A 57,671-nucleotide genomic window follows, 5' to 3' on the forward strand; every position below is an offset into this window, starting at 1 on the left:
ACACCTGATGTGTCATAGACATAAAACGGTGGGTTTTGCTCCCATTCGTTCTCAGAAATGCCTTGCACAGGGGTTGGATCAAGCGTTATTTCGCGCATCGGTACTTGAATATCGGGTCTTGAGCCTTCGATATAAATTTTACGGGAGGCGGGCAAAATACGGTGTAAGTCGCGGGCATCTTCTTCAAAGCGCGCGTCTGTTTGATGGCGATGGGCAGGTGTTTTTAGGGCATCTGCTTTTTTATCCACTTTGCTGTCAGTCGCGTTGAGCGAAGTATTAGCTGGGATATGGGTTTGAGCAGCTTTTGTGTTCGAGGTAATGTCTGAAATAGTCATATGCTGTCCTAGCGTGTTGGTTTTTGAATAAAATCAACACCGCCAGTAGCTGCGGGGTAAGCATTAGTTATCCATACGATTTCAATTTAAATAAAATAATTACTCTACTAAACTTAGAGCTAGTAAATTATTTTAGAAATTGGTGGACGCAGCTTCGTATCATTCGTCATTATATAGCGCTTAGCAAGCGACAAAAAATAGTGACGGTAATAAAAAGGCATTTCTGCACGCCCTTTGCACATATATAACCATTGCTTAAGACTTCCCTGCGTCGGTACTAACCGCATCAGGTTCGGCGGGTGATCTCTCAGCGAATGTATAAAGGCGATTACTTTAATAAAGTAAGTTTAGTAAAGCGAGCCTTTAATACACCGCACCCCGAGTCTGTCAGTGTTGTGAATCAACTTTATACTAGCAAACTTCTATGGCGAATTATAGTCATTTACCAAGTTTAATAGTATCAGGTTCAAAAGTGTAAATCTTAAGCCTCTGGTGTCCAACCTTGCGCACGCTCATAGTCTTCATTATCCAAAAACTTATCACGCTGTTCGGTTAAGAATTTTTTGGCTGCAGGATCCATCATGCTTAAATGGTTCTCATTAATAAGCATCGTCTGATGCTCAAGCCATTCTTTCCACGCTTTGTCAGATACCGTTTCTTGTAGCTCTTGACCTTTTTTATTAGGAAAAGGTGGATGCGGCATTTTTGGCAATTCTTGCTGATATTTACGGCAAAAAACTGTATTGGCTTGTGGGTTAAAACTCTCAGTCATGAGGCGCTCCTTATTAAGTAAGCTATTAATTTATTAAGTCAAATATCGATATCAACCTATGATAACGGTCTTGGTCGATTTAGCAAAGGCTATCAAGTATATAGAAGGTAACCGTAAATCTGCTTAATAGCAATTTTGCCAACAATATGACAAATAAAAAACACCCGCCCTAAGTAGTGAATGTTAGGAGCGAGTGTTAAATATACAATATTAAGGCGGTTTTTTTAAATCAGGCGTTTAAGCAAACACTTTTAAGCGTGCACGACCATTAACGACAGCTTGCTTAACTTGATTGGGTGCAGTGCCACCTAAATGATCACGAGCTGCTAATGAACCTTCTAATGTTAAAAAGTCAAACACATCATCACCGATAGCCTCACTAAACTGCTGTAGTTGGGCAAGTGACAAATCACTCAAATCAACACCCTCTTTAATACCTAGAGCAACGGCATTACCGACCACTTCATGCGCATCACGGAATGCCACACCTTGGCGTACGAGATAATCTGCTAAATCGGTCGCAGTCGCATAACCTTTCATGGTGGCAGCACGCATGTTTTCTTTGTTTGGCGTAATATTTGGCAACATATCAGCGAACGCCAAAAGCGAACCAGTTAAGGTATCAACACAATCGAATAGAGGTTCTTTGTCTTCTTGGTTGTCTTTATTATAGGCAAGCGGCTGACTTTTCATAAGGCTCAATAAGGTCATCAACTGACCAAATACGCGTGCTGCCTTACCGCGTACCAGCTCTGGCACATCAGGGTTTTTCTTTTGCGGCATAATAGATGAACCGGTACAAAAACGATCTGGTATCTGTACGAAGTTAAACTGCGCTGACATCCACAGAATAATCTCTTCGCTCATGCGTGACATATGCATCATTAAAATAGAAGCAGCTGAAGTAAACTCGATAGCAAAATCACGGTCAGAAACTGCATCTAGCGAATTCTGGCAAATACCTTCGAAACCAAGCAACTCAGCAGTGATAGTGCGATCGATTGGGAAGGTCGTACCAGCAAGGGCGGCGCTACCAAGTGGCATCTGATTGATACGGCGACGTGCATCAACTAGACGTTCAGTATCACGATATAACATCTCAAACCATGCCATTACATGATGGCCAAAGCTGACAGGCTGTGCGGTTTGCAAATGGGTAAAGCCTGGCATAATGGTATCGGTATGTTGTTCAGCCAAGTCAAGTAGGCCGCTTTGCAGACGTACCAATAAGGCAATGATATTGTCAGTTTCTTCACGCAACCACAAACGAATATCAGTTGCGACCTGATCATTACGGCTACGTCCAGTATGCAGCTTTTTACCCACTGCACCGACGATATCGGTTAAGCGCGACTCAACGTTCATGTGCACGTCTTCAAGCGCAATCGACCATTTAAACTCGCCTGCTTCAATCTCGACAAGCACCTGCTTTAGACCGTCGATAATTGTTGCAACCTCGTCAGCCGTCAGAATGTCACATTCTTTGAGCATAGTAGCGTGAGCGATTGAGCCTTCGATATCATGTCGCGCAAAGCGTTGGTCAAAGCCAACCGAAGCGGTAAAGGCTGCAACGAAGCTATCGGTCGCCTCACTAAAGCGTCCACCCCACATTTGTTGCCCCTGTGCATTGTGGGCAGGGCTGTCAGCTTGATTAGGGGTAGCGGCATTTGTCTGTGTGGCCGCTGCATTTGTGCTAAAATCAAGTGAATTTGAATTTTTATCTTGCTTGGGATTACTAGGATTTGAAGAGTTGGCGTTCATATTGGTCTAAGACAAGTCAGGAAAATAAGAGCTCAAGTATAGCAAAGGATGAGGTTGCCTTGCTAGCTGAGCGCTTAGAGTTTTTTATGCCTAGGCTTACAGAAATGATGAAACCATGGCAATGGATGCTCTACATCTTCTTTTGGGCGTTGTTTGTTACGTCGATTGATCGTCATGATCTGGCTACTTGGCCTCAATTCTTCGTTAAATTCTTGAGCCGGATTGTTCAATATGTTTTGAGCATTATCCCGTCTTTATATCTAATAGATTATCTGCGGCCTATCTTTAAACGCGCCAACCCTATTAATGTCAGCATGAAAGTCTTACTTTTATTTACCATTACCTCTGCTGTGTCTGTAACGCTAGTCATGCTGGTTATGATTAATACTGGCTGGCTGGTTTATGAGCGTAAAGCCTTTGTATTAAACGTACTATTTAATATTGTGATTACCGTCGGTTTTACTTTAGTGTTTATGTTGTACTTTATTAGACGTTATCGTGAGCTGATCGCACTCAAGCAGTCATTTGAGCACAAACTTACTGCCCAAAATGACTTAATAAAAGCACGTATTGCCCCGCATTTTTTCTTCAATACAGTCAATAGTTTAGTATCACTTATTGAATCTAAGCCTCCGCAGGCCGCAGAGCTTTTACAACATGTATCAGCACTCTTTCGAGCCACTTTTAATGGCGCGCGCGAAATTAGCTTTGAAGAAGAAGTTGCCCTTTGTGAGCATTACTTAGCGATTGAATCGAGTCGTTTGGGCGATAAGCTGGTTGTAAATTGGAATCTTCCTGACGATGACGTCATGTATGATATGGTAATTACCGCGTTAACTTTACAAAGCGTTCTTGAAAAAATGCTGCTTAATGTCGTTGAGATGACAACTGAAACTATTTTTATCGATATTACTGTAACATGGCAACAGCATCGCGTTACTATCACTGTTACGGTCCAACTGCCCAGTAAAACCTTAATGGTTGTTCATGACTTACGTCGCCATGTGAACTTTTATATCCAAGCTGAGCGTCTCAGAGCCTATTTTGATCAAAGTGCTAATATACAAAGTGATGTCACCAACGAGCGAATTGTGACCGTGATTAACTACCCTCTACATGATGTAGGATTTTAGTCTTTTCTTAATAAACAACTTAAATCGACTATTTTTCTACCTTTCATTCGAATATCGCTACCGTTAGTTCAAACATGGCATATTTATTGCTGCTTATCTTGTATAACCATATTATAGAGACTTAATCATTCATTTGCACTTAGGTTGATTGATTGGTAGCTACAGGGTTTGAATCAAAAACTATATGAATATCATCATCAAGCTGTCTGTTTTAATAACATATAGATGACAAACGCTCTCCAAAACTCATGCAGGTTTTGTAGCCTGGTTGGAGTAAGATAAATACGAATTATCGGTGTCTAACTAATTAATCATAGAGTTATTAAATAATTATTTTTATGTATGCTGGGCTACTACGAATTTATACAAAATAATATCAAGAGTAGTTAAAAATATATTTATTATGCTGTAAAAGAGGAATCTACATGCGAATCGTAGTTTGTGATGATGAGCCACTTGCTCGTGAGCGCTTGGTCAGAATCGTGCAAGAATCAGGGTACGAGGTGGTCGCCCAAGCAACGACTGGTGCTGAGGCCATCACTGCAGTAAAAATACAGCAGCCTGATATAATATTGCTCGATATACGAATGCCAGAAATGGATGGGGTACGCTGTGCACAAGCACTTAATGAGCTTGAGCATCCGCCAGCTATCATTTTTGTTACAGCCTACGACCATTATGCCATTGCAGCGTTTAAAGCCAATGCGATAGGCTATTTACTTAAGCCTGCAAATAAAGATGAATTGTTAGAAGCGTTGAGTCAAGCAAAGAACCTGAATGCCGCACAATTGAATGAGATTCGTAAACTTGAAGACCCGACTGCTCGTCCTGTGCGTGAACATATTGCAGCGCGTACACATCGTGGCGTCGAGCTGATTAAACTCAAAGATATCTACTACTTTACTGCTGACCAAAAGTACGTCAAAGTCCGTCATAAAGAAGGCACAGTACTCATAGATGAGACTTTAAAAGAGCTTGAGCAAGAATTTGAGAGCCGACTATTTCGGGTCCATCGTAATGCCATCATCAATCTAAGCTTTTTGGATTACTTAGAAACCATAGATTCTGGGCAATATCAAGTACGCTTTAAAGGTCTTGATGAGACTTTAGCGGTTAGTCGTCGACATCTACCAGCGCTACGAGAAAAGATTCAAAGTATGTAACCATGGTTCCTTATTGCCATTGGTTCTTATTATAGAAATGACTCAGAGATAGGTGTCTTCAACGACATATTCTAGAAGCTAACGCCTTTATAAATAGCTAGTAACAACCAAAATATCTCGACCATATCTTCGTACCCTTATTTATGCTTAAATAGGGGTATTTTTTTGCGTCAGATAAAGATTTTTGCACCTATTAAAAGCTTGTAAATAATAAATTTTCTGACGCATCAAACATAGTATTAACAATATAGCACTTAATAATCTTGAGGCCTATCATGAGTACCACGCAGCCATCTGCTTTGCATACCTTAAATATCGCCACACGTCAAAGCCCGCTTGCCTTATGGCAAGCAGAGCATATCCGTGATCGATTGCTGGAACTGTATCCAGAGATGACTATCAATTTACTAAAAATCATCACCAAAGGTGACAAGATTTTAGACACCCCACTAGCAAAAATAGGCGGTAAAGGCTTATTTGTTAAAGAGCTTGAGCAAGCACTATATGATGGGCAGGCAGATATTGCTGTGCATTCACTAAAAGATGTCCCTATGCAGTTGCCTGAAGGTTTAACACTTGGCGTTTATTGCAAACGTGCAGCGCCAACGGATGCATTTGTTTCTAATACTTATAATAGTATTGATGAATTACCACAAGGCGCGGTCGTTGGTACCGCAAGTTTACGCCGTCAATGTCAAATCAAAGCCTATCGTCCAGATTTACAAATCAAGACCTTGCGCGGTAACGTGGGTACACGTTTAGGCAAACTTGATGCAGGCGACTACGATGCCATTATTTTGGCAACCAGTGGCCTACAGCGCATCGAGCTTGATGAGCGTATTCGTGGTGAGTTAGCGATCGATACCTGCCTACCAGCTGTTGGTCAAGGGGCATTAGCAATTGAATGCCGTGAAGATGATGCAAATGTATTGGCACTGCTTGCCCCACTTAACGATGATAAGGCGCGCATTCGCTTAATCGCTGAGCGCGCTTTAAATCGTCATTTAGAAGGTGGTTGCCAAGTTCCGATTGCCGCTTATGCGGTATTGCATGCTGATAACGCTAAAGAAATCACTACCGATTATGATAACGATGATAGCGGTCATAACTTATGGCTACGTGGCCGAGTCGGACAAGCAGATGGTAGTGAATTGCTAAAGGCTGAAAAGCGTATTGCATTGACTGGAACGCAAGCAGAGAAAGAAGCACAGGCCAATCAATTAGGTATCGATGTCGCCAAGATGCTACTTGCCGATGGTGCTGGCGCTATTTTGGCTGCGATTTATCATCCGTAATTATACTTAGTCATAAGTATTTATATAAACAATAAGTAGTATGTTACGCCGCTAATACAGATAACACGAAGTTAAATAGGTGTTCACTATCTGTAGTAGCGGTATCTAATTACACAATCTTTTGAGCAGTGGTAGGTCTATGTCTTGCGCATTGTCGTCTCAGTCAATTGATAATTTATCATTACCGCCAGCAGTCGTAATCAATACTCGTCCGTTAGAGCGTGCAACACCCTTAACAGAGCATTTGCAGGCTGCAGGTCTGACCGTAATCGAGATGCCAATGCTAACGCTACAATCGCGCGCGGTAAATGATACAGATATCGAGTTGATGAGTGATTGGTTAGCAGGTAGTTATGAAGCGCTCGTTATCGTCAGCCCTACTGCGGCAGCAGCAGGATTGGCAGTATGGCAAGCTCTTGAACAAACCAATAAACCATCTGATAATGGTGCGTTGTCAGAGTCAGATATGCTTAATGTTAACAAAGCACCAAGTCATTTGATTGCAGTAGGGGAAGCGACAGCTTCTGTTTTGCAAGATCCCAAACTGCCATTTAACTATCCAATATTACAACCGACTATTGCCAATAACGAAGGTATGCTAGCCATGCCGGAGATTGAGCATCTACAAGCGGGCGATAAACTCCTGATTTGGCGTGGACTGGGTGGGCGACGATTATTGGTCGATACGTTAAAGGCGCGCGGGGTACATATTGATAGTATTGCTTGGTATGAGCGTACTTTACCTACCGATGCCAGTACAAATTATAAGCAATGGCTTAAGCAGTTTATTAGGCAAAATAAAGTACAATCGCAGCAGGTTACTCAACTACAAGCTGCTAAGCCTATCGTTATTATTAGTAGTGGTACAGCATTTGAACACTGGTCAAGCGTAGTCAAGCAAGTGCAGTCAGATGCAGATTTTGCTCTAGAACGTACAGTGTTGCCAACATTAGCAGATTTTAATTATGTGGTATTGGGTGAGCGCTTAGCTGATATGGTAGCAGCTGAGCAACTAAGCTATTGGCGAGTAGAAGACTTATCTCCTGCGACTATTTTGGCAGCGATTGTGCAGAATGTTCTTTAAGCAGAATTGTCTGTAAATAGAGAGTAAAACGACAAACCTACCTTATTTGCTCATTTTTAAGTGTCATTAAAACTACCAATAACGGTGCTGTCTTATGTCAACCGAATTTAAAACTTCTACAGCTGATACATTATCTGTAAATCAGCAGCGTCGGCAGGCGAATATCTTGTTATTACGTTTGCAATGGTTGTTTATCTTATTATTAGTCATTGCCTTAGTTTGGCTATATGTTGCTCAGCAACGTTTTCAAAACCAAATCAATGAACGTCTGCAAAGTAATGAGCATGTAGTCAGCCGTCTAAATGAGATGGACGACCGTTTATTTTCAATCAGTCAACAGAGCCTACCAGAGCCAAATACAGCCGTCAGTAATCAAGCTCAAAATCAGCTCAATTTATTGCGTATTCAAATGCAGGTAGCAGACAGACTACTCGCTGATAATAATTATAAGGCATCAATTGAATTGCTACGTGGTTTACTATGGCAACTGTCACAAGATAATAATGAGATATCGCCAGCGTTGACGATTGTCATTAAACAAAGCTTGACCAAAGATATTGAGCGTTTACAAGCGCAAAGCTCACAGCCTAGTCCATGGCAATTACAAAACTTGGCCATTCAAAACATTCAAGATTTTTTGCACAGTTATGATCGCAAAATTAGTCGTAATGATGTTAATTATTCTGATAGTAACCGTAATGATAATACAAAGACAACTTCTGATACTACTACTGGTTCAGCGCGTACGGCTACTAACAAAGTACATAATAATAGTGCTCCATTAAACCGTCAGCAGTTAACTATTCATGAAGTCATCATGACTCTGAATCTAGCTATTCAAGCCAGCAATATGCGTGAGCAAGATCAGCTGATTGTATGTTTAAGCCAAGCGCGTGAGCAGTTACAGACGTTGGTTAAAAACACTTCCAGTACTCAGAAAAATAATGCTAGTAAAACAGCACAGTCCTCTGCTACAGACACCGACCAAATTAATAAAGGTCAACAAAGTCCAACGGCTACGGAAGCGCCAGAGAACATCACAGAGGTAATTGTTTGGCTTGATAAACTGATTGCTGATGCGCCCAAGCCTAAGCCTTTATTGACTACTCAGATTTTGGATAAGCCTAAGCGTTAAGTTATATTAGATTGATAGATGTTTGGGCATTTTAGATTCTGATATATTAAAAATACAGATTAAGGTGGTTTATGAACAACGCTAGTCATGAAATAAGATTAACAGCTGACATACCAGACGATAGCTATCCTGCTGAATTGGCAAATTATCCAGTAATACATACTCAGCCCATACATTGGGGTGAGATGGATGCCTTTAATCATTTAAATAATGTGGTGTTTTATCGTTATGCTGAGTCAGCGCGCATCGCTTATTTGCAGACCTTAGGTATGTTTGATGGCAGTATGGTCACTGTGCTGGCCCAGTCTAGCTGTCAATATTTACGTCCAGTCGTATACCCTGATACTCTATTACTGGGCGTGCGCTGTCAACGCTTGGGCGCGACCAGTATCGTCATAGAATATAGTTATTATAGCTGTGCGCAGCAAGCCGTAGTCGCTACTGCTGAGGCAGTGATAGTACGACTAGAGAGTGATGGCAAAACTAAGTTGCCATGGACAATCGAGGAGCGTGCGCGTTTGTTAGTGCTTGAACAAAAAGTAGCTCACACCCCTAAGTTATAATATGCGTCATTGAGCTGAAGCTAAACGATAAAAGAGTTAAATAATAAAAAGGCACGCTAATCAGATTAGCGTGCCTTTTTTGAATAATCTTTTTGAGCGATTTTTTAATTGTTTATCACAATGGTTTTAGCAAATTAACTTAAGCTAGTTAGTCGTTTAATCTTGCTTTGGTGCATGAATAAAATCGATGACATTTAGCTCAAAGCCTGATAGCGCATAGAACTTCATTGGCGATGATAAAAGGCGCATATCGCGTACACCGAGGTGGCGTAAAATCTGCGCGCCAACGCCAATACTGCGATAAGGCTGCTGGGCGATAGTTGAGAGCGACTGGTTTTCAGAGGCTTTATCTAACGCATCTCCCAAGTCGATTGGTTGATGGCTACCAATCCAAACCAAGACACCACGTTCTGAAGCACTGATTTCTTCTAGAGCTGATTGTACGCTCCAACCACTGCGCCCTGTGGTATCGTTTTTAGCCGCAAATAAATCACGTAATGGATGGAAGCCATGAACACGTACCGTACTAACGCCTTCGCTAACATCGCCTTTTACCAAGGCTATATGAGTCTCATCAGCACCAAACTCACGGAAACGATGCAGAGTGAAAGTACCATATTCAGTCTCAAACGGATGCGATTCAATCTCTTCTACCGTTTGCTCATTAGCGATGCGATAGTTGATAAGGTCAGCAATGGTGCCGATTTTGATATCGTGTTCTTTGGCGAATATCTCAAGGTCATCACGGCGTGCCATCGTACCATCGGCATTGATAATCTCTACAATAACGGCTGCAGGCTCAAGTCCTGCTAGGCGTGCTAAATCACAGCCAGCTTCGGTATGTCCAGCACGGTGTAATACGCCACCATTTTGTGCCATGATTGGGAAGATATGGCCAGGTTGGACGATGTCTTCAGGCTTTGCTGCTGATGAGACTGCTGCTTGGATAGTACGTGCACGATCTGCCGCAGAAATACCAGTAGTAACGCCTTCAGCAGCTTCGATAGAAACGGTAAAGTTGGTGCTGAATTTTGCTTCGTTACGATCTGACATCAGTGGCAATGCAAGCTGTTGGCAACGCGCTTGTGACAAGGTTAAGCATACCAAACCGCGGGCATGGGTAATCATAAAGTTAATGTCTTCAGGACGGACATGCGTGGCCGCCATGATGATATCACCTTCGTTTTCGCGATCTTCATCATCCATCAAAATGACCATTTTACCGGCGCGAATGTCTTCAATAATTTCAGGAATCGTATTTAAACTCATAAGAAGTCTCAATGATTTATTATTTATAGATATGTAGGGGTATAAAATTTTATCTGCCTATTGTAGCAGATAGGCGAAAAAGCTGTGACTATCGTTACTTACTCGTTGGTGCTTGGCTCTTAAGCCAGTCCATAAACTGCTTACTATGTTGTTCGCGCTGATTATCTGCAAACTCATAAAAACGTGTGCCCACCAAATTATCAGGCAAGTAAGTCTGCGGATAATAATGATTAGGGTAGTTGTGCGGATAAGCATAGCCTTTGCCATAACCTTGTTCACGCATTAATTTGGTCACCCCATTACGTAGATGGAGCGGCACAGGTGAGGCGTCTTTTTCTGCCAGCGCCATCGCTGCATTAATAGCATTGTAAGTGCTATTACTTTTAGCACTGGTCGCCAGATAGACCACGACTTGGCCTAGGATGATTCGCGCTTCCGGCATACCGATTGATTGCACACTGCGTAAAGCAGCATCAGCAAGTAATAAGGCATTAGGATTGGCATTGCCGATATCTTCACTGGCCAAAATGACTAAGCGCCGAGCAATAAAGTCAGCAGGCTCACCGCCAACTAGCATTCGCGCCATCCAGTATAAAGCGGCATCGGGATCAGAGCCGCGTACGGACTTTATCATCGCTGAGATAATATCATAATGCTGCTCGCCATCTTTATCGTAACGCACTAATGCAGTTTGAGCGACTCGGCCAACCAGCTCATCATTAATAATAATGGGCGACTGCTTTGAATCAGCGGTTTGTACTGCAAGCTCTAACAGGTTTAATGCTTTACGTGCATCGCCATGCGCTAACTGGCTAATAAAATCCTGTGCTTGCAAATCAATAGATAGCGATTTTAATACCGTGTCTGCCGTAATAGCACGCGTTAGTACGGTCGCGATTTGCTCTGCGATGAGTGGTTCTAAGCGATATACTTGGCAGCGTGAGAGTAGGGCATTATTGACACTAAATGAAGGGTTTTCTGTAGTGGCCCCAATCAAGGTAATATCACCGGATTCGACAGCGCCCAATAATGCATCTTGTTGTGCTTTATTAAAGCGATGAATCTCATCGATAAAAACCACTGGTGACTCAAAGCTTAATGAGTCCTTGCTATCTAACACCTCACGTAACTGCTTTACGCCAGTATTAAGTGCTGAGAGTGCATGAAAAGGTCGCCCAACTGCATCAGCTAATAGCATGGCAATAGTAGTTTTACCAATACCTGCCTCCCCATGCAAGATAATCGAAGGCAGATGATTCTGTTCGACCAAGCGCCGTAGAGGTGCACCTTCCGCTAATAAGTGCGCTTGACCGATGATATCGTCAAGGGAGTCGGGGCGCATGCGCTGGGCAAGTGGCGTATCAGCATGAAAGTTAGGGGCCATAAGACTCTCTATGTTTTTGTATTGAACCTCATATAAATCGGCTACGGTAGCAACTGTGCTTACTGTACGATATGAGTTATCTATGCACAGCTCTTTTTTACATCACAAAATAGTAACCATGATAGTAATATCGAAATTATATGAAATCAGACAAATAATAATCTAAGTTAATTTTTTAGTAGTAATTATCAGTAATTTTTTAATAAATACTATTAAAAAGTCACTGATAATTAAAGCAAAGGTTAGGGCATTTTTGGCTCAAAAAAGCCGTACAAGTGTACAACTTCTGTCCTTTGCACTTTTATTTCATGGTCATAGGCTTTATTTATAGCCTATTAATCCATCTATTAGCTGACAGTGCTAAACATTAACCATGGAGATATTCATCGCCTATGACACATTCCGTAAAGCAGTTATTGAGTCAAAGCCTGCGTTTATCAAGTCGTTTTGCCAAGCAGTCACGTAAGCTTAGTGAAGGCGAGATCATGTTAGCGCGTTCAGTCTTTGGTGATGGTATCGAGCTTGAGGCAGTGCGGTTAAAAACGGCCTGGTGGGTACTCAAAAATTACGCAGTAAGCCCTAATGGGAATATATATTTTCATCCGGAGGACTGGATAGTAGACTTTAGCAATGCCACTCTTAGTAAGCAAAGCTGGCTAATTCATGAGCTTACTCACGTTTGGCAATTGCAGCAAGGTTTAAAAGTGATTCGCGGCGCCCTTGTTGATCGTCGCTATGATTATGACTTAGAGCTGGGTAAGCCGTTTTTTAAATACGGTATTGAGCAGCAAGCACGCATGGTGCAGGATTATTTCGTCCGCTATCAGCTTGGTCAAGACTGTCAAGATCTAGAAGCCTGTATTCCTTTTTTGACGGTAGGCTCTAACGCGGAGACTAAGCATACTAATAAACCATTCACAGTTTAACCTTCAACTAAGGTCTCATAACCGCTATTATAAAATATAAGTAAATTAATATTAACCATAAGAATTAACAACAAATTCTATCTGCTATATTAGCTTTTAACAAAGGAATTGTGCCGTGATTTTTACTTTTTGGAACTCAAAGCTTGATGCTGTTCGATCAAAAAACACCATTCATAAGGTTACTACTGTTCATTTATGGCGAACACCTAATTTAATAGTAGCGATACTTGCAGGAACATTGATGCTGGCAGGTTGTCAGCAGCAGTCAGAAACTACGGAATCTGACAATGACAGTCAAATAAGCACACAAATTGATGCTGAAAATGCTAAGCCTGCACCATTGAGTGATTCAGCTAAGGCGCGTATCGAGCAGTTTCAGCCTTTGTACGTCGCCCAGATGCAAGGTCTACAACGACGTTTGCAAGCAGAGTATGAGGCACTACAAGCAGCTGATGCTTCTGATAACGAAAATGCCTTGTTGCTTGATAGTGCATCTGAGCCAGTCGATGATACGACTAATACTAATAGCCCTGATTCTACAGTTAGCGCCACTGCTGACCCTATAACCAATGATGCAGATATTGAAGCTACTAACGAGGTAGCTACGAATGATGCCGAAGTTGAGATAAATACTAGTACTGAAGTGGGGGAGCGTGATCTAGAGGTACTAAAGCGTATTAGCCTTGAGCCGCGCAGACCTAAAGTATTAACTGAAGAAGAAATTATCGAACGTTATCAACAAGCGATGCAAGCGCTTTATGAGCCAGCGACTACCGCGCTTAGTGCTCAAGATACAGACACTTTACTAAATGTCGCTACTCTAGTGCCGCAGTTATTTGAACATGCAGAGATTGCTGAGAGAGTAAGTGTAAAGAGCCCCGCACTAGCACGCTTAATCATCCAGCATCAAGTATGGCAGCAGATAGAAGCTCAACAAGCGCTCGATATGCAGCAAATGAAATTAAAGCAACAGCAAGAATTTGAAGTTCTAATGACGAAGTTTAATGACACTATCAAAGACTATGATGAGCAAATCGCTAAATACGAGCAGACTTTACAAGAGTTTCAGTAACCGCTTCTGTAATCCTCTTGAATGGCTTCTTTTTTCAATACGTACTTTTCTGATAATTGCTTATAAGCGCTCAAACTATTCATTTAAACGACAATAAAAAATCCCGCACAATGGCGGGATTTTTTATTGTTTTAATATCTAATCAAACTTACTTACGGTCTTCAACTTTAACGAAATCGCGATGCGTTTCACCAGTATATAGCTGACGTGGACGACCGATTTTGAACGGTGCGCTATGCATCTCTAACCAATGGCTGATCCAACCAGAGGTACGAGCTAGCGAGAAAATAACGGTAAACATTGACGTTGGGATACCAATGGCTTTTAAGATAATGCCAGAGTAAAAGTCAACGTTTGGATATAGGTTACGCTCAACGAAGAACGGGTCTTCTAGAGCAATCTTTTCAAGTGCCATTGCAAGCTCAAGCTTAGGATCATTGATACCTAGGGCACCTAATACTTCGTCACAAGTCTCTTTCATGACTTGGGCACGTGGATCAAAGTTTTTATAGACACGGTGGCCAAAGCCCATAAGCTTCACTTCACGGCTCTTCACTTTTTCCATAAATGCAGGTACGTTTTCAACTGAACCGATTTCATCAAGCATCTCAAGGACAGCTTCGTTCGCGCCGCCATGTGATGGGCCCCATAGCGCAGCAATACCAGCAGCGATACAAGCGTAAGGGTTGGCGCCAGTAGAACCAGCCAAACGTACCGTAGACGTTGAAGCGTTCTGCTCATGATCAGCATGTAAGGTAAAGATCTTGTCCATTGCTTTGGCAATCACAGGGTTTACTTTATAGTCAACGTCAGCAGGGGTTGCAAACATCATATATAAGAAGTTTTCTGCATAGTTAAAGTCGTTACGTGGATACATGAACGGTTCGCCTTGTGAGTATTTATAACTCATCGCAGCAAGCGTTGGCATTTTAGCAATCAAACGGATAGCAGTGATTTCACGATGATTCTCATCACTGATATCTAATTTATCATGGTAAAACGCTGATAAAGCACCAACGACACCAACCATAATTGCCATTGGATGCGCATCACGGCGGAAGCCTTCAAAGAACTTACGCAGTTGATCATGAACACCTGAATGCTTACGGATTTTTTCAAAAAAGTCTGCTTTTTGCTCAGCAGTAGGTAGATCACCATGAACAAGAGCATAAGCAACTTCTAAATACTCAGCATTGTTCGCTAACTGATCGATAGGATAGCCGCGATGTAATAACTCGCCTTTACCACCATCGATAAAAGTAATCTTTGACTCGACAGGAGCAGTAACTTTAAAACCGGGATCATAAGACCAATAACCAGATTCTTGTAAAGCGGCAACGTCGATAACCGGGCGCCCTAAAGTGCCTTTAATAATTGGAAGTTGGTATTCCTTACCATCTACTGTTAGGGTGGCGTTGTTATCAGCCATAATTTCATCTCCATTGGTTTTAGCTTGTTAGAGTAAAAGTACTAACGACACATAACTTCGTGTCGTCACATGAACAAATACGGATTCAACTAATTTCAGATTCTGGCTATGTTACCAGTAATTCGGCACAATTAGAAAAGACTTTTGACAGCCATTCCCCCAATTTACGTGGTTTCAGGGTATTTCTATCGGGTAATTTTTGTATCAAAATATGTCTGCTTGCTTATTTATAGTAAATTAAGTGTTTTTAGCAGAATAACATGATGACTATTATCATGATATAAACTGACTCTTTTCAATTGTTTAGTTATACTAAATTTCATATTAATACGGTTGAAAACAGACAGTGCATACCTAGTAGAGTAAAACCATAAAAGCTACTATCAATAAAAGAGTAGTAGGTTTACGACAATTCTATTACAGATAATTGACTTTATGTTAAGACAGCCACGATATTCACTATTTAAGGGATAAATTTGTAATTGTTGGCTAGCCATTTTATAATGGCGTGATTTGACTGATGCTAACTTTGTTTTAGTAAATGCTCGCTAGCGTATGTTGGTTCATTAAATGCTTAATCGAATGCTTTTTGTTAAAGTTAATATGTTAATTTGCAAGCATAACAATAGTTTATGACTTGAATGCTGTCGTTGTTTGTTCTATTTTTAGATTGACTATGATTCAGTTCATTTCAGAAAAGATGACCGAGTAGCGTTATCTTTTTTGCCTTAAAGAACTAATTAAAAATAGACCAGTTAACTGTACAGCCAACTATCATATTAATGGTAGATAAACAAAATAACAGATCGCTTCAATGACAGCATAGCCTTGTTATTCATTTATGTTTTATCGTCAGTGAATAACTAATAAGTGCTCACGATAATGAGTAGGTGCAGCATAAACAGTTAATTGTTAACCTCTTAATTAGCACAGTCAGCTAGCTCTTCCTTACTTTATTCGTCTCATGTGTTGCTGGATGTTTAGTAGGATCAATTCCTACTTAGCGTTGTTAGTAGATACAGGAGTATAACCGCAAAAAGGATGCCCGCTGTGAAAAGCAACCGACCTATTGATCTGCCTTTGAGCCAAGTGATTAGCGTTAATCGCTCACCGATTGCGATAGCTTCAATTTTACATCGTATATCTGGCATTATTCTATTTCTATTAATTCCTGTCATGCTTTGGTTATTACAGACCTCTTTGGCCTCGCCTGAGAGCTTTGAAACCGTGTTTGATAACGTCCTTATTCGCTTCTTAGCATGGATATTTGTTGCCGCAATTGCTTATCATTTTGTGATGGGTATGAAGCACTTATTTGCTGATATGGGCATGAATGAGGAGCTGAAATCTGGCCGTACTGCCTCTATGGTCAGTTTTGTGATTGCAGCGATTCTAATTGTCGCGTCATTTGTATGGGTGATGTTCTAATGATAAAAAATGATTCAGGAATCAAAAGCGCCACCGGTCTGACAGGTTCAGGCTCACGTGACTGGATTGTCCAGCGTATTAGTGCTGTCGTATTGGCAGTCTATAGTGTTGTATTACTGGGCTTCTTTTTGACACATGGTAATGTGACCTTTATTGAGTGGTCAGACTTTATGACCAGCTTACCAATGCGTCTATTCAGTTTAGTCGCTGTACTGGCGCTTGCTGGCCATGCTTGGGTCGGTATGTGGACAGTATTTACCGATTACATTACGTCTGGCAAGATGGGTGAAAGCGCTCCAAGACTACGTATGGTATTACAAACCTTAATGATTATCGCCATTTTAGTTTATCTATTCTGGGGTATTATGATTTTTTGGGGTAATGGCTTCGGTGTCGTTGCTGTTTAACTATTGAAGACATCTCGTTTTCAGACCCTACAATGACGGACTGCTCAGTCAGTTTTAATGGCTTCTAAAGTCTTTAAGAGCAGTCAGTCAGTAGCCATATTAGATTCATCATGTTGGATAGTGTGCACAAACATTGTCAGCTTAGCGCATTCATAATGGTAGGATGCACTATATAATGTATCAAGCGCCGATACGAAGGAAGCTTATTAAAAGCTACGTAGAGTCTCAAGCTTAATATAATGATGAATATGCAAATTTTAGTAAGTGGTTGAAGGTTGTCTCAAAGATATTAGCGCTTCTGTTGAGCTTATTCTATTGAACATATAAGGATACTCAAATAAGTGAACGTGATGTCTGATAGACACTCCTTGTATTTACTTCACAAGCATTAGGAAAACCGTAATGGCAACAAGACAAGACAATACTATTAGCAACATTAAGACCCTGAACTACGACGCAGTCATCGTTGGCGGTGGCGGTTCAGGCATGCGTGCTTCACTACATTTGGCTGAAGCGGGCATGAAGGTTGCAGTGCTTACCAAAGTATTCCCAACGCGTTCGCATACTGTTGCGGCACAGGGCGGTATCGGTGCAAGCTTAGGTAATATGAGCAATGATAACTGGCACTTTCACTTTTATGACACCGTTAAAGGGTCAGATTGGTTAGGTGACCAAGACGCTATTGAATATATGTGCCGCGAAGCGCCAAAAGTTGTTTATGAGCTTGAGCACATGGGCATGCCGTTCGATCGTAACGAAGATGGCACAATTTATCAGCGTCCATTTGGCGGTCATACGTCAAACTATGGCGAAAAAGCCGTTCAACGTGCTTGCGCTGCAGCTGACCGTACAGGTCATGCATTACTACATACGCTATATCAGAAAAACCTAGAGCAAGGCACTGAGTTTTTTATTGAGTGGATTGCTCTTGATTTGATCAAAGATGAAGCTGGCAACATCAACGGTGTTGTAGCGCTTGAGCAAGAAACAGGTACGGTTGCGGTATTCCAGTCACCAATCACTGTCCTAGCGACAGGTGGTGCTGGTCGTATCTTTGCTGCCTCTACCAACGCTTATATCAATACTGGTGACGGTATTGGCATGGCAGTTCGTGCAGGTATTCCACTACAAGATATGGAATTCTGGCAGTTCCACCCGACGGGCGTTCATGGTGCAGGCGTACTATTGACCGAAGGTTGCCGCGGTGAAGGGGCTATCTTACGTAACAAAGACGGCGAAGCCTTTATGGAGCGTTATGCGCCAACCGTGAAAGACTTGGCACCTCGTGATCTAGTATCGCGCTCTATGGACCAAGAGATTAAAGAAGGCCGTGGTTGTGGTCCTAATGCGGATCACATCGTTATGGACATGACCCATTTAGGTGTTGAAACCATCATGAAGCGCTTACCATCAGTATTTGAGATTGGTAAAAACTTTGCGAACGTTGATATCACTAAAGAGCCAATTCCAGTTATCCCAACCATTCACTATATGATGGGCGGTATTCCGACTACTATTCATGGTCAAGTCATTGTACCGGATTTAGAAGCGGGTACTGACGAAGACGGCCTATATGCAAAAGGCAACGTCGTTAAAGGTCTCTATGCTATCGGTGAATGTGCTTGCGTTAGTGTTCACGGTGCCAACCGTTTAGGTACTAACTCACTGCTTGATTTATTGGTTTTTGGTCGCGCAGCAGGTAAACATATCGTTGATGAATATCATCATGCTGATCATAACTACAAGCCGCTTGATCCTCATGTATTAGATTTCACGGTACGTCGTTTGGATAAATTGCAGCAGTCTACAGAAGGCTACAATGCGCAAGACGTAGCGGATGAGATTCGTGCGACTATGCAAACGCATGCGAGCGTCTTCCGTACGCAAGCGATGATGGATGAAGGCGTTGAAAAGATTTTAGCGTTAGGTGAAAAGATTGATCAAATTCATTTGGGTGATAAATCACAAGTGTTTAATACTGCCCGTATTGAAGCATTCGAAGTTGCCAATCTATATGAAGTAGCGAAAGCGACGATGATATCAGCAGCTAAGCGTCACGAAAGCCGCGGTGCTCATAGTGTATCCGATTATGATCGTCCAGAAGACGATGACTATGCACCAAATGGCCGTAATGATCACGATTGGATGAAGCATACCTTATGGTATTCTGAAGGCAACCGTGTCATCTATAAGCCAGTTCGCAAAGTTCCATTGACTGTCGATTATGTTGAGCCAAAAGTTCGCGTTTATTAATTCTGTATTACACGCTGTTTGTGTATGAATAGGATTAACGTTTTATCCCTTATTAATTTATTAAAAAGGTGACCGCCAGCTACAAGCTTATGCCAGTGCTATGATTCAGATTAAACATTAGCGCTGGCATGTTGCAACCTTTGTATGCCCGCCATCACCTACGTGTGGAGTTTAGCATTATGAGCCGAGGTACTCGCACCATCGAAATCTATCGCTACGATCCTGATCAGGACGCAGCGCCACGCATGCAAACTTATACGATTGAGCTACTAGACTCAGATCGTATGTTGCTTGACGTATTATTACGCCTAAAAAAGGAAGATGAGACCATTACCTTCCGTCGTTCATGCCGTGAAGGCATCTGTGGCTCTGACGGCGTAAATATCAATGGTAAAAACGGCCTAGCATGTTTGATCAACATGAATACGTTGCCTGAAAAAGTGACCGTTCGCCCATTACCAGGTTTGCCAGTGGTTCGTGATTTGGTTGTTGATATGAACCAATTTTACGAGCAGTATGAAAAAGTACATCCGTACTTAATCAATGAGCAGCCAGCGCCACCAACTGAGCGTTTACAGTCACCTGAACAGCGTGAAAAGATGAATGGTCTTTATGAATGCATCTTATGTGCTTGTTGTTCAACCAGCTGCCCATCATTTTGGTGGAACCCTGATAAGTTCTTAGGTCCAGCAGCACTACTTAATGCTAACCGTTTTGTCGTTGATAGCCGTGATACAGATACGCAAGCGCGTTTGGCTCGTTTGGATGATCCGTTCAGCCTATTCCGCTGCCGTGGAATCATGAACTGTGTATCAGTGTGTCCAAAAGGTCTGAATCCAACTAAAGCAATCGGTAATCTACGTAATATGTTGCTTGATCAAGCCGGTTAAATAAGTCGATTAACAACAAGTTTGTTTAAATACCCAATACTAAAACACCGTCTGAATATCAGGCGGTGTTTTTAATTGCTTGTTATTTTTTAGAGTAGATAATAAAAGTGAAGAGTCGGATTTTGGCAGTCATGCAACTTATCTGTAACCAATATCTTGTTCAATGTAAGTCTATGCGTACAGTGCGTTGGTAGCGTGTAAGAGTTCGGAGCTTAGCATCTGTTTACCTGTACAATTTACCTCTATAAGCAAAGCATTTGTAAACTGGTCTGGTGTTAACTTCGCTTGCTGTAGAATGGTACTGTTTTTCAACGATACTATTTTTAAAATAAAGCCAGTATATGACAACTTGTGATAAAGATTCGGCTCTAAAAATGCTATCATAGTCACTGTAAGTGTTATTCAAAATCAGACCTATCGCAATGCGTTCATTATGGGCGAAGGTTATTATTTCACTCTGAACAAGTGGATAATTTTTGCTGAATGATAATTAATATTTATTACGTAAATAATTAGTATTGAACAAACAAACTATGTCAGGTAATTGATGCATGTTACCCTATATAGCAGTGTATGCTTGGCGTAAAAGCAGGTGATCATGTTTAGTAGTGGGTATTTTCGGCAGTAGTTGACTGAGATAAACCAATAAATACTCAGCTTATTATTAATAAAATTAGATTAATAATGTGCAGTAAAATTTCGTTTGATTAATCTAATGGTTATAGATGGAACCATTATATATAAATTAAATTTGTGAAACGAGGCAAAAAACAAGACCGAACGTTCACAGATATTTGTAATAGTGGTATCACGGTAATAATGAGGGTTAAAGTTACTTGTTGCTATCTATTCCAGACAATTATAAAAAGTAAATTTTGGGCTTGATATTGTAGTTGGTCATACATATCTACCCCATCAAGTAATAGCGTGTAAAAGCGCTCTTTAATAAACAGTACTTAACGATGTATGCCAGTTTTTCTAAAAGCCTAGCATATGACAGATTACACAACAATAAGCACGATTCCATTCATTTATCTATCAAATAGACGATTATTATGAATAGTATAACTAAAGAAGCAGCTGGTGTAGAACATACTGAACTTGCCGCTGACAATGCCCATTATATCGAATCTCTTTATGAGCAGTTTTTAAGCGATCCGAGTAGTGTCGATAACGATTGGCAAGATTATTTTAAACAATACCAGTCTCCTAACGATGCCAAGCACAACGAGATTAAAGATCAGTTCTTACTGCTTGCACGAAATCAAACCGCTAATAAAGGTGGCGCTGCCCCTGATAGCTCAACTACGAGCACATCAGCAGACTGTGCTGACCCTAAACAGATGGGTGTTCAGCAGCTGATTTCAGCGTATCGCCGCCGCGGTCATCGCCGTGCGCAGCTTGATCCTTTAGGTTTGCACCCGCGTGCTGAAGTAGAGGATTTAACCCTCGCTTATCATGGCTTATCAGAAGCTGATCTTGATACTATATATCCTACCAGCGATATTAGTATTAGCAAATCAGAAGCACCATTGCGTGAGATCATTGAAATCATGGAACGCGTCTATTGCCGTTATATTGGCGTAGAGTACATGCATGTTACCACCAGTACTGAAAAACGCTGGATGGAAAAATATCTTGAGACAAACTTAGGTTACATCAAATTCGATAAAGAAAAGCGCCTGTCTATTCTTGAGCGTTTGACTGCTGCTGAAGGTTTAGAGAAATACTTAGCTCGTAAATATACGGGTGTAAAGCGTTTCGGCTTAGAAGGTGGCGAGAGCTTTATCCCTGCTGTCAATGAAATCATTCAACGTGCTGGTAGTTATGGTACTAAAGAGATGGTTATCGGCATGGCACACCGTGGACGTCTTAACTTATTAGTGAACGTTCTAGGCAAAAACCCAGCTGATCTATTCGATGAGTTTGATGGTAAAGTGCAGCCAGAAAAAGGTTCAGGCGACGTAAAATATCATAATGGTTATTCATCCAATGTGATGACACCAGGCGGTGAGGCGCATCTAGCACTGGCTTTTAACCCATCGCATCTTGAAATCGTAGCCCCAGTATTGCAAGGTTCTGTCCGCGCGCGTCAAGTACGTCGTAATGATCAAGCCCGTCATAACAACAAAGATGGCAACTCAGTATTGCCAATCGTTGTTCATGGTGATGCCGCATTCGCAGGTCAGGGCGTCGTGCAAGAGACTTTCCAGATGTCGCAAACGCGTGCTTATACCACGGGTGGCACACTACATATTGTTATCAATAACCAAGTTGGTTTCACTACTAGTCGCCAAGAAGATTTGCGCTCGACAGAGTATTGTACCGATGTGGCAAAAATGGTGCACGCACCTATCTTACACGTGAATGGTGATGATCCTGAGTCAGTAATCTTTGCCGCTCAGCTAGCACTTGATTACCGTCATGAGTTTGACAAAGATATCATTATTGATCTCTTCTGCTATCGCCGTAACGGTCATAATGAAGCCGATGAGCCGTCAGCGACTCAGCCACTGATGTATGCGGTTATCAAGAAGCTACCAACGACTCGTGCTATTTATGCGCAGCAGCTTATTAAAGATGGTGTCATTAGCGACGAAGAAGCTACAAACTATGAAGATGCGTACCGTGAGTCACTAGATCGTGGCGATTATGTGGTGAACTCTTTAGTTAGTGATCCTGATGAAGCGCTATTTGTAGATTGGAAACCTTATCTAGGTCATGATTTGGTTGATGACTGGGATACCAGTGTCGATATAGAAAAGCTAAAACAATATGGTCGCCGTATGGCTGAGATGCCAGAAGGCTACAAACTGCAACGCCAAGTTCAAAAAGTCGTTGACCAACGTTTAGCCATGCAAACTGGTGAAGAGCCTCTTAACTGGGGTGCGGCAGAAACGCTTGCTTATGCATCACTTGTCGATAATGATGAAGTGTTAGTACGTATCACCGGTGAAGATGTGGGTCGCGGTACTTTCTCACATCGTCATAGTGAAATATATAACGTCAATGACGGTAGTATGTATGTGCCACTAGCCCATATTAGTGAAAAACAAGCTCGCTTTGCGACTTACAACTCATTGCTATCAGAGGAAGCAGTATTGGCCTTTGAATATGGCTATGCGACGACCGTTCCAGATGCATTGGTCGTTTGGGAAGCACAGTTTGGTGATTTCGTTAACGGTGCGCAGGTAGTCATTGACCAGTTTATCTCTAGTGGTGAGACTAAATGGCAGCGTGTTTGTGGTTTAACGATGCTATTACCGCATGGCTTTGAAGGTCAAGGTCCTGAGCATTCTTCAGCGCGTCTTGAACGCTTTTTACAGTTATGTGCTGAAGACAATATGCAGGTCATTACGCCAACTACGCCAGCGCAAATATATCACGCGCTCCGTCGTCAAGCGGTACGTCCAATTCGTAAGCCGCTAATCGTCATGTCACCAAAGAGCTTACTACGTCATAAGCTTGCGACTTCACAGCTTGAAGAGCTTGCCAATGGTAAGTTTGAAACGGTATTGCCAGAGATCGATCAGCAAAATGCCGATCAGGTCACACGTCTAGTATTGTGTGGTGGTAAGGTTTATTACGATTTACTTGAGCAGCGTCGTGCTTTAGGGTTAGATCATGTGGCCATTGTGCGTATTGAGCAGCTCTATCCACTTCCAGAAGAACGCTTGATTGCTGAAATAGAAAAATATAGCAATTTAAAAGAAATTGTCTGGACGCAAGAAGAGCCGTTGAACCAAGGCGCTTGGTATTACTTGGCACCGCATATGTTCCGTATCGTCGTACCACATCCGACTAAAGCGAAAGTTATGGAGCCAGTAGCGCGTCCTGCTAGTGCAGCACCAGCAACAGGCTCACCAAAATTGCATGCTCAGCAGCAGCAAGCATTAATCGCTGGTGGTCTTGGCATTAGTGTCGATGAGTTGGCCGAATAAAAGCTATCAGTATAAGATAAATCAATCAGGCGATAGCAGTTAGGACTCATTACGTTATTAGATCATCAATAAGTAAGCTATTTATAAGGGTGTATCATTATCCATGACACACCCTTAAATGAGCACTAACTGTCTATCACGACTTAATAATAAATAGTAATATCCAAATCTAAGGAGTATATCGATGGCTGAAATTAAAGCCCCCGTTTTTCCAGAATCGGTTGCCGATGGCACAATCGTTGAATGGCACGTCACTGAAGGCCAACAAGTTAACCGTGATGACCTTTTAGCAGAAATCGAAACTGATAAAGTAGTACTAGAAGTCGTCGCGCCTGATAATGGCGTTGTGACCAAAATCGTTAAGCAAGTTGACGATACTGTACTATCTGACGAGCTTATCGGTGAGTTCGAAGCCGGTGCTAGCGCTGGTACAGCCCCAGCCGTAGATCCAGACCAACCTGCTGCGCCTGTGCAAGAAAAACAAGCAACTGATGGCGGCGAGCCAGTACAAGCGACTGATAAAAAAGGTGGCGCTGAAGCCGATCATAAAGATCAAAGCCCAGCAGTACGCAAAGCGGCCAAAGAGAGTGGCGTAGATCCTAAAAACGTCGAAGGCAGTGGTCGCGGAGGTCGTGTTACTAAGACTGATATGGCAAGCCCAACGCTAAAAGCTGACAGCTCTATCAAATCTGATAGCGGTCGTCCTGTAGCTGAGTCAACAGGTGAGCGTACTGAAAAACGTGTGCCAATGACTCGTCTACGTAAGCGTGTCGCTGAGCGTCTATTATCAGCGTCGCAAGATACTGCGATGCTAACCACGTTTAATGAAGTCAACATGAAGCCGTTGATGGACTTGCGTACTAAGTATAAAGATAAGTTTGAAAAGCGTCATGGTGTACGTTTAGGCTTTATGTCTTTATTCGTACGTGCAGCTACTGAAGCGCTAAAACGTTTCCCAGCAGTGAACGCCTCATTAGATGGCGATGATATCGTTTATCATGGTTTTTACGATATCGGTGTTGCTGTCTCATCAGATCGTGGCCTAGTTGTTCCTGTATTGCGTGATACTGATCGCATGAGCATGGCGGATGTTGAGAGCAAAATCCGTGAGCTTGGCGGTAAAGCACAAGAAGGCAAATTAGGTTTAGATGAGATGACTGGTGGTACATTCACTATCTCAAACGGTGGTGTATTTGGCTCACTCATGTCAACGCCTATCTTGAACCCACCGCAAACTGCTATCTTAGGTATGCATGCTATTAACGATCGCCCAATGGCAGTCGATGGTAAAGTTGAAATCCTACCGATGATGTATCTTGCGTTATCTTATGATCACCGTATGATCGATGGTAAAGAAGCGGTACAGTTCTTAGTCACTATCAAAGAATTGGTCGAAGACCCATCATTGCTCCTACTAGACTTATAAGCTTCTAAGCTTGTATTGGCAATCGCTGATACAAGCTTTTTGCTTTGGTGCGAAAGATTATAGATGCATTTTTATAAATGCTTTGCAATCTTTAATATCCGGTTTTTAGTAATATGGATAAGCGCTATATGACACACGATGCTGAATTAGTGTATTAACTATCTATTTATCGCATGATGTATGGCTCTTTTTTATTAAATTGTATAATGATTGCACCTATAAACAGAACTAAAATCAAAACCAAAATTAGAAAAGGAACGTACTATGAAAGACAATTATGATTTAGTCGTCATTGGCGGCGGTCCTGGTGGTTACGAAGCAGCTATCCGTGCAGGACAGCTGGGTATGAGCGTTGCTTGTATCGAAAAACGCGTTTATAAAGGCGAGCCTGCTCTTGGCGGTACTTGCTTAAACGTCGGTTGTATCCCATCAAAAGCGCTACTTGACAGCTCGCATCGCTATGAAGCTACTAAGCATGATCTTGATGAGCATGGTATCAGCACAGGCGACGTATCTATCAATATCGAACAAATGATAGAACGTAAAGAAGGCATCGTTAAGCAATTGACTGGCGGTGTTGCAGCATTATTAAAAGGTAACGGCGTTGACTGGCTACAAGGCTGGGGCACGTTAGTGGACGGCAAAGGCAGCGATAAAAAAGTTAAGTTTGTCGCTCTTGAAGACGAAGCGGAAAGTACTATTACTGCTAAGAATGTGATTCTAGCGGCAGGTTCTGTGCCTATTGATATCCCAGTTGCCAAAACTGATGGTGATCGTATCGTTGACTCAACAGGCGCGCTTGATTTCACTGAAGTGCCTAAGCGTTTAGGCGTTATTGGTGCAGGTGTAATCGGTCTTGAGCTTGGTTCTGTCTGGCGTCGTTTGGGTTCAGAAGTTGTCGTATACGAAGCACTACCTGAATTTTTAGCAGCTGCTGATAAAGACATCGCTAAAGAATCGCGTAAGATGTTGAAGAAGCAAGGCCTTGATATCCGTGTTGATACCAAAGTAACCAATGCTGAAGTACAAGGTGACGAAGTTGTAGTTACCAGTGAAAACAAAGGCGAATCAAGCGAGGAGCGCTTTGATAAGCTAATCGTCTGTGTTGGTCGCCGTGCTTATTCTGAAAAACTACTTGGTGAAGACAGCGGTATTACCTTGACTGAACGTGGTCTTATTGACGTGAATGATCAATGTAAAACCAATCTCGATGGCGTATACGCAATCGGTGATTTAGTCCGTGGTCCTATGCTTGCGCATAAAGCAATGGAAGAGGGCATGATGGCTGTTGAGCGTATCCATGGCGAAAAAGCCCAAGTTAATTATGATACCATTATCAATGTTATCTACACGCATCCAGAAATCGCATGGGTTGGTTTGACTGAACAAGAAGCGACTGAAGCGGGTTATGAAGTCAAAACTGGCTCATTTAACCTAGCTGCTAATGGTCGTGCGCTTGCGCAAAGTGAAGCGCAGGGCTCTATCAAAGTCGTTGCTGATGCAAAAACAGATCGTCTATTAGGTATGCATGCTATCTCAGCTGGTGCTGGTGATATCGTTCATCAAGGCATGATTGCGATGGAGTTTGTCTCTAGTATCGAAGACTTACAGCTAATGACTTTTGCGCATCCAACGATTTCAGAAGCCGTACATGAAGCCGCTCTATCTGCAGATGGCCGTGCTATTCACGCCATTCAGCGTAAAAAACGTAAGTAGCTTTTGAAATTAAGATATTCAAAATTAAGATAATCAAAGTTAAGACAATTTAAGTAAATAACAAGTTTAACCGGATGGCGCGACCGCATTCATTATTGAGATAGCGGTCGTGACCATCATAAGTGCTCAGATATATTTTTCTAAGCACTTATTTTCACTTTTTATTAATTGTAAAAAATAAAGGATACAATCAATGAATTTACATGAGTATCAAGCAAAAGAGCTACTAAAAAGCTATGGTTTGCCAATTCAAGAAGGCATCATTGCCTATAGTGGCGAAGAAGCTGCTGCCGCTTTTGACAAGACCCCAACTGATATCGCTGTTATCAAAGCACAAGTACATGCTGGTGGCCGTGGTAAAGCTGGTGGTGTTAAGCTGGTTAAGACTCGCGAAGAAGCTAAGCAAGTCACTGATGAGCTTATCGGAACCAATCTAGTAACGTTCCAAACTGACGCTGATGGTCAACCAGTCAACTTCGTATTGGTTGCAGAAGATATGTATCCAGTACAAACTGAGCTATATCTTGGTGCTGTCGTCGACCGTTCTACGCGCCGCGTAACCTTCATGGCATCGACCGAAGGCGGTGTTGATATCGAAGAAGTGGCTAACGAGACGCCAGAAAAAATCTTTAAAGTAAGCGTAGATCCATTAGTAGGTCTCATGCCTTACCAAGCACGTGATGTCGCATTCAAGTTGGGTCTTGAAGGCAAGCAGATCAATCAGTTCGTAAAAATCATGACTGGTGCTTATCAAGCATTTATCGAAAACGACTTTGCCTTACTTGAAGTCAATCCGTTAGCAGTTCGTGAAAACGGCGAGATCGTTTGTGTTGATGGCAAAATCGGTATCGACTCAAATGCCTTATATCGTTTACCAAAAATCGCAGCACTACAAGACAAAACTCAAGAAAATGAGCGTGAGCTAAAAGCAGCTGAGTTTGACCTAAACTATGTTGCCCTAGAAGGCAATATCGGTTGTATGGTAAACGGTGCCGGTCTTGCAATGGCTACGATGGACATCATCAAATTGTATGGCGGCAAGCCTGCTAACTTCTTGGACGTTGGCGGCGGGGCAACTAAAGATCGCGTTGTTGAAGCGTTCAAAATTATTCTAGAAGATAGCAGTGTTGAAGGCGTTCTAATCAACATCTTTGGCGGTATCGTACGTTGTGACATGATTGCAGAAGCTATTATCGCTGCGGTCAAAGAAGTTGACGTAAAAGTACCTGTTGTTGTACGCCTAGAAGGTAACAACGCTGAATTAGGCTTACAGATCCTAGAAGAGTCTGGTCTAAAACTGACTTCAGCCCAAGGCCTAGCAGACGCTGCTCAAAAAATTGTCGACGCTGTTCAAGCATAATGTATTTAAAGCACAGTTTTTAAATATAGGTGCTTAAATATAGGTACTTAAACATAGTAGTCAAAGCGTAGTAGCAGTTTTAGCTGATGACAAGTCGTTAACATTTAACGATATGTAAGCTAGCAAACTGCTATTACAAGACAACCGAATACAAGGAATAAACAATGAGTGTATTAATTGATAAAGATACCAAAGTATTGGTACAAGGCTTCACTGGTAAAAACGGTACGTTCCACTCTGAACAAGCCATCGAATACGGTACTAAAGTCGTCGGCGGCGTAACGCCAGGTAAAGGCGGTCAAACGCACCTAGGCCTACCAGTATTTAACACCATGCGCGAGGCGATGGAAGCAACTCAAGCTGACGCATCAGTTATCTACGTACCAGCGCCATTCGTACTAGATTCTATCGTTGAAGCAGTAGATGCAGGCGTGAAGCTGATCGTTGTGATCACTGAAGGCGTACCGACTATCGATATGCTAAAAGCTAAGCGTTATATCGAAGAAGCAGACGGCGTCCGTATGGTTGGTCCTAACTGCCCAGGTGTTATCACTCCAGGCCAATGCAAAATCGGTATCATGCCAGGTCATATCCATCTGCCAGGTAAAGTAGGTATCATCTCACGCTCTGGTACGCTAACTTATGAAGCTGTTGCGCAGACGACTAAGCTTGGCTTTGGTCAGTCAACCTGTATCGGTATCGGTGGTGATCCTATTCCTGGTATGAACCAGATTGATGCACTAAAACTGTTCCAAGACGATCCACAAACCGAAGCTATCATCCTAATCGGTGAAATCGGTGGTACTGCTGAAGAAGAAGCAGCTGCTTATATTAAAGAGCACGTGACTAAGCCAGTCGTTGGTTATATCGCTGGTGTCACTGCTCCTGAAGGCAAGCGTATGGGTCATGCCGGCGCTATCATCTCTGGTGGTCAAGGTACTGCTGAAGAGAAATTCAAAGCCTTTGAAGATGCAGGCATCGCGTATACTCGTGACCCAGCTAAAATCGGCGATAAGCTTAAAGAAGTTACTGGTTGGTAGCATATTCGTACAAAAGAATATATATAGTTCTGGTAAAAAACTGTTAAATATCCTTGATATACGTTAGAGACACCCCTACAATGGGGTGTTTTTTTGTACCTAAAAGTTATACTTATAATTGAATTTTACCAGTTAATTGATTATATTCGAATTTAGAAATGACTAAGTGCAAATTTTATTTTTAGTGACTGGTTAGCCTGAGACGATTATTTATGAAATTTCAAAGAATTAAAAACTCTATCATTACTAAGCTACCTATAAGCGATGATGAGAGAAGAGTTCTAGATCGTAGACTAAATAAGTTTGCCAAAGACCCTAAGGGCTTTTTACAGGGTTCATACGATAAGCGCAGTGCACAATTGATAGGTAAGACACCTATTAAATATAGAGGTAGTAATGACTTTACAATAGTATCAGCAGTCTACAATGTAGAAAAGTATTTAGATGATTATTTTAAAAGCTTAGTTAATCAAAGTCTAAGCTTTAAAAATCATATTCAACTCATATTGGTAGATGATGGTTCTACTGATAATTCTGCTGAAATAATTAAGAATTGGCAAAAGAAATATCCTAAAAGTATTAAGTATATCTATAAAGAAAATGGTGGACAAGCATCAGCACGTAATTTAGGTATAAATTATATCGAAACTGAATGGGTAACTTTTATTGATCCTGACGATTTTGTGTCTTTAAACTACTTTCATAAAGTTGACTTATTTATATCTAAAGAAAAGAATGTTAGTCTAATCAGCTGTCCTTTTGTCTTTTACTTCGAGGATTTAAATGTTTTTAAGGATAGTCATCCTTTAAAGTATAGATTCGATAAAAAAGATCGATTGATTCAAATAAATAAACTTAATAGTTACATACAACTCTCAGTAAATAGTGCCTTCTTTAAAACTGATAATATTAGATCTAACAATATTAAATTTAATGAGAAGATAAAACCTAATTTCGAAGATGCAAAGTTTGTTGGTGACTATACCACTCGTATAGAACAGGAAAGTAAAGTTGCATTTATTACAGATACTAGTTATTTTTATCGCAAACGCTCAGATGGTACATCAACTTTAGATGGAGCTTGGACGAAGCCTTCATTATATTCTGATGTATTGTCTGAAGGTTGCTTATCAATGCTAGAAGAAGCATATAATAAATTTGGATATGTTCCCAAACACTTACAAAATACAGTTTTATATCATTTATCTTGGTACTTTAAATATATTGTGAATAAAGATTCTTCTTTAAATATTCTAAGTGATAATGAGAAGCAGGTTTTTTTAAATCTGTTGTTAGAGATATTTTCATATATAGAAACTGAAACAATAATGGATTTTGATCTATCTGGAACATGGTTTTTACAAAGAGTTGCTTGGTTAGGGTTTTTGAAAGGTGAAAAACCATCTTTTCAAACTGTATATATAGAAAATATTGATAAAGAGAAGGAGCAGATTCTTTTTTGTTACTTTACTTATTTTGATGCTTTTGAACATATTAGAATAGGAGGAGAAGATATTATTCCTTCATTTAGCAAGACAAAAAAATATGATTTTTTAGATAAGACTTACGTTAACGAGAGAAGAGTTTGGGTTTCTTATAAAAATAACAATCTTCAAGATAATATTGAGGTAATTATAGACAAAAAACAGTCTGTATTGTCATTACAGGGGAAGAAGTATAGTAACGGTATAACTATCCAAAAGATTTTTGATAGATTTAAAACGAAAAAATATAATAGTGATAACAATATTTGGCTACTTATGGATAGAGATACGCAAGCTGATGATAACGCTGAACACCTCTATCGCTATATTAAAAATAACTACCCAGAAAAAAATATATATTTTGCTTTAACAAAGGAGTCATATGACTGGGAGCGCTTAAAGAAAGATGGTTTTAATTTGCTAGAATTTGGTTCACCTCATTTCGAAGAGGTTCTAAGAAAGTCAGGAAAGCTTATCAGTAGTCATCTCGATAGATATATTAATGATTATTTTGGTGATGCCTTTGAATACAGTAAGAAGTTCGTATTTTTACAGCATGGAGTAACTCAAAATGATTTATCGGCATGGGTTAACTCTAAAAAGAATTTGCAACGTTTTATTACATCAACCAACGACGAATATAGTGCGATTTCAGGTGATAACACACGATATAATTTATCTCGGAAAGAAGTTTTTTTAACTGGATTTCCAAGACATGATCAATTAATCGCTGGTAATCGCTTCGATAGTAATACTATTCTAATTATGCCTACTTGGCGTCAAAGCATCGTTGGAGAAGTTACGGGTGGTAATACTAGAGCTCTTAATCCAGATTTTATAGAAACAGATTATGCCGTGCATTGGCAGAAATTGCTAAATAGTGATGAGCTGAAAGAGCTTACTCAAAAGTTCAATTATAAAGTCGTATTTGCTCCTCATCTTAATATTGAACCTTATTTAGAGGTTTTATCGATCCCAGACTATATCAGGATTTGGAAATCAATAGATGGCAGTATTCAACAATTATTTCAGCATTCTAAATTGATAATTACTGATTACTCGTCCGTACATTTTGAAATGGCTATTTTGAATAAAGCTGTTCTGTATTATCAATTTGATAAAGATAGTTTTTTTGACACTGGTCATGTATTTGCTCCGGGTTACTTTAGTTATGAAGAAGACGGTTTCGGTCCTGTCGTTACTGAAGAATCAAAGCTATTTGCAGAATTAGAACAAGTCTTGAATAATAAGGGAGAGCCATTAGAGCCGTATGCAACAAGAATAAAAAATACCTTTGCCTATCGCGATACTAATAACTGTAAACGTGTATATGAAGCTATTATTGACTTAGATCGTCCTGATACGTCAGAAGTTTCCGTTGATACTATTATGGAGTACGCACAACAAGCAATGACCCATGATGCTTGGGATCTTGCTTTAGAACGTATTGAGAATGCTTTACAGCATCCTGTTATTTCTCCAATCCAGATAGAAGAGATTAAGAAAATAAAAGAGGACGTTATTCAGACTGGCTATCAGGATGAGCCTATTAAACTTGCTAATATTTTATGGCACGAGAAGCGTTTGAGTGAAGCATTAGAACAGCTTAAGCAAGTCGATAGTGCGGAATTAACAGATGAGCTATTGCGTCTACGGGTTAAGTTAGCTATTTTAAATAATGAATTTAAGTTGGCACGAGACTCACAGAAGCTACTTTTAGAGAGTTATAATGAGTCGTGTACTATTCAAGACTGGCAGTTCTATACACAGCTCGCTACAATATAGATCGTAATTTTTACCAAACATAAAAAAGAGCTTATATAAGCTCTTTTTTACATAGGTTGTATAGAGATATGATATCTAAAGTACTAAATAATCATGATACATATAAACGTAAATTTAAAAAGTTTAAGAACAATCCTGGAGTCTTTTTTCGCGATTATTTTAACAAACGTTATCCTGTTACCAATACTGAGCTTGGTATAGATGAAGCTGTTGAAACTGCATTTTTAGAGTATTCCAACATTAATACAGTAGATATGCCTGATGATATGGTTATAGATGTTGTATTTACTTGGGTAGATAATACCGACAAAGCATGGCAGCAGAAGTATGAGCATCACAAAGCCAATAGTAAACGTTCAAACATAGGTCAGTATGCTACGGACAGTGCCCGCTTTGATAACCATAATGAGCTATACTATTCGGTCAAAGCAGTCCAAAAATATTTACCTTGGGTAAGAAATATATATATCATTACCGATAACCAAGTACCAAGTTGGCTAAACAAAGTAAAGGGAGTCACTATCGTCGATCATACTGAGATTATTGAACCTCAGTATCTGCCGACATTTAATTCGCATGTGATTGAAGCTTTTCTTTATCGTATACCTGATTTATCAGAAGACTTCATTTATTTTAACGACGATGTTTTCGTCGCGAAAGAATTACCTAAAGAGCACTTCTTTTCTGCTAATAATATTAGTTCATTATTTGTTTCGACTAAGAATTTATATAACATGCAGCAAAAAGGAATGGAAACACCGACACTTAAAGCGTCTTTAAGAAGTATTGAGCTACTTAAAAGACATTATCCGTATAATATTAAGAATCCGCTTGTTCATACTTATTTCCCTTTAAAAAAATCAGGGTATGAACACGCATGGCAGTTATTTGAAAAAGATATTAGAGCCTTTCTACCTAATAAGTTTCGTGGTCATAACGATCTTAATATGGCCTCTTTTTTAGTGCCTTGGTTGCTGTACTGTGAATCTAAAGCTATCGAGAAGGTTGATATCTGCTACTACTTCAACATACGTTCAAGGCATGCAGTCACACGTTATGAGAAGCTATTAAACTTAAAGAAAAAAAATGCTTCACCGCATTCTTTTTGCGCTAATGACTTTAAGAGTGAGGAGGTGAATAAACTCCCTGATTATCATGAACGCTTAATGACTATGTTAGAGCGTTATTATAAGTAATCATTCTTAAAGAAAAGTAGTAGTTACAGGCAGTTGTGGTAGTTGTTTACAGCATAGAATGCTCTTAGCTTATTAGTCTGTCCCAGATCTGAGATATTCGAACATAATTTTTCATAAAATGGTCTCCCTAACACTGTGACCTTTTTGCCTCTTAATAAAGCCTCAAATCCACCTAACGAAGTAATAGTATAAACATGATCAATTGTCTCTAAAGCATCTACTAAATGAATGGATTGAGTGAGGATAAGACAGTCTAGTTTAGTAAGCGTAATGACGATAGACGGATCATCAAGGGTCATTGGATGTGGTTTCACGATTATTTGCGCCTCAGGATTTTCTTCAATCGCCTTGTTCACAACATCAAGCAGTGTAATTCCAATCCCGCCACCATATTTTAATGAGTCATCATGTGGTACCTGTCCTAATACCAACACTCGCTTGCTATTCTTAACCCTATATATTGGTGCGACATCCACATAGGACTGATGATTATATTTACTCACACGTTTGGATACGTAATAGTCCAGCATTTCTTGTGCCAATGCCTCATCATAGCTACCCTGATCAAAGTCAAAGTTAGTTATTAAATCTGTTAAATCGTTCGGTCGAGTGGTATCGAAGTAGGGCGCTTGACTGTCCATGACAATAGATAATGGCGGAGTGCTGCTATCATCATTAGGACCTGAACGAATAAAGCCATCCTCTAAAAAAAACACATCAAGATTTAGTTCACGTATATAGTCAATGAAATAATCAGGCGCTTTATAACCCCAGATATAAATAACAGGATTGACGCGCTTGATGAATGGTTTAAGTAGTAAACGAAAGTAGCGTTCACTAAAGTGTCTCTGTATTTGTATATGAGATGCTTCGAACACCCAGTCGCCGACAACTTCTTTCCACGGAAGCATACCAACTATCAATGCTAAACGTTTTTTTGGCTGTTGATAATGATGATGATAACCTTTGAGAATTGGACGAATATAATTACAATATTTCATTAATAGATACTGGCTTTTTAGCGTGCGTTTGGATTTTATATTATAATTAATTTTCCACGCTCATTAGAATTTTAGAGGTAACGGACTATAGCAATTAAATATAGATTGACGTCAATTCATACTTTTCCCATCTTAAAACCTTTTTAGTACTAAAGCTACATGTACAATCAGGTTTAGAGGTCAAATAATTATCATGCTCTCGTATAGTGATTTTACCATCTGGTAACTCTAAAACAGCTATTTCTATGTTGTCTATACTCTCGTCATAATTGATTAACTGTTCACGACCATCTTTATAGTCAATAATGAATTTGTGACCATCTATTAATGTATAAATATAGTTCTCATGGAATAAAACTACTTTAATAATATTAGGATAGGTTAGAATATATTTATAGTCATAGTTACTGATTTTATTCGAAAGCAAATTGAAAGATAATAGGCTTCCAGAATGAGTTTTAATAAATTTTTTCGGTATTGGGCTTTGATACTTTCCCCCTATGGCAGGATAGTTGTCACCCCTAAATATTAATCCAAATGGGGGGCACAAGGACCAATCATGCCAAGATATAGTAATGAACGTAAACAAGCCATACTCAGCAAACTGCAACCCCCATTAAACCTAAGCGTGGCTCAAGTATCAAGAGAGGAAGGCATCGGTCTTCAGACCCTGTATAATTGGCGCAATCACGCCAGAGAACAAGGTCAGCCCATGCCGACAAATAAACGTACTCCTGATAACTGGTCAAGCGAGACCAAACTTGCCACCGTCATCGAAACAGGCGGCTTATCCGAGACCGAGCTTAGCGAATACTGCCGTAGTAAAGGTCTCTATGTTGAGCAAATAAAAGCGTGGCGCACTGACGCTCTTAAGGGCTTTAGCAGCAGCAAACAACAGAGCCTTAAAGACAAGCGTCAACAGCAGACAGACCGCAAGCAGATTAAGCAACTCACCCGAGAGCTTGCTCGAAAAGAAAAAGCCTTGGCTGAGACCGCCGCCTTACTGGTGCTCAGAAAAAAGCTGGATGCGTTTTGGGAGACCGAACCCGAGGACGACTAACCTCACTCCCAGAGCGCATCCAATATATAGAATGGATACAAGACGCCACCCAAGCAGGCGCTAGGCTCAACCCTGCCTGTTGTGAGGTTGGCATCAGCGTGCGTACCTATCGGCGCTGGTATAAAGATTCTCAAGTGCAGCAAGATAAGCGTGCTGAAGCTATCCGCCCTGTACCGGCTAACAAGATGAGCGTAGCGGAACAAGCCGCCATTATAGCCGTCTGCAATCAGCCCCGCTTTGCCAGTCTACCGCCCACCCAAATCGTACCCACCTTACTTGATGAAGGCATATATCATGGCTCAGAGTCTACCTTTTACCGACTACTTAAGCAGCATAATCAGCTCAACCATCGAGGTCGTCGCTTAGCCCCTAGCGCATCAAAGGCACCACAAACCTTTACTGCGACCGCTCCAGGTCAGGTGCTGTGCTGGGACATCACTTATTTGCCAAGTCCCGTACGGGGGCAGTTCTATTACCTGTACATGATAGAGGATGTCTATAGCCGTAAGATTGTCGGTCAGGAGGTGTATGATTGTGAGTCAGGAGTATTAGCAGCTCAGCTGCTTGAGCGTACCCTCATCCGTGAAAAGGCGCTACATAGCGGTGTGGTATTACACTCAGACAATGGGGCACCGATGAAGGCGCAAACTATGAGGATGAAGGCCTATGAATTAGGCGTTGTGACGTCATATAGCAGACCGCGTGTGAGTAATGACAACCCCTTTGCAGAGTCTTTGTTTAAGACGTGCAAGTATCGTCCTAGTTGGCCCACCCAAGGCTTTAAAAGCTTAGAGGCGGCTCGTGACTGGGTGCTGAGCTTCACGCGCTGGTACAATAATGAGCACAAACACAGTCAGCTGAACTTTGTGACGCCGAGTCAGCGCCATACGGGTGAGGATAAGGAAATACTGGCAAAACGTAAGCTGACGATGCAGCAAGCTAAAGCTCAAAATCCAATACGTTGGGGCAGTCAAGAGGTGAGAGATTGCGAGCCTGTGGGTCCGACGACATTGAATCCTGCAAAAGAGCCAGAAAAGATGAGATTACAAGCTGCTTAATTGGGCTTGATGGTGACAACTAGCTTGAAAAACTCCGCTTTGAGAAAATAGAATTAATATCAAAACCGTTTAGTATCAAACTGTTGATTAAGTTTTTATAGATATTAGAATTTAGTTTTGATTTATTAGCATCACTGATGCCATTGAATAATTTATAGAAAAGTAACGGATGACGCTTATAGTATTTATCAAACAGATAATTGAAGTAGAATATATTTTCTTTTTTATGTTGTCTTACTAATTTATTATAATGAACGTTATCTAATTCATTAGATAAAAAGCTATTTAATAGATTTGATCCTGCAAGAATGTACGCAGCGCCGTGTCCGGAAAATTTTAAACGAGTTATAATTACATCGCTTAATAAGGGCTTAATCATATTTATATGCTGAGTATCTAACCCAAAGTAAGGGTCAAAAACGAGCTGATACTTACAGCTGGAACTGATATCATTTGTCGTTATCTCCATGTCTTGATTAATATCTTCTTTATAATAGCTATTATATCTTTCATCTTTGATTACCTTTGGGTTTATAGAGTATTGAGGTATGAATGATATGGCTTTAGACATTCTTAGCGATTTTGAATACTTTAACACCGCATAGCCACCCATAGAGCCTCCATAGCCTATGATAGTTCTATAATTGTCTATTATTGAATAAATTTTACCAAAAGATAACTCTACACTAGAGTGAGGGTACCAGTTGCCCCTCTTAGCTACAAAACCAATTATACTATATCCCAAATTGACTAAGGGTCGTTCAGCAAAGACATAGCTACCATCTGCAAACTTAGTCAATGTGCTAAAAGTGATGACAATATCTTCACTAGGTTCTTTAACATAAATGACTTGAATATGGTCATCTTCGAATAGTATTTCTTTATTGGACATATATTACCCTTTTTAGAATTATAAGATAGAGTAGTTGGTATTTAGATGATAGCAATTTCTCATAGGTAATGCGTAATATAAGTGCAAGATGTGTTCAACGCTATACTTTACTATTAAATGACAACGGTTGATAAAACTGTCTCAAATTATTATTAGTTGTCTAGTAAATAACCTATGAAACCTTAATTAGAACAGCCAATTGGAAATTATCGGTAACATTATGAATAAAACAATTTTGGTCACGGGTGGTGCAGGCTATATTGGCTCTCACACTTGTATTGCGCTGCATGAAGCAGGCTATGATATTGTAGTATATGACAATCTATCTAACAGTAGTCGTGAAGCTATCAACCGTGTCTCTACTCTTATTGGTCAGCCGATTGAGTTTATTGAAGGAGATATTCGCGATGCTGAGAGGCTCAGACAAGTCTTTACCGACCATCAGTTCTTTGGCGTGATTCACTTCGCTGGACTAAAAGCGGTCGGTGAGTCTGTTGCCAAGCCATTGCTATATTATAATAATAACGTCAGTGGCAGCATTACTTTACTAGAAGTCATGATGGAGTATAACGTCAAGAATATAATTTTTTCGTCCTCTGCGACTGTCTATGGCGATCCTGAAACTCTACCTATTGACGAGACTTCACCGCGTTCCTGTACCAATCCTTACGGACAAAGCAAACTTGCTGTCGAGCACATCTTAGAAGACTTATCAGTATCAGACAAGAGCTGGAATCTGATTTCTTTAAGATACTTTAACCCAGTAGGATCTCACCCATCAGGACAGATCGGTGAAGACCCTAACGATATTCCGAATAACTTAATGCCATATATCTCGCAAGTAGCGGTAGGCAAGCTTGAAAAGCTCAGTATTTTCGGTAATGACTATCCTACTGTAGATGGTACTGGTGTACGTGACTTTATCCATGTCACTGATTTGGCGCAAGGTCATGCCGCAGCGCTGAATTATTTACAGCAACAAGCCAGCTCTAAAAGTAGCTCGGACACAACCAGTTCAGTAGGATTTTTGCCTATTAACTTAGGGACTGGTAAAGGCACCTCTGTCTTAGATTTAGTTGCAGCTTTTACCAAAGTTTCTAAACAGCCTATTCCTTATCAATTTGCTGCCCGCCGTGCAGGGGATATTGCCAGTTGCTATGCCAGTGCTGATAAAGCAAAAGCGCTACTGGGCTGGCAAGCCAAACTGTCAATTAATGAGATGTGTCAGGACACTTGGCGTTGGCAAAACATGAATCCGAGTGGTTATAATGAAGCCTAAGCTTTATTGAGCTATCGTCATCTACGGATGATTGCTTACTGTTTTAACTTATCGATTTAACTTTAAACTCACTTTTCTTATTAATATAGCCAAACATATATGAAAAATATCACCCACGCCGTTATCCCTGTCGCAGGCTTTGGCACTCGTATGCTGCCGCTATCTAAATCAGTGCCCAAAGAGCTGTTACCTTTAGGTAATCGCCCTGCCATTCATTATGTGGTTGAAGAAGCGATCGCTGCCGGTATCAAGCATATTGTACTAGTCGGCCATGCACAAAAAAGTGCGATTGAAAACTACTTCGATATCAATGTCGAGCTGGACAACCAACTGCGTCATAAAGGTAAGGACGAGCTGGCTGACAGCCTAAACTGGCTACCAGACGACGTGACGGTATCAATGATACGTCAGGGTAAGCCGCTAGGTTTAGGTCATGCGGTATTGGCAGCACGTCCCATCATAGGCGCGCATGATTTTGCCGTCCTATTACCGGATGTCGTCCTTGATCCATTTACCACTGATATGTCTGCTGATAATTTAGCCTTTATGATTGATGCCTTTACTAAGGATAGTCATTCACAAATATTGGTAGATAAGGTCGCTGATGAAGATGTACATAAATACGGTATTGCTCAATTACATGAAGCATTTAGCGAAGTGAGCGATATCGATGATAAAACAGATACTAATGCCAGTTTTAAAGTCGCTGGCTTTGTAGAAAAACCCAGCTTAGCAGAAGCACCTTCAAATTTAGCAGTGGTTGGTCGCTATGTATTTAGCAATCATATCTTTGATTATCTAGCTAATACCAAAGCCTCTGTCGGTGGCGAGATTCAGCTGACCGATGCCATTGACGCACTGATTAGCGAATATGGGGTCAATGTGACGACGATGCGCGGCGATAGCTATGATGCAGGCGATATGCGCTCATATATGCAAGCATTTATCTATTTTGCTCAGCATCAATTAGCAGAAGATGAATAGCTGATGGGTAATAACACTAATGAATAATATCAAGGGCGATAGCGTCTATAACAATGCTCGCCACTCTAAGTATTGGCAACAGTTGCAAACGCTAGCGGCGCAGTCATGGTCACTTGCGACATTGTTTGCGCAAGATGATGAGCGTGCCACGCGCTTTAGTACCCAAGCTGGTTCTTTATATATGGACTATAGCAAACAGTGTATCGATGAGACGGTATTATCTAATTTATTAAGTTTGGCTGATAGCTGTGATTTATCGGCTCGTATTAAGGCGCTCTTACAAGGGGCGATGGTTAATACCAGTGAAGAGCGTGCAGCCTTGCATACGGCGCTACGACTGCCGGAGACCGCAACATTACAAGTTGGTGAGCAAAATGTAGTTGCGGATGTGCATCATAGTCTGGCCCAAGTAGCCAGATTATCTGAGCGCGTTCGTAGTGGCACATGGCGTGGATTTTCAGGCAAGGCTATCACTGATGTCGTCAATATCGGGGTTGGTGGTTCTGATCTTGGACCACTGATGGCGACCACCGCGCTTGATGAGTGGGCGGATACCGATATTGAAGTGCACTTCGTCTCGAACATGGATGGTACCCAGCTTGATAATTTGCTCAAGCACTTAAACCCTGAAACCACCTTATTTATTATCTCCTCCAAATCCTTTGGTACCATTGATACCTTGTCTAATGCTAAGACAGCACTGTCATGGCTGCTTGCTACCGCCAAGCTGCGCGCTGGTACGGAAGACAGTGTGTTACGTCGCCACTTTATTGGCATATCGGCTAATGGTGACAAGATGAGCGCTTGGGGTATTCATCCTGAGCATCAGCTGCAGCTTTGGGAGTGGGTCGGTGGTCGATTTTCTTTATGGTCAGCGATTGGACTCGCTATTGCTATTCGTATTGGTATGGCGGGGTTTAAAGCGCTATTGGCTGGCGCTCATAGTATGGATGAGCACTTTGCGCAGGCTGATTTTGCAGAAAACTTGCCAGTATTATTAGGATTACTAGCTGTTTGGAATAGTACATTTTTACAGGTGAATGCTCATACCGTACTGCCTTATGATGGTCGTCTCAGCTATCTGCCAAGCTACTTGACTCAGCTTGAGATGGAGAGTAATGGTAAGTCGGTTACTCAGCACGGTGATCATATTGACTATGATACCTGTCCGATTCTGTGGGGTGAGATTGGCTCCAATGCCCAACATGCGTTTTATCAGTTGCTACACCAAGGGACGCAGCAGGTCTCTTGCGACTTTATCGCTTGTGTGCGTCGTTATAGTGATAAGGTACACAATGCTTCTTTGCAGCAGCAGCATGAGCTGTCATTAGCGAATTGTCTAGCGCAAAGCCGAGTGCTGGCCTTCGGTAATGCCGCTGTTGCAGGTGCTGACGCGCAGACTGTTTCTGAGGCGGATAAATACAAATACTACCGTGGCAATCAGCCGTCAACGACACTACTTATCGACGAGCTTACCCCGCATAGCTTAGGGGCGTTGGTTGCGCTCTATGAGCATAAGGTTTATGTCATGGCCAGCATTTGGGATATTAACCCGTTTGACCAGTGGGGCGTAGAGATGGGTAAGCAGATGGCTGAGTCGGTGCATCATGCGATGCAGCAAGAGGACAGTGGTCAATTTGATACCTCTACCGATCAGCTCTTACAGCACATCAAGCGCTTCTCTTAACGTTGTTTTAGGTTTAATGATGAAGCTATCGTAGGCTGGGTTTTTAACCCAGCTTTTAAATCTTGCAAAAGCAAAATGCTGGGTTAAAAACCCAGCCTACTACACAAAAATCTCGCCTACGCTAGCAGTATTGTTTGTAAAGCAAGCCGATCGTATAGTCGAAGTAGTCCAAAATGAGTAATAGGCAACCGAGCGCAGATAGTACACTAGTACAGCAAGCGAGGTTAACACCGTACCCGTTTATAATTGCTTTGACTATATTTAAAAGGATATAAGAATTTAAAAGGATATAAGATGCCTGTTAATCTAAGCCATGCCGATAATATTAATAATAAAGCAAAAGTCTGTGTCATCGTTGGTCATGGTATCGAAGCCATTACCAGTGCCGTGGTGCTGGCAAGCTTAGGTCAGACTGTACATTTATATGCAGACTTAGAGATGCTAGAGCAGCAGTTGCAGCAATATAGCTTTGAGCGTCATTTGCAGGCGCTATGGCAAATGTATGACCAGCAAGAACAGATTATCAGTCGAGCGTTACCAAGCAGTGCTGATAATCTGTTGCAGATCTATGAAATAACAGGTGAAGCGTCTCATCATAATGATAATGATAGCGCCCGCGAACAAAGATCAGAAGTGGCGCTTTATTGGTTATTTTTGGACAGTATAAAGTCAGTATGGTTGGAGGAGAGCTGGATTACCGCTTTCAATCATAGCCATCAGCAGACGTTGCCTGTGATTATAAGTGGCATTGAGCAATTAGGGCATATCTCAGCACTCGCCCAACGCTTGCAACGTGCGTGGGTATACTACATACCGTTTGTATTCTTACAAGACGGTGATGCTTATAGCTCGATGTTGAATCCTTCTTTGTGGCTACTTGGTGAAAAGACAGCAGATAGCAGTAGCCAGCACTTAAGTGCGTTGCAACCTTTGATAAAACAAGCTCGTGCTCGTCATTATGCGGATATCGCTACGATAGAGTTTGCCCGTAGCAGTATTATGAGTATGCTGGCGACGCGGGTAAGCTTTATGAATGAGATGTCGCGTCTTGCCGATAACCATGATATTGATATCCAGCAAGTCAGTCACATCATGGGTCTGGATGATCGCGTTGGCAGTAGTTACCTGCAAGCGGGCTGGGGCTTTGGTGGTAATACTCTACCTACTGAGCTCATGCAATTGCAGCAGTCAGGGCAGGCGAGCCGTGTGGATATGCCACTGCTACAGTCCGTTATACATATTAACGAAGATCAAAAAGAGCTGATATTCCGTAAATTCTGGCAATATTTTGATGGCTTTATCGATAACAAGACCGTGATGATTTGGGGTGGTAGTTATAAGTCAGGGTCAGGGCGTACTGTAGGGTCTGCTATCCATCCCCTATTAGCGCTGCTATGGTCTTATAATATTAAGACACTGGTCTATAGTGAGAAAGCGCAGACTGAGCTAGAGACGCTATACGGTCAGCAGCCTTTATTAGAGTTAGTTAACGATGCTTATGCGCCATTGGTTGATACACAAGCGCTATTTATCATGAGCTGGCCTTTAAATAGTGACTTAGATGTGAACCAAATTAATAAGACAGCGCAACCTATTTTTGATGCGCAAAACGCATTAACCTGCACGCAAATTGAGCGTTTGGTAGGTGGTTATATGGGTATTGGTCGTGCTAAATAACCTGCTTTATTAAACAGTTTTATTAAACAACAAAAAGCGCCTGTTAATATCTATGTTAACAGGCGCTTATTTTTAAATTCACATTTTTCCGCAAAAAACCCTTAAGCTAAAACAGCACCTTGTGCTCCAAGCCATTCCTTTATTTCTCGTATCTTATCAGCTAATAAATCTTTATCACCACGAGTTTCGATATTCAGCCTAATCAGCGGCTCGGTATTTGATGCACGCAAGTTAAAACGCCACTCCCCAAAGTCGAGACTTAAGCCATCAAGCATCGATTTGCTTGGGTTCTCGACGCTAAATTTATCTTCAATAGCGCTAATAATAGTTGGTGCATCATTTGTGGTGAGACGAAAGTTTAGCTCACCTGAGCTAGGATAAGCTTTGATATAGCCAGTGACCAACTCAGACAATGTCTTACCAGTAATAGATAATAGCTCAATGGTCAAAAGCCATGGAATCATCCCGCTGTCGCAATAGAAAAAGTCACGGAAGTAGTGATGAGCAGACATCTCGCCGCCATAGACTGCGCCTGACTCGCGCATGACTTGTTTGATAAATGAGTGTCCAGACTTGCTGATGACTGCCTTGCCATTATGTTCTTCGATGACTGCTTCGGTATTGTAAATTACTCGGGGATCATAGACGATGGATTCATTTGGATATTTATTTAAAAACGCTTGCGCCAGCATCCCTACCACATAGCTACCATCAATAAATTCGCCACTTTCATCGAATAAGAAACAGCGGTCAAAATCTCCGTCAAAGGCAATGCCCAAATCGGCTTTGTTTTTCAAAACTGCTTGCTGGGTAGCCACTCTATTGGCTTCAATCATAGGATTGGGAATGCCATTGGGGAAGCTACCGTCTGGCGTATGATGCAGTTTAATCACTTCAATGGGTGCGCCAGCTTGTGCAAGTTTATCAATTAATAAATCAACCACAGGGCCTGCACTGCCATTACCGGAGTTAATAACCAGTTTAAGCGGTTTGAGCTTATCAGTATCTATAAAGCTGATGACGTGATTAACATAAGCGCTTTTATCGTCTAATAACTGTAATTTTCCTGATTGGTTACTAGTATTAAATTGCCCTGATTCTGCCAATGCTTGAATCTCTGCTAAGCCATCATCGGCGCTAATGGGTTTTGAATGCTGTTTTACCAATTTTAGACCATTATAATTAATAGGATTATGACTGGCAGTGACTTCGATACCGCCTAATGCCTGATAATCACTGGTGGCAAAATACACCTCTTCGGTACCGCTCATGCCCAAGTCGATGACATCAACACCCGCGTCAATAATACCTTTAAGGGTCGCCTGTTTTAATTGCTCGCTTGAATGGCGAATATCACTACCAATAACGATGGCAGGTTTTAAGTTTTTTAGTTCAGTTGAGCTATTAGCGGCGCTATAACGCTGATATAAAATCTGCGCAAAGGCACGTCCAATACGGTAAGCAATATCTTCATCAAGATTGACCCCAAGCTCACCGCGAATATCATAAGCTTTAAATGAGCTAATCGTAATAGGATGAAATTCAGTTGCTGGCTGGTAGCTAGTGGTCGCAGAAGTAGACATAATGACAAGATTCCTTGCGCTAAAGCAGTGGTAAAATAACGAAGTAGATAACACAATTATAGGCTATTAAGCGTTCAATGCTACACTAACTATTAAATGGATAATGTAGACGCATGGTGATGACCGGTGTTGTAGGCTGGGTTTTTAACCCAGCATTGTAATTTTGCAAAATCTCAAATCTGGGTTAAAAACCCAACCTACGCCAACTGAGATAAGTTTTTCGTAGCCTCTGTCTGCGTAGGCACAGCAAGCAAGTAAAAATTATCTCAGTAGCACCTAGCAATGAACATATCGTTTTTATTTCGTACCGACTATAAGACAAAATCGTTGTTAAGTTAAGGCGGTTATATTCAATAACAACTAAAAGTATAAGAGCATCCTTTATGAGTACTGTAGAAAATAAAATTTCAGCACCCGAACCTGTGCAAGGCACTCCAGAAGCGAGTGGGCAACTTGATGACCTGTTGGCACTGATGGCAAGATTGCGCGTTGACTGTCCGTGGGATAAAAAACAAAGCAATCATAGCCTCATTCCGTATGCAATCGAAGAAGCCTATGAGCTGGGTGAAGCGGTACAAAGCGACGATGACGAAGATATTAAAGGTGAGCTTGGCGATGTGCTGCTGCAAGTCGTCTTTCATTGCCAGATGTATGCTGAGCAAGGTCGTTTTGACATGAGCGATGTCATTACCACTTTGCAAGAGAAGCTGATTCGCCGTCATCCGCACGTATTTGAGGCTGAAACCCTGAAAGATGAAATGGCAGTTAAGGAACGCTGGGATGAAATTAAAGCGGAGGAGGAGCAAGCGCGCGAGGCACGTGGTAAACCAAAGCGGCGTTTAGATAAAACCAAAGCGGGCAGTGCTTTGATGCAAGCTCAGGATGTACAAAAGCAGGCGTCAAAACTAGGCTTTGATTGGGAAGGCATAGCAGGAGCGTTTGAAAAACTTGAGGAAGAAATTAGTGAGTTAAAGGCTGAGCTGACAGAGAAGTCCAGCATAGAAATCCAAGCCAATATTAGTGACATTGAAAAAGAGCTGGGCGATTGCATGTTTGCGCTGGTCAACGTCTCGCGTAAATTAAACCTCGATGCTGAGGCAGCGACCCTTACTTGTGTGCATAAGTTTAAGTCACGTTTTGGTTATATTGAAGAACAACTGGCTGCTGCTGGCAAGCATGTCGAGGACAGCGATATAACAGAAATGGATGCATTATGGGAAGCGGCGAAACGACATGAAAGATCGTCATGAACGTTCATCATAAAGCCTCGTTCATCAATTTAATAACGAACGCTGCGTTCGGCTTCGCTTTGCTTATTATGATGCCATATAGTGGGAATGCGGCGCCTTGTTTTGATAATCCACAAAGTGCTTATAAGTACCTTTTGGCGCAGGAAAATGCTAAAACCCAAGCGCGTGAGCAAGCCACCGTCAATATCAATCGTGCTAGCGAAGGTGAACTGGTTTCACTAAACGGTATCGGTAGTAGTAAAGCCCAAGCGATTATTTTATATCGTGACATGTTTGGCGATTTTAAAACGGTTGATGAGTTAGCAAAGGTCAAAGGTATCGGCGCAAAAACGATTGAGAAAAATCGAAGTCGTTTAAGTGTGCAACATTAATGGCATTATTTTGCTTTGATTAACATCAATATTGACAAAATTGCACGTAACTAAATGTCATAACGCACCTACTGCGTGCAAAATTTGTTAAACTAGTCAATACATCCGCCTGATAAACGCTGTGTTGGTCAGGGGTGGTTAAAGAATACCGGCGAGGAGTAGATGCATGGCCGAGCGTGCCGCCAAGCAGTTAGAACTGAATAAATCTGAATTACCCAATTCCATTACTGAAGTGATTGCCACATTAACCCGAGCTGGGTTTGATGCCTATATCGTTGGTGGTGGTGTGCGCGATACCTTATTGGGTCTGCGCCCAAAAGACTTTGACGCCGTCACTGATGCTAAGCCGCATGAAATCAAAGACGTCTTTGGCAAGCGCTGCCGCATTATCGGTCGTCGCTTTCAGTTGGCACACGTGTATTCAGGGCGAGAGCTAATTGAAGTCGCTACTTTTCGTGGTCCGCCAACCAGCGATGCCAATACCAATCAAGACGGTATGATCCTGCGTGATAACGTCTGGGGCGACATCAAACAAGACTTTTCGCGTCGTGACTTCTCTATCAATGCACTTTATTATCAGCCGCTTAAAGGTGTGGTTCATGATTTTTGCGGTGCGCTTGAAGATATTGATAATAAAGTCATCCGCCTATTAGGTCATGCACCCGTTCGTATCGAAGAAGATCCGGTAAGGCTATTGCGGGCGTTACGTTTCAAAGCCAAATTGGGCTTTGATTTTGACGAAGAGTTGTCTCAGCAGTTTCATGATGATAATTGGGCATTGCTTGAGCAAATATCACCGCATCGCCTCTATGATGAAACGCAAAAGATGTTTACCGGTGGCTATTTAGTGCCATTGTTGCCGCTATTGTTTGAGTCGGGTGCGATTGATAGTTTAATCATTTATCCGCCTTCTGATCCCAGTGCTTTAGTGAAACAAGTGGCTATCAATACCGATAAACGTATTGCCGCAGGTAAAAGTATTAATCCGGCGTTTTTCTATGCAGCCCTGTTATGGGAAAATTACCTGCATCAGTTAGAAAAAGCCAAAAAGCGCAATATGCCCTTTGCTGAAGCGCAAATGCATGCGGCTAGCAAAGTCGTTGACCGTCAGCGTATCAAGACTGCTATCCCTAAATTCGCGGAGCAATTTATCCGTGATATCTGGATATTGCAGCCCAAACTTGCCGCCCCACGTAGCAAGCAAATCGTTCAGCTTTCTGAGCACCCGCGCTTTCGTGCAGGGTTTGACTTTTTATTATTACGTGAGCAGTGCGGTGATGCTGAGCATCCATTGTCAGAATCGACCAATGGCATGGGCGACTGGTGGCAGACTTATCAGACATTGTCTGAGCAAGACCAAGAGAAAGCTATTGATGAATTTGACGAAAATATTCGTCGCGGTGCTTATAAAAAAGGGCAACGCGCGCGTGGACGCAATCGTCAAAAGCCTGAGTCGTATACAGCGGATGAATCAATGTCTAATCAAAAAAACACTCAGCAAAATAAAGCCAATGGCAGTAATGAAAAGCATGTTACCGAAAAGCATAGTACTGAGCAGGCAATGGTGAATGATTCATCAAACATTCCATCACGCCGTCGCCGCGCCGCAAGTCAGTCATCAGCTGCCAAGCAATCTGATAGCAGTAAAAACAAGGGTTACAACACGCAACAGGTAAAGCAGGACAGTAATGAGCTTGCTCAGTTACAGCAGTTGTCTCTTGCTAGTAGTAGCAATAAAGCATCTAACAAAGGCCATAATGCTAAGCCTGCGCCATTGTTTGTAATCGAGCATGAAAAAGTTGTGCCGCCATTACAAAAGCAGCTATCAGGTGCTGATAAGCCTAAGCATAGCCAAAAGCCTGTGCAGAACAAGGCAGCTACTAAGCATGCAACGGCTGAGAAAGAGCGAAATAATCAAGATACAAAATCTGATACTAAAGTTGATCGTTCAAGTGGTGCTCAACAATCTAAGGCAAAGCAGTCAGAGGTTAAGTCATCTTCTGCTAACGCCTATCCTGCTCGTTCGGTGGCAAGATCACCGGCGCTAGTCAGCATGAATAACGAGCCGATACCGCATAAGCGTCGCCGCCGTGAGCCTACTGTAGACATTGCTAATACTGTTAACAGTATTAGCAATGTAGAAAAACAGCCAGCTGATAATAACGACCAAACTGCTGCGAAGTATGCGAAAAAAGCGCCTAAGGCAATAGCCCAGCGTAACGGCAAAGCCGAGAAAACGGTAGAACGTGCAGAAGCTACGACAGGAACCAAGACGTCAGGGAACAAGGCAGAAACTAATAAAGCGACTACACCTGCGAAAGCTAGAAAACCAGCTAGACCGACAGAAGTAAAGTCTGCTAAAACCAGTCAAGCTGCTAAAGACAAGGTTGGTTCTAGTAAAGCAACTGACAATAAAGTAAGTGACAATAAAGGACCTGTACCATCGAAACGCCGTCGTCGTCAGCCTAGTACCGATAATGTCTAATATGGATAACCATACGGGTAACGCTCATTGGGTTACTTGCTATATAGGCTTGGGCAGCAACCTAGCTAATGAATTAGGTTTACCTGCAGAGCATTTGCAGCAAGCACTTGCAGTGATGCAAGAGCATGAGAAGATACGTAACGTTCGTGTTTCTTCATTTTATGCCTCAGTGCCTATGGGGCCGCAAGATCAGCCAGACTTTGTCAATGCGGTCGCTGGTTTTGAGACGACGTTGTCACCTTTTGAGTTGCTCGCATTTTGCCAGCAGCTAGAAGAGCAGGCCAAGCGTGCACGTATACGACGTTGGGGTGAACGCAGCCTGGATGTCGATATTTTGCTATACGGTGAAGCACAAATTGCAGAGCCGCAATTAACCATACCGCATCCTGGACTGCCTGAACGTAATTTTGTCTTAATACCGCTACAAGAGCTAGCACCAGAGCTAGTAATTGCTGGCAAATCGGTAGATGATTATCCACAAAGTAAAGATTGGACAGGCTTAAAGCTACTATAGTTAATTTATTATTGAATTGAGTCAACTATAAAGTAAATATAGCGCTATTGGGATAAATTTTGCGCAGCCTCTGTCTGCGTAGGCACAGCAAGCAAGGAAAAATTATCCCAATAGCGCATCACAATTTTTGTGCTTCTTTTGTTTAGAATGACTATATATCAAGCAATTGCTAAGTTTTTTGATCACAAACAGAATAACAGTTACTAATAAGTTAAAAGCATTGCAGATTAATTGAGGGTCATATGACGACGTTATCTACTTTAAATAATTTTAAAAAAGACGGCACCAAGTTTACTTGCTTGACGTGCTATGACTCGATGTTTGCACGAATGATGGACAAGGCGCAGATTGATACTATTTTGATCGGTGATAGTTTGGGCATGGTGGTACAAGGTCATGACTCAACCTTGCCCGTTACAATCGATGATATGGCTTATCATACGGCTAATATTGCCCGTAGCAATAAGCATGCACTAATTTTAGCTGACCTGCCGTTTATGAGTTATGTGACTCTGCCAGAGGCTGTGGCCAATAGTCGTCAATTGATGCAAGCCGGCGCGCATGTCATAAAGATTGAAGGTGGCAGTGAGCTTTGTGATTTAGTCACGACCTTAGCACAAGCGGGTACACCAACTTGTGTCCATCTTGGCTTGACTCCGCAATCTGTCAATGTTTTCGGCGGCTATAAAATCCAAGGTCGCGGTGATGAAGCGGCTGATAAGCTGCTTGCTGATGCTAAAGCAGTCGTTGCTGCAGGGGCTGCATTACTTGTATTAGAATGTGTGCCAGCTGAGCTCGCTAAAGCAGTCACAGAAGCTGTTACAGCGCCAGTGATTGGTATTGGCGCTGGCGCAGATACTGATGGTCAAGTATTAGTGATGCATGACATGCTAGGTATGGTACATGGCCGCGTGCCGCGCTTTGTTCATGACTTTTTGACCGATGAACGCAATAGCGCCCATAGTATTGAAGGCGCCTTTGCGCTTTATCAGCAGTCAGTGCGCGAAGGCAGTTTTCCAACTGAGCAGCACCAATTTAGCTAATCTTATTGAATTTTTGGGTTTTTACGATTATAAGTAGAAGAATATTTAACGATGCCAATTATTTATCAGCAGATTTCAGCACTGCGTACCGCCTTGCAGCCTTATCGTGGTCAAAGAAATGACAATCAAAATAGCCCACAACGTATTGCGCTAGTACCAACGATGGGCAATCTACATGATGGTCATCTTGAGCTAGTAAGCATTGCTAAGCAGCATGCCGATATCGTAGTCGTTAGTATCTTTGTCAATCCGACTCAATTTGGAGTGGGAGAGGACTTCGATAGCTACCCTCGTACTTTAGATGAGGACGTCGCTAAGCTAGCAACGGTTGGTGCAGACTATGTTTTTGCTCCCATTATTGACGAGATGTACCCAGTATTGCCGCCACCGACTGCTGTCCTCGCTGGTGCAATCACCACTCAATTATGTGGTCAATCTCGTCCTGGGCACTTTGACGGTGTTGGTATTGTGGTCTCGAAATTGTTTAACATTGTGCAACCTGATGTGGCTGTATTTGGCCAAAAAGATTACCAGCAACTGGCGATTATTAAACAGTTAGTACGCGATCTGAGTTATCCGATTGAAATAATAGGGGCGCCTATTGTCCGTGCTGCTGATGGCTTGGCGCTATCCTCGCGCAATCAATATTTAAATGAGGCTGAGCGACAAATAGCACCTGCACTACATCAAGAGCTACAACGTCTGGCTCAGCAGTTGCAAAATGGTGAACAGAGGCAGCAAGAGGTTGACACGTTATTAGCCGATACAAGAAAATGTATTACTGATACTGGTTTTACGATTGATTATCTAGAAATAAAAACGGCTCAGCTAACTTCTGTCGCTAATGATGCTGCAATCTTCAATAAAGAAAAACAAGATTTAATCATTTTAGTGGCTGCTTGGTTGGGACGTGCACGTTTATTGGATAATCAACTTGTTACCTTCAAATAGCAATTTTAATAATTGATTAATGAAGAGTCGTTATAATAAAAACATAAACCCTTTAGCATGCCCGTAGATAAGTTAAGTAGTAAGATAGATATTATGCATCAGTGATTTAATAAACTAGGATGGTGGATCATGGAAGCAGCAGACCCGAATCAAGGAAATAAAGTAGCGACAGAGCAGTCAGCAACGAAGGAAGCTAAAGGCAGTGGTGTCAGTATCCTAGTAATTTCTGGGCGCTCGGGGTCGGGTAAGACCTCAGTATTAAATATTTTGGAGGACTTGGGTTATTATTCTATTGATAATTTACCACTCTCCTTGATACCGAACGCAGTTGATAAATTAGTCGGTGAAAGTGGTATTCGCCGTATTGCCCTTGGCGTTGATATTCGTACTCCACGCGCAGATTTGAGCAACTTTGCCTCTATCTATAAGACGCTCAGACAGACCTATGGTAAGCAGACAATTAAAGTTATCTATGTGACGGCGCAAGATACTATCTTGGTTGCACGCTTCAACGCCACTCGCCGCGTCCATCCGTTAATGGCTCAAGAAATTGAAAGCTCTACCTATCCTACGTACAATTTGCCAGCTGCTATCAAAAAAGAAGAAGAGTTACTAGAACCTATTGCCAGTTATGCTGATATAAAAATTGATACTAGCAAGTTGAACATTCACCAGTTAAAAGATCGTTTACGCGATCATATTGGTGTGGACAATAAGATTGTGATTAATCTACTGTCTTTTGGTTTTAAATATGGCAGTCCTATCGATGCCGACTTTGTATTCGATGTTAGGATTCTACCAAACCCACATTGGAACCCTGAGTTACGTACCGCGACGGGTCTTGATGCAAAGGTTGGTGAATTCTTTGCTGACTATCCAGAAGTGGCTGAGATGACCAACGATATCGCTAAATTTTTGGATCGTTGGTTGCCAGACTTTTTGCACAATAATCGTCATACAGTGACGGTGGCAATTGGTTGTACTGGTGGTAAACATCGCTCAGTTTTTATTACTGACAAGTTGCAAAGTTATCTTGCTAAGAGCTTGCCTAAAGGCCTAAAAGTGGTGGCCAAGCACCGTGAAAAAAGCCGTTGGTAGCGCTGTTGGTAGTTAGTAGATAAGCAATATTGATAACGTATTACTGAAGATCTATGCTGATGCAAATGGTTGTCAGCACCCCCTAATTTTTACTTATTATTTTGGAAAGCTTGTATGATTGACTGGTCAGAACATGACATGCGCGTATCGCGCACTGAACTTAAAAAATCTCATGAGCGCTTACAAGAGTTATCGATACCGCTTGCCGGTTTATCGAAAAAGCAGCTCAAAAACCTACCTGCCAGTGACTATTTTATGGCAGAACTGATGGCGCTTGCTGATATCACCAGCGCTAATGCTCGCAATCGCCAAACTAAGCGGGTTGGTAAACTAATCAGTGAAGAAAACCGCCATGAGTTGGTAAAAGCATTGTTCGATGCTTTTTTTCCAAAAGAGCAGGTTGCTAAAATTGAAAGCTGGCGAGGCAGGCTTAATATCAATGACGAGGGTACGCTAAAGCAATTTGTAAAGCAGTATAAAGCCTCAGAACGCAACAGCTTATATCAGCTATTACTTTGGATTGAGTATGCTAAGCATACAAACGATGATGAGCTGATGATGGAGTCTGAAGAAGACTTGGCCAGTTATATTCGAGAAGTCGCAATTTTGACTCAGATAAAGTATTAAAGATATTTTATACCTATGCTATGAACAGCTGTTTTATAAAATGGCTGTCAAATGTCAAAATGAGTACAATAAAAAAGCCAATCATTGACGATTGGCTTTTTTATTGAAAACTTATACAGTGTCAGTTATTTTTTCTCGGCGCGAACTTTATCGACTAAATAATCAACGACTTTAGGAACGTTAGCACCTTCACCTGTTACGACATATTTGCCTTGTACTACCACTGCTGGTACACCAGAGAGTTGATAGCGCTTAGCACCAGCTTGTGAGCGACCAATTTTGGTACCTACGGCAAAAGAGTTATATAAGCTGTTAAACTTCTTCTGATCAACGCCCTTTGTAGCATACCATTTGCTTAGTGATGCTTGGTCAAATAACTGTTTGCCATCTTTATGAATAGCATCAAACAAGGCATCATGAGTTTTATTTTCATAACCTAACAGCTGAGCGGCATAAAAACCGCGTGCGCTGGCTTCCCAAACTGGATTTAGCGCTGCTGGTGTTTTAAAGAAAGCCACGTCTTTATCTTTGGTCTTAGCCCATTTTTCCATATGTGGGTTAAGGACGTTACAATGCGGACAGCCGTACCAAAAGAACTCACGTACAATAATAGCATCACCGCTGATATTCTCTGGATTATCCAGCACGCGGTAGTCCTTTCCTGCAACATAATCGGCGGCTTGTGCGCCCATATTGGCAAGTCCAATGGCAACAGCCAGACCAGTCAGTGTGATGATACGTTTCATACTTCTTCCTTTGGGGATAAATGTTTGAAGTTTTAATGACGATATTTAATGATAATAAATAGTAAAGCGCAAGCCGCTTATAATAACGTAAAATGGCGCTGCTTGTGAACCAGATTCTTAACTAACCGTTGTAAAGCTGTTAGACATTATTTACGCCACCTTGCCCATGGCCAAGACAATCGATTATTTGTAGCCTATCAGTTGGTAATTTAAAGGCACTTATACAATCTATCCACTATAAAATAAATACAGCGCTACTGAGATAAATTTTGCGCAGCCTTTGTCTGCGTAGGCACAGCAAGCAAGGAAAAATTATCTCAATAGCACGTTATAATTCTTGGATTTCTTTTATTTAGGACTGACTATAGCTTGTTATCAGTTAACAATACCACTCATAATCGGTCACGATGTCCTTACGACAAAGCGATGACTCTCATGCTAACATTAAGTCCATGTCAGCGCATAATAGATATAGATAATGACAATAAAGGAAAAATGCTATGAGCTCAGCTATACCTTCTTCATCTACTAACACTCATTCCGATACTATTGCAGATACTACTATCGTAAAAACTAACGATGCAAATATGAACACAGCCACAAACGTCGATCCAAGTGAAGTTGATAAGTTTAATAAGCTTGCCAGCGAATGGTGGGATAATACGGGTGCGTTTGCAACCTTGCACCATATCAATCCACTACGTCTTAATTGGATAGAAGAAAACGTCAAACGTGGCTATCAAGGTGGTGATGCTAACAAAACGGCTGAGATGGGTCTTACTGGTAAAAGGATATTAGATGTTGGTTGTGGTGGCGGCATATTAGCCGAATCGATGGCGCGTCGTGGTGCTGATGTCACTGGTATTGATTTGGGTACTGAAAATTTAAAAGCGGCCAGCTTACATGCAGAGCAGAGTAATCTAAATGACTCTTTACGCTATCAGCATATACCGGTCGAAAAATTAGCAGAAACTCATGCCGGTCAGTTCGATGTGGTGACTTGCATGGAAATGCTCGAACATGTGCCGGATTCAAGCTCTATCGTACAAGCTTGTTTCGATTTGCTTGCCCCAGGCGGAGTCTGTGTGCTCTCTACTATCAATCGTAGCCCAAAATCTTACTTGTTTGCGATTGTCGGAGCGGAGTATGTATTGCGTCTATTAGATCGTGGTACGCATGATTATGCAAAATTTATTACCCCAGCTGAGCTTGATAAAATGGCATTAAACTCAGGCTTTAGCCGCCAAGATATTATCGGCCTGCATTATAACCCGTTGACCAAACGCTACTGGCTGGCACAGAATGTCGATGTCAACTATATGCTAGCCGTCCAAAAACCACTGGTTTAATACAATTTTTAATAATAAGAGCATGCAATATGACGCAATTTGTAAAAGCTGTTTTGTTCGATCTAGATGGTACGCTAATTGATACCGCCGCTGATTTTGTACGCATCATTGGCAAAATGAGTGCGCAAAATAATTGGCAAGCACCGCCCGAAGCACATATTCGCGAGCAAGTCTCTGCTGGTGCGTCAGCGATGGTGCAGTTAATGCTGCGTCACAACGACCAGATCGACCTCAGTGATGAGGAGTTGTCACAGTATCGCCAGCAGTTTTTAGATGACTATGAAGCAGATATCTGTGTCGATAGCTGTGTATTTGGTGAGCTTGAAGCAGTGCTAACTGCTCTTGAAAATAAAGGCGTGCCATGGGGTATCGTAACCAATAAGCCGCGTTATTTATCTGAGCAACTGCTTAAAGTTATGCAACTAGATGGGCGCTGTTCGGTCTTGGTTTGTCCTGATGATGTCTCACGTACTAAGCCTGATCCAGAACCGATGTATATGGCGTTAGAGAAGCTTGCAATACCGCGTGGCGCTGCAGGTTGCGTACTTTACGTGGGCGATCATGTACGTGATATAGAAGCTGGAAAGGCTGCTGGTATGCCAACGATTTTGGCCGCTTATGGTTATATTCCACCCGAAGATCAGCAAAATCTAAAAAGCTGGGGCGCAGACTATATTATCGATACCCCTGAACAGTTAAGTAAATTGCTATTATCTCCGGGAAAGTTTGAATACTTATAGTTCAAATACTAATAGTTTGAACATATTTAGTTTGGATGCATCGTACCTCTAGCTAGTACTAGATGACCTAAAAAATAAATTTCTATAGTAATCTTTATCATAAATCGATAAATAGCGGGTAAACCTATGAGCGACAATGTTAATCAACCTTCTAATAAAACTACCAACCAAGAAGCTAATCAAAAAGCCAGTCAAAACTCTACGCAACCTTTAAGCCATGATGAGATTCGTCATTTTGTGCCGCAAGATAACTGCTTAGAGGGCAAGACAATCTTAGTCACAGGTGCGGGAGACGGTATTGGGCGTATTGCCGCATTGACCTATGCTCGCTATGGTGCGACGGTATTATTATTAGGTCGTACTAGCAGCAAGCTCGAAGCTGTCTATGATGAGATTGAAAGCTTAGGTGGTAGGCAGCCAGCGATGCTACCGATGGATTTAGAAAAAGCCACTTATGCCGAAATGCAGCAGTTAGAAGGATTGATCGTCAAAGAAATCGGTCAACTTGATGGCGTCCTACACAATGCAGGATTATTAGGTGAGCTGACACCGCTTGAGATGTACGATGTCGATATCTTTGCCAAAGTGATGCAGGTCAACTTTACAGCGACCTTTATGCTGACCCAAGCATTATTACCGTTACTTAAAGACGCTGCTAATGGCTCTATTGTCTTTACTTCTAGTACCGTTGGAACCCATCCTCGTGCGTTTTGGGGTGCATATGCGCTCTCAAAACAAGCAGTGGAGGGCATGAGTGATATCTTCACTCAGGAGACGCAGAACACGACTAATCTGCGCTTTAATTGTATCAATCCAGGCGGTACGCGTACCAACATGCGCGCCCATGCTTTTCCGGGTGAAAACCCGATGAGCTTAAAAACACCTGAAGATATTATGGCAGGCTATGTCTGTCTAATGAGCGATGATAGTATCGGTGTACGCGGGCAGGTCGTGGCTTTGCAACCAAAAGACTAGAGCGTCTAAAGCGGCCAGCTATAGTTGTTTTTTGTACATTGAAAACAGTTTAAT

45 protein-coding genes and 1 riboswitch (1 of these 46 only partly in view) are annotated in these 57,671 nt (G+C 41.6%); of the genes, 35 read left to right on the plus strand and 10 right to left on the minus strand.

All coding sequences use genetic code 11. The features are described 5' to 3' along the window. The 3 genes from thiC to argH form a co-directional block, all read right to left on the minus strand. A protein-coding gene (gene thiC, locus AK825_RS00510) for a phosphomethylpyrimidine synthase ThiC (RefSeq protein ID WP_068033727.1) crosses the window boundary here: on the minus strand, positions 1 to 335 show its 5' portion. It extends 1,603 nt beyond the left edge of the window; only the first 335 of its 1,938 coding nucleotides appear in the window; it begins with the start codon at positions 333 to 335; its stop codon lies beyond the left edge, outside the window. Between the two features lie 246 nt (positions 336 to 581). Continuing rightward, a riboswitch (TPP riboswitch) is annotated at positions 582 to 726 on the minus strand. 90 nt (positions 727 to 816) lie between these two features. After that, positions 817 to 1,107, minus strand: a complete 291-nt coding sequence (locus AK825_RS00515) for an oxidative damage protection protein (protein ID WP_068033730.1) — start codon at positions 1,105 to 1,107, stop codon at positions 817 to 819. Between the two features lie 237 nt (positions 1,108 to 1,344). Beyond that, positions 1,345 to 2,718: an argininosuccinate lyase gene (argH, locus tag AK825_RS00520; protein WP_068033732.1), complete on the minus strand. Its 1,374-nt coding sequence runs from the start codon at positions 2,716 to 2,718 to the stop codon at positions 1,345 to 1,347. Between the two features lie 254 nt (positions 2,719 to 2,972). Here argH and AK825_RS00525 point away from each other — a divergent pair, with 254 nt between their 5' ends. From AK825_RS00525 to AK825_RS00550, 6 genes are all read left to right on the plus strand, one after another. Continuing rightward, positions 2,973 to 4,001 carry a sensor histidine kinase gene (locus tag AK825_RS00525; RefSeq protein WP_227514089.1) on the plus strand — a complete coding sequence of 343 codons (1,029 nt, stop codon included), beginning with the start codon at positions 2,973 to 2,975 and terminating at the stop codon, positions 3,999 to 4,001. A gap of 425 nt (positions 4,002 to 4,426) precedes the next feature. Then, positions 4,427 to 5,164 carry a LytTR family DNA-binding domain-containing protein gene (locus AK825_RS00530; protein WP_068033736.1) on the plus strand — a complete coding sequence of 246 codons (738 nt, stop codon included), beginning with the start codon at positions 4,427 to 4,429 and terminating at the stop codon, positions 5,162 to 5,164. Positions 5,165 to 5,463: 299 nt separating this feature from the next. Then, a complete protein-coding gene (gene hemC / locus AK825_RS00535; RefSeq protein WP_203226500.1) occupies positions 5,464 to 6,459 on the plus strand; it encodes a hydroxymethylbilane synthase in 996 nt (331 codons plus the stop codon). 139 nt (positions 6,460 to 6,598) lie between these two features. Then, on the plus strand, positions 6,599 to 7,543 hold the full coding sequence (locus AK825_RS00540; protein ID WP_068033739.1) for a uroporphyrinogen-III synthase: 945 nt from the start codon (positions 6,599 to 6,601) through the stop codon (positions 7,541 to 7,543). A gap of 94 nt (positions 7,544 to 7,637) precedes the next feature. Continuing rightward, positions 7,638 to 8,678: a hypothetical protein gene (locus AK825_RS00545; protein WP_068033742.1), complete on the plus strand. Its 1,041-nt coding sequence runs from the start codon at positions 7,638 to 7,640 to the stop codon at positions 8,676 to 8,678. A 71-nt stretch (positions 8,679 to 8,749) separates the two neighbouring features. Then, entirely contained in the window at positions 8,750 to 9,241 is a 492-nt protein-coding gene (locus AK825_RS00550) for an acyl-CoA thioesterase (protein ID WP_082785584.1), read from the plus strand. A gap of 156 nt (positions 9,242 to 9,397) precedes the next feature. On the opposite strand, the gene ribBA is transcribed toward AK825_RS00550, so the two are convergent. Both ribBA and AK825_RS00560 read right to left on the minus strand, forming a co-directional pair. Then, positions 9,398 to 10,510: a bifunctional 3,4-dihydroxy-2-butanone-4-phosphate synthase/GTP cyclohydrolase II gene (ribBA, locus tag AK825_RS00555; RefSeq protein WP_068033744.1), complete on the minus strand. Its 1,113-nt coding sequence runs from the start codon at positions 10,508 to 10,510 to the stop codon at positions 9,398 to 9,400. Positions 10,511 to 10,604: 94 nt separating this feature from the next. Then, complete coding sequence (locus tag AK825_RS00560; RefSeq protein ID WP_068033746.1) at positions 10,605 to 11,894, minus strand: replication-associated recombination protein A; 1,290 nt, start codon at positions 11,892 to 11,894, stop codon at positions 10,605 to 10,607. Positions 11,895 to 12,286: 392 nt separating this feature from the next. Here AK825_RS00560 and AK825_RS00565 point away from each other — a divergent pair, with 392 nt between their 5' ends. Further along, the gene (locus tag AK825_RS00565) at positions 12,287 to 12,820 is read left to right on the plus strand and encodes a type IV secretion protein Rhs (RefSeq protein WP_068033748.1); all 534 of its coding nucleotides are present in this window, start codon (positions 12,287 to 12,289) and stop codon (positions 12,818 to 12,820) included. A gap of 115 nt (positions 12,821 to 12,935) precedes the next feature. Continuing rightward, positions 12,936 to 13,892, plus strand: a complete 957-nt coding sequence (locus AK825_RS00570) for a hypothetical protein (protein WP_149038737.1) — start codon at positions 12,936 to 12,938, stop codon at positions 13,890 to 13,892. A 148-nt stretch (positions 13,893 to 14,040) separates the two neighbouring features. On the opposite strand, the gene gltA is transcribed toward AK825_RS00570, so the two are convergent. Then, the gene (gene gltA, locus AK825_RS00575; RefSeq protein ID WP_068033753.1) at positions 14,041 to 15,321 is read right to left on the minus strand and encodes a citrate synthase; all 1,281 of its coding nucleotides are present in this window, start codon (positions 15,319 to 15,321) and stop codon (positions 14,041 to 14,043) included. A 1,041-nt stretch (positions 15,322 to 16,362) separates the two neighbouring features. On the opposite strand from gltA, the gene sdhC reads away from it, so the two are divergent. From sdhC to AK825_RS00630, 11 genes are all read left to right on the plus strand, one after another. Continuing rightward, complete coding sequence (gene sdhC, locus AK825_RS00580; protein WP_082787118.1) at positions 16,363 to 16,749, plus strand: succinate dehydrogenase, cytochrome b556 subunit; 387 nt, start codon at positions 16,363 to 16,365, stop codon at positions 16,747 to 16,749. A gap of 20 nt (positions 16,750 to 16,769) precedes the next feature. Beyond that, positions 16,770 to 17,156, plus strand: coding sequence for a succinate dehydrogenase, hydrophobic membrane anchor protein (gene sdhD / locus AK825_RS00585; RefSeq protein ID WP_068038841.1), 387 nt, complete (start codon positions 16,770 to 16,772; stop codon positions 17,154 to 17,156). A gap of 402 nt (positions 17,157 to 17,558) precedes the next feature. Next, positions 17,559 to 19,409, plus strand: a complete 1,851-nt coding sequence (sdhA, locus tag AK825_RS00590; RefSeq protein ID WP_068033757.1) for a succinate dehydrogenase flavoprotein subunit — start codon at positions 17,559 to 17,561, stop codon at positions 19,407 to 19,409. A gap of 179 nt (positions 19,410 to 19,588) precedes the next feature. After that, entirely contained in the window at positions 19,589 to 20,299 is a 711-nt protein-coding gene (locus AK825_RS00595; protein WP_068033760.1) for a succinate dehydrogenase iron-sulfur subunit, read from the plus strand. A 1,055-nt stretch (positions 20,300 to 21,354) separates the two neighbouring features. Beyond that, positions 21,355 to 24,240 (plus strand): 2-oxoglutarate dehydrogenase E1 component, encoded by a 2,886-nt coding sequence (locus AK825_RS00600; RefSeq protein WP_068033762.1) that lies wholly within the window; start codon positions 21,355 to 21,357, stop codon positions 24,238 to 24,240. 184 nt (positions 24,241 to 24,424) lie between these two features. Then, positions 24,425 to 25,666, plus strand: coding sequence for a 2-oxoglutarate dehydrogenase complex dihydrolipoyllysine-residue succinyltransferase (odhB, locus tag AK825_RS00605; RefSeq protein ID WP_068033764.1), 1,242 nt, complete (start codon positions 24,425 to 24,427; stop codon positions 25,664 to 25,666). A gap of 264 nt (positions 25,667 to 25,930) precedes the next feature. Further along, positions 25,931 to 27,382, plus strand: a complete 1,452-nt coding sequence (lpdA, locus tag AK825_RS00610) for a dihydrolipoyl dehydrogenase (protein WP_068033766.1) — start codon at positions 25,931 to 25,933, stop codon at positions 27,380 to 27,382. Between the two features lie 193 nt (positions 27,383 to 27,575). Then, positions 27,576 to 28,742, plus strand: a complete 1,167-nt coding sequence (gene sucC, locus AK825_RS00615) for an ADP-forming succinate--CoA ligase subunit beta (RefSeq protein WP_068033767.1) — start codon at positions 27,576 to 27,578, stop codon at positions 28,740 to 28,742. Positions 28,743 to 28,906: 164 nt separating this feature from the next. Continuing rightward, complete coding sequence (gene sucD / locus AK825_RS00620; RefSeq protein WP_068033769.1) at positions 28,907 to 29,782, plus strand: succinate--CoA ligase subunit alpha; 876 nt, start codon at positions 28,907 to 28,909, stop codon at positions 29,780 to 29,782. A gap of 212 nt (positions 29,783 to 29,994) precedes the next feature. Next, positions 29,995 to 33,051 (plus strand): CDP-glycerol glycerophosphotransferase family protein, encoded by a 3,057-nt coding sequence (locus tag AK825_RS00625; RefSeq protein WP_068033771.1) that lies wholly within the window; start codon positions 29,995 to 29,997, stop codon positions 33,049 to 33,051. A gap of 68 nt (positions 33,052 to 33,119) precedes the next feature. After that, complete coding sequence (locus AK825_RS00630; RefSeq protein ID WP_068033773.1) at positions 33,120 to 34,247, plus strand: stealth family protein; 1,128 nt, start codon at positions 33,120 to 33,122, stop codon at positions 34,245 to 34,247. Between the two features lie 23 nt (positions 34,248 to 34,270). Here the strand turns inward: AK825_RS00630 and AK825_RS00635 are convergent, their stop codons facing one another. Then, on the minus strand, positions 34,271 to 35,158 hold the full coding sequence (locus AK825_RS00635; protein WP_158511260.1) for a capsular polysaccharide biosynthesis protein: 888 nt from the start codon (positions 35,156 to 35,158) through the stop codon (positions 34,271 to 34,273). Between the two features lie 649 nt (positions 35,159 to 35,807). On the opposite strand from AK825_RS00635, the gene AK825_RS00650 reads away from it, so the two are divergent. Next, positions 35,808 to 37,366 (plus strand): IS3 family transposase gene (locus AK825_RS00650; protein ID WP_149038738.1). Its coding sequence is split into 2 segments (ribosomal slippage): positions 35,808 to 36,273 and positions 36,273 to 37,366, totalling 1,560 coding nucleotides; the frame shifts between segments, so codons are not numbered across the junction. Positions 37,367 to 37,385: 19 nt separating this feature from the next. Here the strand turns inward: AK825_RS00650 and AK825_RS00655 are convergent. After that, complete coding sequence (locus AK825_RS00655) at positions 37,386 to 38,258, minus strand: hypothetical protein (RefSeq protein ID WP_068033782.1); 873 nt, start codon at positions 38,256 to 38,258, stop codon at positions 37,386 to 37,388. Positions 38,259 to 38,478: 220 nt separating this feature from the next. Here AK825_RS00655 and galE point away from each other — a divergent pair, with 220 nt between their 5' ends. The 4 genes from galE to AK825_RS00675 all read left to right on the plus strand — a co-directional run bounded on the left by galE (position 38,479) and on the right by AK825_RS00675 (position 43,885). Continuing rightward, positions 38,479 to 39,537 (plus strand): UDP-glucose 4-epimerase GalE, encoded by a 1,059-nt coding sequence (gene galE, locus AK825_RS00660; RefSeq protein WP_068033785.1) that lies wholly within the window; start codon positions 38,479 to 38,481, stop codon positions 39,535 to 39,537. Between the two features lie 99 nt (positions 39,538 to 39,636). Further along, positions 39,637 to 40,521, plus strand: a complete 885-nt coding sequence (locus tag AK825_RS00665) for a UTP--glucose-1-phosphate uridylyltransferase (protein ID WP_068033787.1) — start codon at positions 39,637 to 39,639, stop codon at positions 40,519 to 40,521. Positions 40,522 to 40,540: 19 nt separating this feature from the next. Further along, positions 40,541 to 42,208 carry a glucose-6-phosphate isomerase gene (gene pgi / locus AK825_RS00670; RefSeq protein WP_068033789.1) on the plus strand — a complete coding sequence of 556 codons (1,668 nt, stop codon included), beginning with the start codon at positions 40,541 to 40,543 and terminating at the stop codon, positions 42,206 to 42,208. Between the two features lie 294 nt (positions 42,209 to 42,502). Next, the gene (locus AK825_RS00675; RefSeq protein WP_068033791.1) at positions 42,503 to 43,885 is read left to right on the plus strand and encodes a UDP-glucose/GDP-mannose dehydrogenase family protein; all 1,383 of its coding nucleotides are present in this window, start codon (positions 42,503 to 42,505) and stop codon (positions 43,883 to 43,885) included. Positions 43,886 to 43,986: 101 nt separating this feature from the next. On the opposite strand, the gene AK825_RS00680 is transcribed toward AK825_RS00675, so the two are convergent. Beyond that, positions 43,987 to 45,468: a phosphomannomutase/phosphoglucomutase gene (locus AK825_RS00680; protein ID WP_068033793.1), complete on the minus strand. Its 1,482-nt coding sequence runs from the start codon at positions 45,466 to 45,468 to the stop codon at positions 43,987 to 43,989. A gap of 383 nt (positions 45,469 to 45,851) precedes the next feature. Here AK825_RS00680 and mazG point away from each other — a divergent pair, with 383 nt between their 5' ends. From mazG to yjgA, 8 genes are all read left to right on the plus strand, one after another. Then, complete coding sequence (mazG, locus tag AK825_RS00685; protein WP_068033796.1) at positions 45,852 to 46,718, plus strand: nucleoside triphosphate pyrophosphohydrolase; 867 nt, start codon at positions 45,852 to 45,854, stop codon at positions 46,716 to 46,718. Continuing rightward, positions 46,715 to 47,089, plus strand: a complete 375-nt coding sequence (locus AK825_RS00690) for a ComEA family DNA-binding protein (RefSeq protein WP_068033799.1) — start codon at positions 46,715 to 46,717, stop codon at positions 47,087 to 47,089. Before mazG ends, AK825_RS00690 begins: the two co-directional genes overlap by 4 nt. Before the next feature lie 166 nt (positions 47,090 to 47,255). After that, positions 47,256 to 49,574, plus strand: a complete 2,319-nt coding sequence (pcnB, locus tag AK825_RS00695; protein ID WP_068033801.1) for a polynucleotide adenylyltransferase PcnB — start codon at positions 47,256 to 47,258, stop codon at positions 49,572 to 49,574. Beyond that, positions 49,567 to 50,088, plus strand: a complete 522-nt coding sequence (gene folK, locus AK825_RS00700; RefSeq protein ID WP_068033803.1) for a 2-amino-4-hydroxy-6-hydroxymethyldihydropteridine diphosphokinase — start codon at positions 49,567 to 49,569, stop codon at positions 50,086 to 50,088. Before pcnB ends, folK begins: the two co-directional genes overlap by 8 nt. A 242-nt stretch (positions 50,089 to 50,330) precedes the next feature. Continuing rightward, positions 50,331 to 51,131 (plus strand): 3-methyl-2-oxobutanoate hydroxymethyltransferase, encoded by an 801-nt coding sequence (gene panB / locus AK825_RS00705; protein ID WP_068033805.1) that lies wholly within the window; start codon positions 50,331 to 50,333, stop codon positions 51,129 to 51,131. Positions 51,132 to 51,182: 51 nt separating this feature from the next. Next, entirely contained in the window at positions 51,183 to 52,082 is a 900-nt protein-coding gene (gene panC / locus AK825_RS00710; protein WP_068033807.1) for a pantoate--beta-alanine ligase, read from the plus strand. A 129-nt stretch (positions 52,083 to 52,211) separates the two neighbouring features. Continuing rightward, positions 52,212 to 53,180, plus strand: a complete 969-nt coding sequence (gene rapZ, locus AK825_RS00715; RefSeq protein WP_082787119.1) for an RNase adapter RapZ — start codon at positions 52,212 to 52,214, stop codon at positions 53,178 to 53,180. Between the two features lie 114 nt (positions 53,181 to 53,294). Beyond that, positions 53,295 to 53,807 carry a ribosome biogenesis factor YjgA gene (gene yjgA / locus AK825_RS00720; protein WP_068033809.1) on the plus strand — a complete coding sequence of 171 codons (513 nt, stop codon included), beginning with the start codon at positions 53,295 to 53,297 and terminating at the stop codon, positions 53,805 to 53,807. A gap of 125 nt (positions 53,808 to 53,932) precedes the next feature. Here yjgA and AK825_RS00725 read toward each other — a convergent pair whose 3' ends face one another. Next, a complete protein-coding gene (locus tag AK825_RS00725) occupies positions 53,933 to 54,553 on the minus strand; it encodes a thiol:disulfide interchange protein DsbA/DsbL (RefSeq protein ID WP_068033811.1) in 621 nt (206 codons plus the stop codon). A gap of 587 nt (positions 54,554 to 55,140) precedes the next feature. Here AK825_RS00725 and ubiG point away from each other — a divergent pair. The 3 genes from ubiG to AK825_RS00740 all read left to right on the plus strand — a co-directional run bounded on the left by ubiG (position 55,141) and on the right by AK825_RS00740 (position 57,617). Further along, on the plus strand, positions 55,141 to 55,902 hold the full coding sequence (gene ubiG / locus AK825_RS00730; RefSeq protein ID WP_227514133.1) for a bifunctional 2-polyprenyl-6-hydroxyphenol methylase/3-demethylubiquinol 3-O-methyltransferase UbiG: 762 nt from the start codon (positions 55,141 to 55,143) through the stop codon (positions 55,900 to 55,902). Positions 55,903 to 55,931: 29 nt separating this feature from the next. Beyond that, on the plus strand, positions 55,932 to 56,642 hold the full coding sequence (locus AK825_RS00735) for an HAD-IA family hydrolase (RefSeq protein WP_068033813.1): 711 nt from the start codon (positions 55,932 to 55,934) through the stop codon (positions 56,640 to 56,642). 126 nt (positions 56,643 to 56,768) lie between these two features. Then, positions 56,769 to 57,617: a YciK family oxidoreductase gene (locus tag AK825_RS00740; protein ID WP_082787121.1), complete on the plus strand. Its 849-nt coding sequence runs from the start codon at positions 56,769 to 56,771 to the stop codon at positions 57,615 to 57,617. The last annotated feature ends 54 nt before the right edge of the window (positions 57,618 to 57,671 follow it).

The organism is Psychrobacter sp. P11G5, assembly GCF_001593305.1.
GTDB lineage: Bacteria > Pseudomonadota > Gammaproteobacteria > Pseudomonadales > Moraxellaceae > Psychrobacter.

What these genes read in the sequence shown, in the direction of transcription:
- AK825_RS00515 (WP_068033730.1), bottom strand. Translation starts at nt 1,107, where the DNA reads ATGACTGAGAGTTTTAACCCACAAGCCAATACAGTTTTTTGCCGTAAA.
- argH (WP_068033732.1), bottom strand. Translation starts at nt 2,718, where the DNA reads ATGTGGGGTGGACGCTTTAGTGAGGCGACCGATAGCTTCGTTGCAGCC.
- AK825_RS00525 (WP_227514089.1), top strand. Translation starts at nt 2,973, where the DNA reads ATGATGAAACCATGGCAATGGATGCTCTACATCTTCTTTTGGGCGTTG.
- AK825_RS00530 (WP_068033736.1), top strand. Translation starts at nt 4,427, where the DNA reads ATGCGAATCGTAGTTTGTGATGATGAGCCACTTGCTCGTGAGCGCTTG.
- AK825_RS00540 (WP_068033739.1), top strand. Translation starts at nt 6,599, where the DNA reads ATGTCTTGCGCATTGTCGTCTCAGTCAATTGATAATTTATCATTACCG.
- AK825_RS00545 (WP_068033742.1), top strand. Translation starts at nt 7,638, where the DNA reads ATGTCAACCGAATTTAAAACTTCTACAGCTGATACATTATCTGTAAAT.
- AK825_RS00550 (WP_082785584.1), top strand. Translation starts at nt 8,750, where the DNA reads ATGAACAACGCTAGTCATGAAATAAGATTAACAGCTGACATACCAGAC.
- ribBA (WP_068033744.1), bottom strand. Translation starts at nt 10,510, where the DNA reads ATGAGTTTAAATACGATTCCTGAAATTATTGAAGACATTCGCGCCGGT.
- AK825_RS00560 (WP_068033746.1), bottom strand. Translation starts at nt 11,894, where the DNA reads ATGGCCCCTAACTTTCATGCTGATACGCCACTTGCCCAGCGCATGCGC.
- AK825_RS00565 (WP_068033748.1), top strand. Translation starts at nt 12,287, where the DNA reads ATGACACATTCCGTAAAGCAGTTATTGAGTCAAAGCCTGCGTTTATCA.
- gltA (WP_068033753.1), bottom strand. Translation starts at nt 15,321, where the DNA reads ATGGCTGATAACAACGCCACCCTAACAGTAGATGGTAAGGAATACCAA.
- sdhC (WP_082787118.1), top strand. Translation starts at nt 16,363, where the DNA reads ATGCCCGCTGTGAAAAGCAACCGACCTATTGATCTGCCTTTGAGCCAA.
- sdhA (WP_068033757.1), top strand. Translation starts at nt 17,559, where the DNA reads ATGGCAACAAGACAAGACAATACTATTAGCAACATTAAGACCCTGAAC.
- AK825_RS00595 (WP_068033760.1), top strand. Translation starts at nt 19,589, where the DNA reads ATGAGCCGAGGTACTCGCACCATCGAAATCTATCGCTACGATCCTGAT.
- AK825_RS00600 (WP_068033762.1), top strand. Translation starts at nt 21,355, where the DNA reads ATGAATAGTATAACTAAAGAAGCAGCTGGTGTAGAACATACTGAACTT.
- odhB (WP_068033764.1), top strand. Translation starts at nt 24,425, where the DNA reads ATGGCTGAAATTAAAGCCCCCGTTTTTCCAGAATCGGTTGCCGATGGC.
- lpdA (WP_068033766.1), top strand. Translation starts at nt 25,931, where the DNA reads ATGAAAGACAATTATGATTTAGTCGTCATTGGCGGCGGTCCTGGTGGT.
- sucC (WP_068033767.1), top strand. Translation starts at nt 27,576, where the DNA reads ATGAATTTACATGAGTATCAAGCAAAAGAGCTACTAAAAAGCTATGGT.
- sucD (WP_068033769.1), top strand. Translation starts at nt 28,907, where the DNA reads ATGAGTGTATTAATTGATAAAGATACCAAAGTATTGGTACAAGGCTTC.
- AK825_RS00625 (WP_068033771.1), top strand. Translation starts at nt 29,995, where the DNA reads ATGAAATTTCAAAGAATTAAAAACTCTATCATTACTAAGCTACCTATA.
- AK825_RS00630 (WP_068033773.1), top strand. Translation starts at nt 33,120, where the DNA reads ATGATATCTAAAGTACTAAATAATCATGATACATATAAACGTAAATTT.
- AK825_RS00635 (WP_158511260.1), bottom strand. Translation starts at nt 35,158, where the DNA reads ATGCTTCCGTGGAAAGAAGTTGTCGGCGACTGGGTGTTCGAAGCATCT.
- AK825_RS00655 (WP_068033782.1), bottom strand. Translation starts at nt 38,258, where the DNA reads ATGTCCAATAAAGAAATACTATTCGAAGATGACCATATTCAAGTCATT.
- galE (WP_068033785.1), top strand. Translation starts at nt 38,479, where the DNA reads ATGAATAAAACAATTTTGGTCACGGGTGGTGCAGGCTATATTGGCTCT.
- AK825_RS00665 (WP_068033787.1), top strand. Translation starts at nt 39,637, where the DNA reads ATGAAAAATATCACCCACGCCGTTATCCCTGTCGCAGGCTTTGGCACT.
- pgi (WP_068033789.1), top strand. Translation starts at nt 40,541, where the DNA reads ATGAATAATATCAAGGGCGATAGCGTCTATAACAATGCTCGCCACTCT.
- AK825_RS00675 (WP_068033791.1), top strand. Translation starts at nt 42,503, where the DNA reads ATGCCTGTTAATCTAAGCCATGCCGATAATATTAATAATAAAGCAAAA.
- AK825_RS00680 (WP_068033793.1), bottom strand. Translation starts at nt 45,468, where the DNA reads ATGTCTACTTCTGCGACCACTAGCTACCAGCCAGCAACTGAATTTCAT.
- mazG (WP_068033796.1), top strand. Translation starts at nt 45,852, where the DNA reads ATGAGTACTGTAGAAAATAAAATTTCAGCACCCGAACCTGTGCAAGGC.
- AK825_RS00690 (WP_068033799.1), top strand. Translation starts at nt 46,715, where the DNA reads ATGAACGTTCATCATAAAGCCTCGTTCATCAATTTAATAACGAACGCT.
- pcnB (WP_068033801.1), top strand. Translation starts at nt 47,256, where the DNA reads ATGGCCGAGCGTGCCGCCAAGCAGTTAGAACTGAATAAATCTGAATTA.
- folK (WP_068033803.1), top strand. Translation starts at nt 49,567, where the DNA reads ATGTCTAATATGGATAACCATACGGGTAACGCTCATTGGGTTACTTGC.
- panB (WP_068033805.1), top strand. Translation starts at nt 50,331, where the DNA reads ATGACGACGTTATCTACTTTAAATAATTTTAAAAAAGACGGCACCAAG.
- panC (WP_068033807.1), top strand. Translation starts at nt 51,183, where the DNA reads ATGCCAATTATTTATCAGCAGATTTCAGCACTGCGTACCGCCTTGCAG.
- rapZ (WP_082787119.1), top strand. Translation starts at nt 52,212, where the DNA reads ATGGAAGCAGCAGACCCGAATCAAGGAAATAAAGTAGCGACAGAGCAG.
- yjgA (WP_068033809.1), top strand. Translation starts at nt 53,295, where the DNA reads ATGATTGACTGGTCAGAACATGACATGCGCGTATCGCGCACTGAACTT.
- AK825_RS00725 (WP_068033811.1), bottom strand. Translation starts at nt 54,553, where the DNA reads ATGAAACGTATCATCACACTGACTGGTCTGGCTGTTGCCATTGGACTT.
- ubiG (WP_227514133.1), top strand. Translation starts at nt 55,141, where the DNA reads ATGAACACAGCCACAAACGTCGATCCAAGTGAAGTTGATAAGTTTAAT.
- AK825_RS00735 (WP_068033813.1), top strand. Translation starts at nt 55,932, where the DNA reads ATGACGCAATTTGTAAAAGCTGTTTTGTTCGATCTAGATGGTACGCTA.
- AK825_RS00740 (WP_082787121.1), top strand. Translation starts at nt 56,769, where the DNA reads ATGAGCGACAATGTTAATCAACCTTCTAATAAAACTACCAACCAAGAA.